Consider the following 57671-nt stretch of genomic DNA (forward strand, 5'->3'; position numbering starts at 1 on the left):
TTTCGCAGACTTCCACGCCCTTCTTCGTCTTCTGACGCCAAGACATCCCCCATGTGCCCTTGATAGTTTGACCATCACAATCTCAAACTCGTGACCTGCGAATCGCTCCGCTGTCACTTCGGTCTCGATTGCGATGAACCATCAAACGATAAATCCCACTACCACACACTCGGCAACCGGCAAAGCCAATCCCGAATGCATCGAGCGGGTTACATCGAATCCTTGCAAGCTCATCTCGAGCGAAGCCACTCCCTCGATCCGCTCCCGAAGGAGCCTCTCAAGCGACGGGCTTCACTCAAACGCTTCTTGAAGAACTACATTTTGCTCGTGCCACTCAAAGGCGAACCTTCAAGTGAAAGCACAAGCACATGTGGTGCTCTTAGATGCTTTTTACCCAACAACCAAATTGTCAAATATCAGTGATCGCCGGAGCGATCAGGTGCCGCCGAAGCGAGCGATTTGGCTCGCTGCGAAGCGAGCCGAGTTCACCCGAAGGTGAGGTTCTGAGCGACGCGTGTTCGCCGCGGTGGCGACGTCGTTCAGGTGTTAAAGATACGCTTTCCGGTCTCAGGGTCAAGGGCAGTTTTGAAGCGGCCAGAAAGTTTTGTTTTGACCGGTTTCAAAAGCCTTTTGCCGTGCCCCGGAAGGGGTCTCCAGTGGAGCCGGACGGGTTCGAACCGACGACCCTCGCGTTGCAAACGCGATGCTCTCCCAACTGAGCTACGGCCCCAGGGCCGGGAGTCTCCGTTCGCCGCGGCCAGGGCCGCGAGGAACCGGAATTCCCAAGTGGGCGTGCCAAGATTCGAACTTGGGACCTCGTCGTTATCAGCGACGCGCTCTAACCAACTGAGCTACACGCCCGCAACACTTTGCTCGGTTCCCGGTGGATGCCGCTCGCCAAAGCGTGCGGCGGTTGCCCAAGCGAGCGACAGTGCTTGCTCGAGCGACCCGGGGGAACCAGCGATGCAGTGCGGAAAGTTTACGGATCCGACCGCTGCTGTCAAAGGGCCTGTCGGGACACTTCCCGCCCTTTTTTCTGCTGGAGTTCTGTTTTTGCGGCGCCACCCGCGGTGGCATCGGCTCGGCGGGAGCCCCGTTTCGCGGCTGTGGGGGTTTCCCCGCAGCCGGCTTGGAGGAACGATTCCCGCGAACCGTCACAGGGACTTTGGCGGTTCAAGGACTCGCCGCAGGTGAGCCTTTAGGTTCGGCAGGTTTCGCCGCCGACTTGAGTGGAGGTTTTTTCTGCGGGAAGGTTCGGGAAAAATTCCGATAGATTGGACGGTTTAGGGATGGCTGCAAACCTTCGACGGAGACGGATAATGCATAAACGACGACTGCTCGCCGCGACTTTGCTCGCCGGGGCAACCGCCTTCGGACTGTCGGTCGGGGGGGCGGTGGCTGCCGATGAGGCTCCCAAGCCATCGGCCGCGGACGCCTTGGCGCTCAAACCCGTGCAGGCAAACGTCGAGTACGCGCAGCCAGCCGCTGCCGATTTGGCCGGTTGCCGCGTCGAATTGCTCGACAAGAAAGGCTGGAGCGGTTGGGTCGTGCTCGACGCCAGCGGGCGGCGCTTGCGGCAGTTCGTCGATACCAACGATGACCTCGATATCGACCTCTGGTGCTATTACCAGGACGGGATCGAAGTCTACCGCGACGTCGATGCTGATTTTAACGGCAAGGCGGATCAGTATCGCTGGCTCGGCACCGCCGGAACGCGGTGGGGGCTGGACGAGAACGAAGACGGCAAGATCGACCGCTGGAAGCGGATCTCCGCCGAAGAGGCGACGGCCGAATTGGTCGCGGCGATCGCCGAGTCCGATCCGCAGCGATTCGCCCGCTTGCTGCTCAGCAGTGAAGAGCTCGAGTCGCTCGGGCTCGACGCGGAAGCCCACGCCCAGTTGGAGGACAAGCTGCGGAAGGCGAAACGCGACTTCCCCCTCCTGGTGCGGGACCAAAAAGCGATTGGCCCCAAGAGTCGCTGGGCCCACTTCACCGCGGGAATGCCGGGGACGATTCCCGCCGGCACCGCAGCGGCAGGCAAGGAAGACGTCACGGCTTATGAAAACGCCGTGGCGATGTTCGAAGCCAATGGGGAGACCGGGCAGTTGCTCGTCGGCACGATCGTCCAGGTCGGGCCGGTGTGGCGGTTGGTCGATCTGCCGCAGTTGCCCGGCGACCAGCAGGCGCTGGCGAGCACCGGCGGATTCTTCTTCTCTGGAGCGAATCTCGCAGTCGGCGAGCCCGCTCCGGTCGCTGGAGGAATGACGGCCGACGTGCAGAAACTGGTCAGCGAGCTGGAGAAAGTCGATTCCGCCCTCCGCACCGCCTCGGGCGACGCGGCGGCCAAGCTGCATGACCAGCGGGCCGACGTGCTCGAGGGGATCATCGCCGCGAGTGATCCGGCCCAGCGAGCCAGCTGGATCCGCCAGTTGGTCGACACCGTGGCCGCGGCAGTTCAAGAAAATGCTTACCCCGGGGGTCTCGAGCGGCTCCGCGGGCTGGCGAAAAAACTCGGAGCGGGTGACGAGGAGCTGCAGGCCTACGTCCAGTACCAGATCCTCAGCGTCGACTACGCCCAGCGGCTGCAAAAAGTCGAGAGCCAGAGCGATTTCCCCAAAGTCCAGGAGTGGTGGCTCGGGGCTCTCGAAGGGTTCGTCGAGGAGTATGCCGGGACCCCCGAAGCGGCTCAGGGAATGCTGCAATTGGCCCTCAGCAAAGAGTTTGAGGACGACGAGAAGGCCGCGTTGGTGTGGTACACGAAAGTTGCCCGCGGATACCGCGACACCGACGCCGGACGCAAGGCGGCCGGAGCGGTCCGCCGGCTCGAGTCGGTCGGCCGCGAGCTACCGCTGACCGGCACGACGCTCGACAACAAGGCGTTCGACTTGGCTCGGCTGCGGGGCAAACCGGTCGTCATCCATTACTGGGCGACCTGGTGCGAACCGTGCAAGCAGGACATGAAACTGCTGCGGCAACTCCAGGCACGCTATCAGAAAGCGGGGCTGCAGATCGTCGGGATCAACGTCGACGGCGTGCGAAGTGACGCGATCGCGTACCTGAACGAGGTCAAGCTCCCCTGGGTGACGCTGTTCGCCGAGGGAGGGCTCGACGCCAGCCCGCTGGCGAACATGCTCGGCGTCCAAACGCTGCCGACGATGCTGTTGGTCGATGCCCAGGGCAAGGTCGTCCGCCACAACATCACCGCCAGCCAGCTCGACGAGGAAATCGACAAGCTGGTGCGGGCCGGGAAGTAGCGGGCGACGGAGTACTGAGTGCTGGGTACTGAGTAGTCATTCCGGCATGTTCGGCTGCTGCCAAGCCGACATGCCGCCGTCGACGTAGAGTGTTTGGCCGTGGATATGTTCGGCGGCGTCGCTCAGTAGGAAGGCTGCCGGCGGTCCGCAGACGTCGGCCGAAGGGACCTGGCCGTTGGGGGTGTGCAGCTCCATCCAGGCGGCGAGCTCGGCGTTGTCGTCAACGATCCGCGTCAGCGGCGTGCGGACCAGCCCCGGGGCGATCGCATTGACGCGAATCTTGCGGGGGGCCAGCTCGACGCAGAGCGAACGCACGAGCGCCGCGACCGCCCCTTTGCTGGTGTCGTAGGCCACATGCTCCGGTTCCGAGAGCAGGCCGTTGATCGAGCCGGTGAACAGGACGCGACCACCCTGCCCCGCCGCGACTCGATGCCGGGCAAAAGCCTGGGTCAAAAACACCCCGGCCGTCACGTTCAATCGCCACGTGCGGTCGAACGTTTCTTCGCTCAGCTCGAGAAAGTCGCCATCGAGAAAGGTCCCCGCGTTGTTGACCAATGTGTCGATCTCCGGAGCGATCGCCAGCGCCCGCTCGAACAAGTCGCTCGTGGTTTTCTGAGGCGGTCCGAGCAGATCGCCGACGAGCAGTTCGGCGCGGCGGCCGAAATCCCGACAAGCGGCCAGTGTCTGCTGGGCCGGCTCGTCGTCGCGGAGGCCGTGGATCACAAGGTCCGCGCCGGCCTGGGCGAGCGAGCGGCAAATCGCAGCCCCCACCCCTTGGGTTCCACCCGTCACCAGTGCCGTGCGGCCAGCGAGGCTGAAGGGATTTGAGGTGTTTGGCATGGTCGAATCTCTGCGGGGCTACAGGTGGTTTTCGGCTCGAACAGCCTAACGGTAAAGGTCGCGTCGCGGGTGGGGGCGAGTGCTCTGTCAGAAAACCTTGAGCCGACGGCGCTAGCCGCGGGTTCTGCAGTGGGGCGCCGGGGGACGCGAGGCCCGAGGCTAGCGCCTACGGCTCAAAACGCTCGAACCCGTCGAAAGTTTTCGGACAGCGCTCAGGCTCCGCGGCGGGGGAAGGCGACCGGATGGCCGTACCACTCGGGGTGGCTTGCGGATGTCGTGGCCAGCAGAATCGCTTTGCCGTGCAGGTGTTCCGGGCCGTGGGTGTAGTCCCATTCGTAGCGTTCCTCGTACCGCAGCACGCGGAGCCTCGGGCTGCTCGCCGCCAGTCGCAGCAGTTCGCCGGGAGGAAAGTAGTTCACGACCCACCGCGCCGTTTCGCTGACCGGAGCGCGGCTCGATGCCCCGGCCCCGGTCGGCGAACCGGGATCGTCGGTCGTGTGGACTTCGACATACAGCACTCCATCGTCGGCCAGTCCCGCCACGATCCGCTGCCAGAGGGCCGGCACATCGGCCGCGGGGATATGGTCGAGCACGGTCGTGGCACAAATCGCAGCGTAGCGGCTGGCCGGAATCTCGAACCGGCGGACATCCGCCTCGATCGTCTCGACTCGCTCGGCACAGCCTCGGTCGGCTGCCCGCTGGCGAAGTTGGGCTAATCCCCGTGCGGAGGCATCGACCGCGGTCACCTGCAGTCCGGCCGCGGCGAGGGCCAATGTGTCGCGGCCAGCCCCAGCCCCCAGATCGAGGGCTGCCCCCAAATCGAGTGCTGCCCCCGCACCGGATGAGCGGCCGCGTTGCGGGCACTGGCTGAGGAACGACGCCAGTTCGGCCGAAGGGGCCAGCCCGTAAGCCGGGACGTCGCGATCGTAGACCGCAAAGAAGGGGTCATCGGGCATGGGAGAGGTTTCAGGGTTCAGGGTTCAGGAGCGTACGGTTGGCCAGGGAAAATCGCTCAAGGGAGGCCACGGAAGACCACGGAAAGGCACGGAAGGGGCAAAAGGAAGGTTTCAGGGAGCAGATCTCCGATCTCGATTTCAGATTTCAGATTTCAGAATCCGATGGAATGGGAATCGGCGGTCGAACCCCGGCCACCTGAACCCGGAGACCTGCTCTCGGGAACCTCTTGGAACGGCTCTTGACGGTAAATCGGGGTGGGTCGTATCTTCCAGGGGCCAGCCAGCGTAGCTTCAATTGGCAGAGCATCGCATTCGTAATGCGAGGGTTGTGGGTTCGAGTCCCACCGCTGGCTCTTTCTGTTTTCCCGCGGTGGCCGCTATGCCCGCGGCCGGCCCCTGTTCAAATTTGGTCCCGCGGCGGACAATGATCCGTTGCGGGCGGGCACTGCTGAGCTTTTGTCCTCCCTCAGCAACCCATCAATCGATTTCTTCCGACGAGAGACTCGCTCGCATGCCCGACGCTCAAACCGAAACGGAAGTGGCTGGACCCGACTTGAAGGAGTTGGTGCTCTCCAATTCGTCGTTTGGACCGCAGGAAATCAAGCAGATCCAAGCGGCGATCGCGAAGGATTACTCGCACTTCGGCGAGCTCCGGGACGCTGTCGGTCAGATCGAACAGGAGTCTTCGCGGAGCCCGGCCATGCAGGCCAAATTGGGCGTCTGCCAGTTTCTGCTCGGCCGGTTCAACGATGCCCTGGCGACGCTCAAGTCGGCCGACGGCGGAGCGCTGGCTCTGTTCTACCAAGGCAAGTCCCACTTCGAGCTGACTGCCTACGAGGATGCGGTCAAGGCTTTTGAAGCGGCTCGCTCGAGCGGTTACGACGCCGATCAGTGCAATCTGGCGATTGCCCAGTCGAAGCGGTATGCCGGGTCGGTCGAAGAGGCGATGTCGATCCTGGACAACATGTTCGGGCCGATCGAGCAGACGGCCGAGTATCTCTACCAGCGTGGAGCCACGGTCGCCGCTCTCGGTGGGAACCTGCCCGAAACGGTCGCTCTGTACGAGCGGGCGATGCAGGCCGATCCGAATCACGCCGGTGCCCTGTTCGGGTTGGCTCTGGAGAATGATCGCCACGGCAACGACCGCGAAGCGCTGGCGCTCTATGAGCGTGCGGCGGCCGCGTTCCCGACGGGCGTCGGAGCGCTGATCAACCTCGGGCTGGCCTATGAGGACAACAACCAGTTCGAACGGGCTCAGCGGTGTTATCGCCGGATCCTGGACAGCTATCCGGATCATCCCCAGGCCCGGTTGTATCTGAAGGACGCCTCGGGGCTGGGCAACATCCTCTACGACGAAGAGACCCAGCGTCGCAACGACCGCTTGGCGCAGGTGCTGAACATCCCGGTCTCGAACTTCGAGCTGTCGGTCCGCAGCCGAAACTGCCTGCAAAAGATGGGCATCACGACGCTCGGCGACCTGACGCAGACGACCGAAGCGGAATTGCTCGGCAGCAAGAACTTTGGCGAGACCAGCCTGTACGAGATCCGCGAGATCCTCGCCTCCCGCGATCTGACGCTCGGCCAGTTTGCTCACGAGAAGAAGCCGGCCGACCTGCCGATCGACACCTCGCACATGTCGCCTGACGAGCAGGCGCTGCTCGATCGCCCGATCGCCGACTTGAACCTCTCGGTGCGGGCTCGCAAGTGCATGGTCCGGTTGGGAATGAATACGATCGGCGAGCTCGTTCGCAAGACGGGCGACGATCTGCTCGAGTCGAAGAACTTTGGCGTGACCAGTCTCAACGAGGTCCGCGAGAAGCTGGCCGACCTGGGGCTCAAACTCCGCGGGGACTGAGTTGCCCAGTTCGCTCTTTCCGTTCTCGCTGCTCGGCAGCGATTCGGCCTCTGCCGCCCGGCTGGGCATCTTCCGCACTCCACGGGGTGAGATCGAGACGCCCAGCTTTATGCCGGTCGGGACCGCCGCGACGGTCAAGGGGTTGACGGTCGACCAGGTCCGGCAGACCGGCGCTCAGATGATCCTGGGCAACACCTACCACTTGGCTCTGCGTCCCGGGCACGAGTTGATCCGCCAGCTCGGCGGACTGCACGCCTTCATGGGCTGGGACGGCCCGATTCTGACCGACAGCGGCGGGTTTCAGATCTTCAGTTTGGCCGCGCTGGCCGAGATCCGCGAAGAGGCCGCGACATTCCGCAGCCATATCGACGGTTCGGTCGTGCGACTTTCGCCCGAGCGGTCGATCGAGATTCAAGAGGCGCTCGGCAGCGACGTGGCGATGGTGCTCGACCATGTCGTGGCCTTGCCCGGGGAGCGGGAGGTGGTGCTCGAGGCCATGGACCGCTCGATTCGCTGGGCGGCACGCTGTTTGAACGCCGCCACGCGGGAGGATCAGGCGCGGTTCGCGATCGTTCAAGGAGGGCTCGACGCGGGGCTGCGGCGGTACTGCGCTGCGGAAATGTCGAAAATGGACTTCGAGGGATTCGCCGTCGGCGGGCTGAGCGTCGGCGAGCCGCCGGCGGAGATGTACCGCGTGCTCGATGCCACCTGCCCCTTGCTGCCGGCCGAGCGGCCGCGGTACCTGATGGGCGTCGGGCGGCCGATCGATTTGCTCGAAGGGGTGGCCCGCGGAATCGATCTGTTCGACTGCGTGATGCCGACCCGCAACGGTCGCAACGCCTTGGCGTTCACCGACGAAGGCCCGTTGCGGATGCGAAATGCCAGCCATCGCGACGATGCCCGGCCTCTGGAGTCCGATTGCCCGTGCTTGGCCTGCCGCCACAGCCGAGCCTACATCCGGCACCTCTTCGCCGCCGGCGAAATGCTCGGCCCGATCCTGCTCTCGCACCACAACCTGACGTATTATCAGCGGTTGCTCGCCCGCGCCCGCACGGCGATCCGCGAGGGGCGATTCTCCGAGATGCTCGCCCAACATCGGCGGCTGTGGGCGGTCGCTGCCTAGCCTCGGGTGCCCAAAGGGTATAATCGCAAAGGCCAGGCGAGTTGCGGATTTTGAGGGGCGGATCGCGCTGCAATCGAGATCCCTCGGCGACTCGCTCGGGAGGGGTCTCATTTCTCCATGATGGTTTGCGGTTGCCCGATGCCTACGTTAGCCCTGCGAAAAGAGATGCGGCGAAGCGTCATCGACCGCACGGGACCGGCTCGGCGCGTGACCGGCGCCTTGCGGTTGCTTACAGGCTTCGCCCTGCTTGCCGCCTCGGTTCTGCTTGGGAGTGGCACCGCGTGGGGGCAGGACGAAAAAGCAGAGCCTGCCCAGGGGGCGGCCCCAGCCGGTGCCCCCGAGCCAGCTGCGGCCGAAGAAGCTGTGGCCGAAGGGGTCGCTGAAGAACGCGTGGGATACCGGGTTCAGGTTCCGCTACCGCTCCGCGGCGAGGCGGCTGCGGCGGTCCGTTCGGAATTGCAGAATCTCGCCCAAACGCTCGAGGCTCGCGGGGGCGGTGGGCGGCGGCCGACGGTGGTGTTGGAATTTGCCTCCGGCGGTGAAGCGAGCCGGGGGAGCACGTTCGAAGGGGCGTTGCTGGTGGCCCGATGGCTGGGGAGCCGCGAAGCCCGCTCGCTGCGGACCGTGGCCTACGTCGCCGGGCCGCTCGAAGGGCATGCGGTCCTGCCGGTGCTCGCCTGCGATGAGTTCGTGGTCGCTCCCACGGCGAGCCTCGGCAATGCTTCGGCCGACGAGGTCGAAGTCGACCCGGCGGTCGCGCTGGTCTATACGTCGATCGCCGCCCGGCGGGGAGCGGTGCCCGAGGCGGCGGTTCAGGCACTGGTCGACCCGCGCGTCGAACTGGTGCTGGCGACGCCCATCGAGGGACCCGAGCGATTCGTGACCGGTGCCGAGCTGGCTGAGCTCCGCGATGCGGGGCAAGCGTGGAAAGAGGAACAGCTCTCGGCGGCCGGACGCCCGGCCCTGTTCTCCGCCGCTCAGCTGCGAAACTACCGCTGGGCCAGCCAGATTGTGGAAAGCCCCGACCAGTTGGCCACGGCGCTCGGGCTGAGCCGTTTGGACGAGCCGACGTCGGCAGCCGTGGCAGGACCGAAAGGGGCTGTGCGGATCGCGCTCAACGGTCCGATCAACAGCAGCCGCGTGCGTCGCTACGAGTCGAACATCGCCGCGGCGCTTAGCGGTGAGAAGGCCGATTCGCTGTTCGTGATGATCGACAGTCCCGGCGGCGATTTGGGCAGCAGTCTGTGGTTTGCGATGACGTTGTCGGCGTTCAACGAAAATCCGGGAGTCGCCGTCGGCTATGTCGAGAACGAAGCCCGCGGCGACGCGGCGCTGGTGGCGATCGGCTGCAAGCCGCTGTACCTGAATCCCCAGGCCCGGATCGGCGGGAGTGGAGCCGAGGCGATCACGCGCCGCGATGTGCTCGACCTCCGCGAAGCGATCGAGGAACTGGCCCTGCAGACCGGCCGCCCGGCGGCGCTGCTGGTGGGGCTGCTCGATCCGACCGCTGAGATTTACCGCTACACCGATCGCCGCACCGGCCGCATCGCCTACTTCGAGGGGGGACGCCTCGGCACCGACGACGCCGAGCAGTGGCAGCGGGGAGAGCGGATCGAGATGTCCAACGGGTTGACCGCCAGCGAAGCGATCCGGTTGGGGTTGGCCGAAGGGGAAGCGGATTCGCCCACTCTGGCCGCCAGCCGCGGTGGGTTTGAGGAGTTGCCTCCGCCGCTAGCCGACCGGCCGATCGTGCACGCGGTGGAATGGCTCGCTGGGATTCCCGGGTTGCCGATGTTGCTGCTGTTTCTTGGCTGCATGGCGTTTGCGATGGAGCTGAGTGCCCCTGGGCTGGGGATTCCCGGCTTCATCTCGATGCTCTGCTTCACCATGTTTTTCTGGATCAGCTTCCTCTCGGGGACGGCCGAGTGGTTGGAGGTCTCGCTGTTTGTTGGCGGGGTGATCTGCATCCTGATCGAGGTGTTGGTGATTCCCGGGGTGGGAGTGTTTGGGATCGGCGGGTTGCTGATGGTCGTCGCCTCGATCGTGCTGGCCAGCCAGACGTTTGTGATTCCGCGGAACGCGTACCAGTACGAGCAGACGACCCTGGGGCTGCTGACCGTGTTGGTTGCCTTCGGGGGAATCATGGGAGGCCTGGTCGCCCTGCGGTTTCTGCTTCCCGGCGTCCCGTTGTTTCGGCATCTGATCATGCCGGGGCCGAATTCGGACGAGATGATCGAGCAGGAACAGCGGGAACACTTGGTGCATTACGAATGGCTGCTGGGACTCGAAGGGGTCGCCGTGACGCCGCTGCGACCGGCTGGCAAAGCCCGTTTTCAGGATCAGGTCGTCGCCGTGGTGAGTGAAGGTTCGCCGCTTAGCCCCGGCGATCCGCTACGGGTCATCGAGGTCCATGGCAACCGCGTCGTCGTCGAACCCGCTTGAGCATTGCCGTCATGTCGGACGCATTGGTGTGGTCCATCGGGCTGTTGATCTTCGCGCTCTTTTGCGTGGTCGCGGAGTTTCTCGTACCGAGTGCTGGATTGATCGGCATCGCCGCGGCGCTCTCGTTCATTGCGGCGATCTTGGTCGCGTTCGGTGAGAGCCAATCGCTGGGGATGACGTTTCTGGCGATCGCGATGATTTCGCTGCCGGTGTTGCTGACAGCCATGGTGCGGATCTGGCCGCAGACGCCGGTGGGGCGACGGATGCTGAACCTCCCGGGGGGCGGGTCCGAGGAGCGGGCGGTGGTGGAGGATCCGAGGATGGTCGAGCTGCGGTCGTTGGTCGGCCGCGTCGGCGTGGCCCGGACTGACCTGTTACCGAGCGGGCTCATTGAGATCGAGGGCCGGCGGTACGACGCAGTCGCTCCCGGAGCGGCGATCGATCGTGGTGCCGCGGTCGAAGTCTTCAATGTCGAGACGGGAAAAATCCGTGTGCGGCGGACCGACCGGCAGCCTTCGCCGCCGCCCGACGCGCGGCCTCAAGCGATCACCGACACGCCGCTGGACGAACTGGATCTGGAGGATCTCGGCGATCCGCTGAGCTGATTGAGCCTTCGATTTCCTCTCCGCTCGGGCCCCCCAGCCGGCTCGGCTCTCGCTAGAATGGCGACACGAGCAACTAGGCTCGGCACGCATCAGGGAGCACTGCTCCAGGTTCATCATCGCAGAGGTCGCTCAAGTGCCAGGTGCTGATTCCACAACCGCTCTGTTGTTGATCGCCGCCGTCGTCGTGGTTGGCTTCGTGATGGTCATCGGTCTGGTCCTCATGAACTACTTCGGTCTGTGGATCCAGTCGCTGCTGACCGGAGCCGACATCTCGATCTTCGACTTGTTCGGAATGACGTTCCGGAAAGTCAACGCGCGGGCGATCGTGCGGAGCCGAATCATGGCGGCCCAGGCCGGTTTGGAAGATCCGGAGCTGACGAGCAAAGCCCTTGAGGCGCACTATCTTGCTGGCGGAAACGTGGCCCAGGTGATCCGGGCCCTGATCGCGGCCAAGAAAGCGAAAACGATCAGCCTCACTTTCCGCGAGGCGGCGGCGATCGACTTGGCGGGGCGCGATGTGCTCGAATCGGTTCAGACGAGCGTTTATCCGAAAGTCATCGATTGCCCCCCGCGGGGAGCCGCCAAGCCGTCGCTCGATGCGGTCGCCAAGGACGGCATCCAGCTGATGGTCAAAGCTCGCGTCACGGTCCGCGCCAACCTCCAGCAGCTGATCGGGGGAGCGACCGAAGAGACAATCATCGCTCGCGTCGGGGAAGGAATCGTCAGTGCCATCGGGAGTGCCGACTCGCACAAACGGGTGCTGGAGAATCCCGATCTGATCTCCAAAGCCGTGCTGGCCAAGCGGCTCGACTCGCAGACCGCTTTTGAAATCGTCTCGATCGACATCGCTGATATCGACGTTGGGGCCAACGTTGGGGCTCGGCTGCAAGCCGACCAAGCCGAAGCCGATACCCGCGTCGCTCGCGCCGCGGCCGAACAGAAACGCGCCGCTGCGGTGGCGACCGAACAAGAAATGCAGGCCAAGATCGAGCAGAGTCGCGCCAGCCTCGTCCAGGCTCAGGCGGCGGTCCCCGAAGCGATGGCCGAAGCGTTCCGCAGCGGGCTGCTGACGATTCTCGATTACTACAAACTGCAAAACGTCAGCGCCGATACCGAAATGCGGCGGACCATCGCTGGTACGGCCGGATCGAGCAGCAGCAGTAATCCGGCCCCTGTCCAGTAAGGCAAGCCCGCATCGAATAGGCCCGCCGGTACTCCCGCCGGTACTCCCGCCGGTTCTTCTGGCGGGGCACGGCAGACTCGTGAAGGACTGAGAATATGTCAGGTGAGCTGGAGGATTTTCTCCGCCGCGCCGCCCAGCGGCGGGCCGAGAACGCGGCCGCCCGCAAAGACCGCCCCCAACCGCCCCGCCGTCCCGAGTACACCCAGCGGGATCGCGAGCGGGTGATGACCAGCAGCGACCCGGACGAGGAGATCGTGGTCGCCGATCTCGTTCCAGCCCAACCGGTCGAGGAGCGGCGGCTGCAGCGAACTTCGGTCGGTCAGGAGTCGGCCGAAGCAATCCGGCGCAAACTCAAGGCGAAGCTGGAGCAGGCGTCGGCGAAGCAAAGCCGTCAGGGACACGCCGGTGGGAGCGAGAACCGCGCGACCGGCGGCGACCAGGGCAACTCGGGCCAAAGCACCACTGGGCAGGGTGTGGGGATGCTGGGGCAGATGGCCCGCAAGAGCGACGCGGTCACGGGGACTTCGGGCGGTTCCCCAGCGCTCCAGGCCGTGCTGCGGCTGATTCATGACCCCCACGGCGTCGACCAAGCGATCCTCGCCCGAGAAATCCTCGATCGGCCCACCCACCGCTGGGAATAGAAGAAAGCGAACCGTGTCGGAATTAGCAATTGCACCGGGACAAACACGCCTCGGTTGGATCGGTACCGGCGTGATGGGCGCCAGCATGTGCGGCCATCTGCTCGACGCCGGCTACCAGACGACTTGCTTCAATCGCTCTCCGGAAAAGGCGGAGCCGCTGGTCGCCCGCGGAGCGAGTTTGGCGGGCAGCGTTGCCGAACTCGTGGCTCAGAGCGACGTCGTGTTCACGATGCTCGGCTACCCCCAGGATGTCCGCCAAGTCGTCCTTGGGAGCGACGGCATTTTGGCAGCTGCCCGCAGCGGCATGGTTTTGGTCGACATGACCACCAGTCAGCCGTCGTTGGCGATGGAGATTGCCGAAGCGGCCGAGCGGCAAGGAGTCGCCGCGGTTGATGCTCCGGTCAGTGGCGGCGACGTGGGGGCTCGCGAAGCCCGCTTGTCGATCATGATCGGCGGTCGCGAAGAAGTCGTCCGCACGCTCACCCCGCTGCTCGAACTCCTGGGCACCACGATCGTTCGCCAAGGAGGGCCGGGAGCAGGCCAGCACACCAAGATGGTCAACCAGACGCTGATCGCGACCAACATGATCGGTGTCTGCGAAGCGCTGCTGTATGCCCAGGCAGCCGAACTTGATTTGGAAACGGTCCTGCGGTCCGTCGCTTCCGGAGCCGCCGGCAGTTGGTCGCTGTCGAATCTCGCCCCCCGCATGATGGGCGGTGATTTTGCTCCGGGATTTTTTGTCGAGCACTTCATCAAGGATATGGGGATCGCACTCGACGAAGCCAACCGAATGGGGCTCGCCCTCCCTGGGCTCGCCCTGGCGCGGCAGCTCTACGAAGCCGTTCGAGCTCAGGGGCACGCTCGAGACGGCACGCAGGCGTTGATTTTGGCCTTAGCGACTCTCAACGCCCGCACCTGGCCGACCGGTGCGTCAGGCTAGGCGCTGTCAGCACCTAAACGACACCCTCCCCCCGGGCATTGATCTCTACACAAGTCGTACGACCTACCATCACCCTCCCCCCGGGAGGGTCGAGCGTCAGCGAGGGGAGGGAGAGCAACCCCTAACGATAGCCCCAAGTGAAACTTACCGTTGCGGAAACCCTCCCCGCTCGTTCCTCGCGACCCTCCCGGGGGGAGGGTGTTGGCTGTGCTTTTTCTAGCCCTTGGACTTGTGTAGAGACCCATGCCCGGGGGGAGGGTAATGCTAAGGAACGGTCCTCGTGCGAGACGCATCCACTTAGCTCAGGCGGAAAAGCCTGACCTGCGGGGAGCGCCTGAGTTGCCCGCGGGAATTTGGCGTGGTGAGTCGGCCGGAGGACCGGTATATTCCATAGGAATTGCCCCGCCTCGCCGTTTGAAACTGCATTTGTCACAAGGACCGTGCGGATAATATGTCCACCGATACTCCCCAATCCCCCGACACGCAGAAGCTGACTGCCTTCGAGAAGCTGAAGGAGGACAGTCGCTACCTGCGCGGCACGATCGCCGAGGAATTGAAGGAGCCGACGGACCATTTTGACAAAGACAACATCCAGCTGCTGAAATTCCACGGGATGTATCAGCAGGATGACCGCGACCTTCGCGGGGCAGCCCGCAAGGAAGGGGGCGGCAAGGCGTTCGGGATGATGTTGCGGTCGCGGATTCCGGGAGGCCGGATGACCAGCGAGCAGTTCCTCGCGGAACTCGACCTGTGCGACGAGTTCGGCAACGCCACGATGAAGATCACCACGCGGCAATCGATTCAGCTGCACGGGATCGCCAAGGGCAACCTGAAGCAAACGATCAAGCGGATCAACGACGTCCAGCTCTCGACGCTGGCCGCCTGCGGCGACGTCAACCGCAACGTCATGTGCTGCCCGGCCAAGCGGGCCGATGGACTGCACCAGGAGATTCAGGATCTTTCGCAGGATCTGGCGATGAGCCTGGCGCCGCAGACGACCGGCTACTACGAGCTGTGGATGACCGATCCCGAGACCGACGAGAAGACGCTGGTCGGCGGGCAACCGGAAGGAAGCGTCGTCGAGCCGCTGTACGGACCGCGTTATCTGCCCCGTAAGTTCAAGTGCGCGGTGACGCTGGCCGACGACAACTGCGTCGACATTTACGCCAACGACTTGGGATTTTTGGCAGTCGTACGCGACGGAAAGATCATCGGCTACAACGTGCTCGTCGGCGGCAGCATGGGAGTCACGCCGAGCGCCGCAAAGACTTTCCCGGCGCTGGCCAAGCGGATGGCGTTCGTGACTCCCGATCAAGTCATCGACGTGGCCAAAGCGGTGATCATGGTCCAGCGCGACTATGGCAACCGCGAAGACCGCAAACGGGCCCGCATGAAGTACTTGATCCACGACTGGGGGATCGAGCGGTTTCGGGCGATGGTCGAAGAATACTTCGGTTCGCCGCTTCAGGACTGCACGCCCGATGACGTCAGCGGCTTTGACGACCACATGGGCTGGCAGGAGCAAGGTGATGGGCTGTGGTCGTATGGCCTGAACATCGAGAACGGCCGCTTGTACGACAACGAGCATCGGCAGCTGAAAGAGGCGATGCGGGAGATATGCGGCAAGCTCAACCCGAACGTTCGCTTGACCGCCCACCAAAGCGTGATCTTCTGCGATTTGCAGGAGTCGGATCGCGCGGTGTTGGAGGAGATTTGCCGGCGCCATCGCGTGCCGTTGACCGAGGAGACCAGCACCGTCCGCCGCTGGTCGATGGCTTGCGTCGCGCTGCCCACTTGCGGGTTGGCGATCACCGAGAGCGAGCGGATTTTGCCGAGCATCATCGATTCGATTGAACAGCCGCTGGCGAAGCTCGGCCTGGATCGCGACGCCTTCACGATCCGCATGACCGGCTGCCCCAACGGTTGCGCCCGCCCCTACAACTCCGACATCGCCTTGGTCGGTAAAGCCAAAGGCAAGTACACCCTGTTCGCAGGCGGCGCACTGCTCGGCACTCGGCTGGCCTACATCTACAAAGACATGGTCCCCGAGGAGAGCGTGACCGAGGAGCTGATCGGGATCTTCGCGGCCTACAAAGCCAACCGCGAGCAAGGCGAGTCGCTGGGCGATTTCTGCCATCGCGTCGGCCGCGACGCCCTCGAAACGCTTGCCGCCGAAGCACCGAAACCGTGAAGGTAGTTGGTTAGCTGTTAGCGAGTTAGCTGTTAGCGAAGAAGCTAACCAGCCAGCTAATTGCTAACCAGCTAATTGCTAACCAGCTAATCCCACCGGGTGGCAGACGGCAAGCGCCAGCGGTTATCCTTGCGGCCATGAAACTTGCCAAATTCCGACTTCCCGACGGGAGCACGGCCGTCGGACGTGTCGCCGACGCTACGGTCCTCCCGCTCGTGCTCAGCGGATCGCCCTACGCTTCGCTCACCGAGCTGCTCGACGCTGAAGACGTGCCGCAGGCGGTCCGCGATCTGGAGACCCGAGAGCCGCTGCCGCTCGAGAGCGTCACGCTGCTCCCGCCGATCGATCGGCAAGAGGTCTGGGCGGCGGGGGTCACCTACAAACGCAGCCAGACGGCCCGGATGGAAGAGTCCGAAGCGGCCGCTTCCTGCTACGACCGGGTTTACAACGCCGACCGTCCGGAGCTGTTCTTCAAGGCCACGCCGCATCGCGTGCGTGGACCCGGCCAGCCGCTGCGGATTCGCCGCGATGCGACGTGGAACGTTCCCGAGCCCGAATTGGCGCTGGTGCTCGATCGGCGGCTGCGGATCGTCGGGCTGACCGTTGGCAACGATATGAGCTCGCGCGACATCGAGGGCGAGAATCCGCTCTACCTGCCGCAGGCCAAGTGCTACGACGCCTCCGCCGGACTCGGCCCCTGGATCCTGCTGCTCGAAGGACCTCCCGACCGCGCTTCGCTCCGCATCCGCTTAGTCATCCACCGTCAAGGCCAAGAGGTCTTCGCGGCGGAAACCTCGGCGGCAGAGATGGCGCGGAGTTTGGAGGATTTGGTCGGCTGGCTCGGCCGCGACAACGTCTTTCCCGACGGAGCAATTCTGATGACCGGAACGGGGGTCGTGCCCGATGCCGACTTCACCCTCGCCGCCGGCGACCTCGTCGAGATCACCATCGACGGAATCGGCACCCTTGCGAATCCCATCATCCAGGGATAGCAGCGGCTAGCCCTCACCCGTACTCAGCGCAGCGGTACCCCCACTCGTACTCAGCGCAGCGGTACTCGTACTCGTACTCAGCGCAGCGGTACTCGTACTCAGCGCAGCGGTACTCGTACTCGACCCGTCAGCGCTGAGAGCGAGTACGAGTACGAGTACGAATCTAAAACCTGAAGCCTGAAACCTGAAACCTTAAACCTGAAACCTCAAAAAATGTCCACCACTGAACCTGTCCTGATCGCTGGCCGTTGGCGCGACGCGGACGCCACCAGCACTTTCCAGGCGACCGATCCGAACCGCAGCGAACCGATCGAGAATCGCTTTCCGGTCAGTTCGTGGGCCGATTGCGACGAGGCACTTTCGGCGGCAGTGGTCGCATTCGAAGAAATGCGGACGCTTCCGCGAGAGACGATTGCGGCTTTCCTGGAGCGCTATGCCGATCGGCTCGATGCAGCCAAAGAGCGGTTGGTCGAACGAGCGTACGCGGAGACGGGGCTGGCCAAATCGCCTCGCCTGTCCGACGTCGAGCTGCCGCGGACCAGCGGCCAATTGCGGAAGGCGGCTGCGGCGGCGCGGAGCGGCGACTGGGCGATGCCGACGATCGATACCCGAGGCGGCTTGCGGTCGTGCTTTCGGTCTCTGGGGCCGGTCTGCGTGCTCGGACCCAACAACTTCCCCTTTGCCTTCAACAGCGTTTCGGGCGGGGACTTTGCTGCCGCAATCGCCGCTGGCAATCCGGTGATCGCCAAAGCCAACAGCTCCCACCCTGGGACTTCGCAGTTGTTGGCTGAAGAAGCAGCTGAGGCGGCGCGGGAGACAGGGATGCCGGAAGCCGCCGTGCAGCTGATCTATCGGACCAGCCACGAGGACGGTGAGCGGCTGGTCGCGGATCCACGGATCGGAGCGACCGGGTACACCGGCAGCCGCACCGCGGGACTGAAACTCAAAGCGGCTGCCGATCGCGCCGGCAAACCGATCTATCTGGAGCTTTCGAGCGTCAATCCGGTCGTCGTCACCCCTGGGGCGCTCCGCGAGCGGGGGGAAAAAATCGCCGACGAGTACGTGACCAGCGCATTGATGGGGAGTGGCCAATTTTGCACCAATCCCGGGATCTTGGTGCTGCCGGCAAGCGACGACGCCGAGCGATTCATCGCGACCCTGGCCGAACGCTACGGAGCGACCGCCCCGGGAACCCTGCTCTCGCCCGGTGTTGCCAAATCGCTGAGCGAAGCGATCGAGGTGTTGCAAGCGGCGGGTGCGGAAGTGTTGACCGGTGGCGGTCCGGCTGAGACCGGTCGGTGCGCCGTTCCCAATACTCTGCTACGGACGACGGCAAAAAAATTCCTCGGCGATCCCGAACGGTTTCAAACCGAGGCTTTCGGGAACGCCTCGCTCATCGTCGTCGCCACCGACACCGTGCAGATGGTCGAGGTGATTAAAGCTCTCGAAGGCAACCTGACTGGCTGCATCTACGCTGCGGCCGAGGGGGAAGAGCAGGACTACGCGAAACTGGCGTACGCGCTCGAGCCCAAGGTCGGCCGGTTGCTGAACGACAAGATGCCCACGGGCGTCGCGGTCTCGCCAGCGATGAATCATGGCGGCCCCTACCCTTCGACTGGACACCCCGGATTCACGGCCGTCGGGATCCCTGCTTCCTTGGTCCGCTTTGGCAAGCTGACTTGCTTTGATCAGGTTCCCAATCAGCGGTTGCCCGAGCTGCTCCGCGATGCGAACCCCACCGGCAGCACCTGGCGGTACATCGACGGCGAATGGACCCAGAAAAGTTTGTAGAGTCTGCGCGAAAATCGTTAAGCCACCCCCGAGGGGTGAAGGGAGGCTGATCGGATCTAGCACGGACGATCCATCAGCCGCCACGCGCTAGCGTCCGGTTCTCACGGCGTTTTCGGAAACCGGGGGCTAGCGCCCGGCGGCTGATTCGACGCGCCGAACCGAACACATGAGAAATTCGGGCTCTAGCCGTTAGACCCGATGCCGGTGAAGAAGTCGTCGTACGACTCGAGCGTCTCCCGCGATGCGTCTTTGCCCCTCTCGGACTCGTCGAGTGGTACCGACTCGTCGAGTGGTAGGGGGCCGCAGTAATTCGTCTCCCGCCCGGTGGCCGTGGCGGCGACGAGGGCTTTGCTCTTCGTCGAGCTGTCGACGATTTCCTCACCCACCGCCCACTCCAGCGATCGGCTTTCGCCTTCTCCACTCAGTCCGCTCTCAGGCGAGCTGCTTCCTCCGGCGATTGCACCGCCGGTCTGACCGCTCGGAGGAGCTTCGGCTTGGCCGGTGCCTTGGCGGTTGATTTTGTTGATGATGATCAATGCATCGAGCGGAGTGATCACCCCGTCGCCGTTGACGTCGTAAAAGTAGGTGTCGTCGCCGCCGGTCAACGAGAGGTCGCCGACCAGCACCGGACCGCCTTGATTGAGGATATTGATCACGATCAAGGCATCGAGCGGATCGGTGCGTCCGTCGCCGTTGACGTCGGTCGGTCCGGTCGGGTTGTGCAGCGGCAACTCGTTGGAGGTGACGGTCAGGACGAATTCTTTGGAGAAGCTGCCACTGATTTCGCTGGCGGTGATGGTGACCAGGATCTCCTCCTGGTCAGCGCGACGCACAAACACACCGTCGCGGAGTTTGAGAGTGCCGTCGATGATTTCGAAGCGGCTATCGTCGACGCTCAGGGTGTGGTCGTCCGAATCGGGATCGATCACTCGCACCGTGCTGACGAAACAACCGGGCGTCTTCTCAGGAACTTCTTGACGGTCGAGCCGGATGTCGATGATCGCTTCGTTCACGTCGGTGACGGTGATCACCAACGTCCGCGTCGCGAGCGTCTCGTGCGTGTCGACGGTCGCGAGCACGATCTCGACTTCCACGACCGGCTCGAGCTCGTGATCGAAAGCGACGTCGGGCGCGAGCCGCAATTCGATCCCGTCGAGGACAAACCGCTCGTCCTCGACCCGCAGCTCGACCTCCTTATTCGCATCGACTCCGGTGACCTGCAGGTGGGCGATCAAGGCCCCGAAATCGTTCTCCGCAACCGACGCATCGCCCGGATCGATGTTGCCCTGCTGGATAAATCCGGCCCGGCTCGCTGCAAGCCCGCTCGCGTAATCTTCGCCTTGGTAGGCGTCGAAGAGCGAATCAACGGTGCGGGAATCGATGCGCGAATCGCCCCCCACCGCCGAGCGGCGTAGATCGAGGCGATCGACCCGCATTCGCGTGACTCCCGCCGAACTGCTGAGCAGCAAGCGGTTGCCCCCGTCGGCCAGGGCCAGCCCGCCGACGATTTCGGCCGCCGCCAGCCCGAGCGGGAGCGTGTGTCGGATCCGTCCTTCGCGGATGTCGAAAACTTGCAGCGACTGATCCTCGCGGACGCCGAACAGCCATTCGCCGCGGGCGTCGAGCGCGACCGGGCCGGTCCACTCGGGCAAGCGATGGAGAGCCGCAAAGCGATTCGCCCCGTCGAGAACTTGGATCCCGCCGTCGATGTGCCGGGCGATAACCAAACTCGAGGCGTCATCGAACAGCAAAACCTCGCCAACCTCGGCCAGCGTCTGCTCGGATCCGGCGACCGGTGCGTTGCTGCGGGTGCTCCACAGCGACACGTGGCGACCGGGCGCCGCCGGTTCCGAAACCACCGCCAACGGGCCGCTCGAGGAAGCCACCACGCGCGTTTCCGCGGCCAGCTCGCTGGTCGCCTCACCGACCCGCAGCTCGCCCGAAACGGAATCGACCTGCACGCTCCACGGCGCGACCTGAAGCTCGGCGGCCCCTTCCGTTTCGGTCGAAGAACGCACCGCCGGAATCAGCACTCCCCGATCACCATAAGCCACTGCCGCGGCGAACACATTGCCGCTCCACTCGGCCTCGGCAACCGGCTCCCAGTCGCCGCTGGCGAACGAAACCACGACCGCCGCCGGCACACCACCGGCGGCCTCCGCTGCAGACCCGGTCGTATCCAGCGTGGCCAGAATCCGTCCGTCGCTGAGGAGCTGAGCCGAGAGGATCGGAGCCGGCAGCTCGAGCGTTTCGACTCCGCCGGTCTCGAGGTGGATCTGGTTCAAAAAGGAGCCGCGAACGGCGTAGGCTTCGCTTCCGGCTCCGGAGACGAGCTCCCCACCGGCAAAGCCATTTCCGGCAAAAGCTCCGCCCAACAGCTGTTCGGCGACCGTCAGCCCCTCGACGAACCCGGCCGGCAGCTGACCGGCGGTCGCCCCGCTCGGTGAGCTCGAGAAATCGAGATAGACGACTCGCAGCTCCGAGCCCGTCGTCGGATCGGTCGGCTGCGGCGATGGTCCCACCTCGCCAAATACTTGACCGGCTAGGCTCGCCAGCACTCGCCGTTGATCGAGCAACTCGAACTTGAGGGACCGTTGCTGCGAGCGCGCGGGGCGCCGCAAACTCGTCGGACGCTGTCGCGAATGGTGGGAGGAACCCAGATTAGCCATAGTCAGCAGAATTAGGCGTGCTCGAACGAGATGATTCACATCACTCTACCGCACCGCTTCGGGGGTTGGAAGGATTTAACGCCAGCGAAGTGCCCTAGGTTCCGCGAAATCCTCGACACCCGACCGGCGGGGCCGCATAATAAGAAGCCTCCCTCAGCCCCCTCGTTCTAGCCGGCCCCCGATTGGCTGGGCTGAAATCAACTCGTTTCTCTTCCTCCCACGAGCGGCTGGGCTTCCTGCCGGGACTCAGCCGACCGCGAGCCGCTCATGAAGATCGACATTTACAAGAAAAGCATCCTGGTCACTTGGGCGGCTCTATTCCCGCTGGGAGCGGGGATCGGAGGCTGTGGGTCGTCCGAGCCCGTCGCTAGCTCGACCAGCTCCAGCGGCGGAGCGGCTCCCGCGCCTCCTGGGGATCTCGTCCCGCCCGGTGAACCCGCTCCGGCCGGTGAACCCGCTCCGGCCGGTGCGATGCCGCCCCCCGGCGACCCGGCGATGAGCGATTCGGCCATGGGCGATCCGGCGATGGATCCGTCGATGGGTATGGATCCGGCGATGGGGATGGATCCGGCGATGGGTATGGATCCGGCGATGGAGCCGGGGATGGAGATGGGCATGGATGATGCCGCGATGGGTTACGGCGAAATGCCCGGCGGAGCAGGTTATGGAGCGGGTTACGGAGCGGCGGGACGCGGGGCTGCTGACGCGTCGCTCGGTGCCTTGGTCAGCTCGCTCGCCGCCGCGTCGCAGATCGAAGCGACTCGATTCCCCGCCGACTACTGGGGGCAAGCCGAGTTGGCCTTCCGGCAAGGCTACGAACAACTCGCCCTGGAACTGCTCTACGCCCACTTGGCGACCGAGCCGGCCGAGGCCGCGCAGCGATATGAGCAGGTTCGGCTCAGCCGGGCTCTGGGGCGACCGGCCTGGTTCGCCCGCTGGGGACTGTCGATTTCGGTCCGCCGGGCCGACGGTTACGCGGGGGAGATCGAGCCGATCACGAGCAAGATGCGGTCCGGCGGCGGCGGAGCTGGAGGGCCCGGGGGCGCGATGATGGGAATGGAGCCGGAGATGGGCCTGGGAATTCCCGGAGCTCCCGGAACTCCGGGCAGAAACCCGAACGCTGCAGGAGCCTCGCAGGATGTCGTCGGCAGCGTCTCGCTCGAGGCGATCGAAGAGAACCTCGGCCTGTTTGCGACCGTGACCGCGGAGAACTTCGACCGCCGGTTTGCGGCAGGCGACTATTCGCCCGCCTTCGCGACGCTGGTCGCACAACCGGCCCTGGCGGCTCAGCCGGCCGAAGGAGCTCGCGGGGCCGCTGGCGATGCGGCGATGCTCCCCGGCGACCCCGCTATGACCCCAGGCGGTCCGATGACCCCAGGCGGTCCGATGACCCCAGGCGGTCTGGCCGGAGGCATGGCTGAACCGGGGATGGGAATGGCTGACGCCGCAATGGCGGGGATGGCGGAACCGGGAATGGAGATGGGGATGGAGCCGGCGATGGGGATGGAGCCAGGAATGGAAATGGGAATGGGCCCAGGAATGATGGGGATCGGAGGCGGTCGCCAGCGAGGAGCTGCCGAGGCGATGGTCTCGACCGTCCCGGCCTTGCCCAAGCCCCACCCTCGGTGGCGGCCGGGCATCGTCTACCTCGGCGAACTCGGCTATCAGGAAGCGATCGCGGCCGCCGGTGAAGCGGGCGTCGACTTCCTGATCCACTTCGACGTCTCGGTCGAAGAGCGCCGCCGCACCGAGGAAGTGGTCAATGAGACGCGGGCTCGCGTGGTCAACGTACGGAATCCTGACAAACCGGTCGGTCTGTCTCGCAAGCTGTCGAACATGGACGTCAAAAACCGCCTTCGCGTCCGCGAGAACGTTTCGCGAGAGAACGCCGGACGGGAGACTGCCGCGGCACCCCAGGCTGGGGCGGCACAGGAGGATGTCGCTCGCGAAATGGTCGTCGAAGCGCTCGAACCGATGTTCGCGGCGATCGACCGCGATCTGAAGTTGGTGGAGATGCCCGGCTTGAGCGAGGCCCAGGTTCGCGCCCGCGTCGGCTCGTTGATTACCAGCAGCGTCGACAAGCCGCTCGAGGCGCTAGCCGAGTTTCAGCTCTACCGCAGCCGCGGTCAGTTGACCGAGGAGGAGATGACGACCGCCACCGAGTTGCTGATGGGCGACGACGGGCTGCGGCTGTTGCTCGGCAGCGAAGCCGATCGCCGCGAGGTGCTCTCGGAGCTGCGCCCACGGCTAACGGCCTACGGGGAACTCGGGATGCAGCCCCCGACCGCCGCGGACCCGAAAAATTCATCAGCCGCCGGGCGCTAGCCCGGATTATTCATCAGCGGCCGGGCGCTAGCCCCCGGTTCCCGAAAGCGCCATCAGCCGCCGGGCGCTAGCCCCCGGTTCCTTTTACCCTCCCCCCGGGAGGGTCGGGCTCTTAGGCCCGGGGAGGGCCAGCTGAATTCGTCGTCGCTCAAGGCTCGACGTCCCGCGTCTCCCTCCCCGCTCGTCCCTCGCGACCCTCCCGGGGGGAGGGTTCCGTTGCGGTGTTCTGACAGAGTCCTCAGAAGTCGTACCACAGTCCGGCGCCGATCAGTTCCTCGTGATCGTCGTAGAACGAGAACTGGTTGCTCTTGCCGTTGTAGTAGTGCAGCCCGGTGCGGAGCAGACCGGTGTCGTAGCCGCTTCGCCAGGCCCATCCGGCTTGGACCGTGACCGATCCGCCGTAATCGACTTCTTCCTGCAATCGGCCGTTGATCGCGTAGAACGGGGCTCCGCGGAGGCCCGTCGCGCGGCGAGGCGCGCTCTCGATGCCGAAGGTGAACTCCCACGGCTCGCAGACGTCGTAGTAGAAGGCCCAGCCCGCTTCTCCATAGATCCGCGTCTGCTCGGTCAGCCAATACGCTCCGCCGATGAACAGCACGTCGCGGCTGTAGTTCAACCGGTCGAAGGTGGGGAGGCGAATCAAAAATTCATCGCCCACATGCGAACTCAGGTGGTAGTACCCAAAGCGGGTCTGGAAGCGGCCAAAGGAGACCGCGATCGGGACCCCGGCGCGGAAGTCGACCGCCCGCACATCGTGCTCCCGGTCCATATCCAGCCGCACTTGAGCCGAGCCTTCGATGTCCGCTTGAACGCCTCGCTTGAACGGTCCCGGCGTAGCATCGACGTAGCGGAAGATGCCGAACCGGCCTCCCAGCGTCCCGTCGAGCAGCGTGCCGTCATCGGTCGCTTCGATCCACTGCCCCGCCAGCCGCGACGCTTTGGTGTCGGCCAGGTAGAACGGGTAGAGCGATTCGTCGGGCAAGAACTCCCAGTGGTATCCGTTGCATTCCCCGCACTGGCACGCCGTGCTGGCAAAATCTTCGCTGCTGAAACTCCCTTCCCCGAATTCGCTCGCCATCGTCGATAACCAGCCGGGACGACTCACGATTCGCCCCTCGCTGGGCTCGACAGGAGCGTCACCGTACGCAGCGGTGGCGACTCGCGGAACCGGAGCCGGAGAAGCAGCTTCGTAGTAGGCCGCCATGTCGGGACGATCGTCCGCCTCCGCACCCCGCACCCGGCCGTTGCCAAAAACCACCCACACGGCGGCGGCGACGAGCAGGTAAACCCAGGACAGCTTCGCCACGGCGAGCAACTGCAGGCGACTGTGGTAAACGAGCGTCGCTGGAACCGCGATGACGGTTCCGGCGGAGCGGTGACCACAGTGCGTGAAGGACGGATGGTGTCGGTGCATGGAACTTCTGGTGTCCGCTCAGGAAGGACCCGGACGATAGGATCTGTCTCGATTCATCGGCCCGTGCTCCGCCCAATTCGCGTCGAGCAACGACTCCGCCGACCACTTTTCCCACTCTGACTATTTTTCCTGTCCGTTCGCTGCTGCCCGATCCCTCCGACTCGAACGCTCCGGAGAGGGGGGTAGGCATGCGATTCGGGTGGTTCGCCGGCGCGACCGACACGTTTTCCCCAGCCCCAAAACCTCCCGCTCCACGAGCCTCGGGAACAAAACCTCCAGCCATATCCCTCCCTCGGCCAGTTTGTGGTGCCAAATACCCGGCGGGGCTTTCACTCGCCCTGCCCGGGCCGTACCGTTCCCAAGTGACGCGAGGCACCTCTCGAAACGCCTCCTTGCCACGACCCGCTCCCGAGCCCTTCTCACGCAATACAAGGCCACTGATGGAAAGCGACCTCGAATACGAAGTGCCGTTTGAAACCAGCGACGACTCGACCCCCGAGGCCGTCACCCCCGCGGCCGTCACCCCCGAGGCCGTTTCGGAGGATGTCGTTTCGGAGGACGCCGCTTCCCTGCCTGCCGGTTCACAGCACGAGGTTTTGCAGGACGAGGTTTTGCAGGACGAGGTTTTGCAGGACGGTGCTTCACTGGAAGACGGTTCGCTGGAGGATGCCGCGGAAGCCTCCAGCGAACCGTTCATCGGCCAGTGGAATCGGTTGATCAGCAGCACCAACTGGGAGAAGGGGCGAATTATCAGCGAGTGGCGCGCGCGGCTCGAGGCCGATGGGGCGGCCGCAGCGGAGTATTCCGATGAAGCCTGGGCGCGTCGCGTGGGCGGAGTGACAGCTCCCCACGTCGGCCGCCTCCGCCGCGTCTACCAACGCTTCGCCGACCAGTACGAGACGTACCCCGGGTTGTACTGGAGCCACTTCCTGGCGGCCCTCGACTGGGACGATGCCCCGCTTTGGCTCGAAGGGGCCGTGCGGAGTGGTTGGAGCATCTCGCAGATGCGCCAGCAGCGGTGGGAAGCCAATGGAGCCCGCCCCGAGGACCAACCGCAGGCGGCCGAGATCGTCTCGAGCGACACCGACGAGGACGTGGTCGTGCCGGCTCAGGGAGGCGGCAACGAGGGGCGGAATGAAGGGCGGTTTGAGAACGAACCGGACGGGATTTCCGCCGGACCCGTTCGCGAAGAACCCGACTTTGGCGACGCCGATGACGCCCCGTTCGCAGCCGGGGACGACCCTGCCGCCGCCGCCGAAGGAGAGCAGGACAATCTCGATGGCCCCGGCTCGCCGTCGCTCGTGCAGCCGTTCGCCGGTTTGCCCGACCTTCCGGCCGACATGAGCGAAGCCCTCGAGATGTTCAAGCTGTCGATCATCCGTCACAAAGCGGACGGTTGGCGAGACGTCGCCCCCGAAGCGGTCATCCGGACCCTCGAAGGCCTGACCATCCTCGTCAGCTCCCGCTCGGAGTAATTTTAAGCAGTGCACAGCGGTCGGTGGCTCAGTCGTTTAACGGCAAGCCGAAGGCGACTGCTTATGAAACACAGTCGCCTTCGGCTTGCCGTTAAACGATATTTCCTCGAGCGGTCCCGCTGCGAACGAATTCAATGTGGCGCTGCCCAGCTACTCTGACCTGCCGGCGAGCAGCTTGTACGCGTAGCCGGCGGCAAGGCCTCCAAGGGTGTACCAGCTGATCGCCATCGCCTGGGTTGCCGCGGTGCGGCCGCTCGGGGATTCGCCGAGCCCCATCCGCGGCGGCAAGGCTACGGCGCCGATTCCCGCGGCCAACCCAAGCAGCGTCCCTCGCACCGGTGCCGTCTCCGGTTTGCCCGTGGCGACCAGACTGTAGTACACGCTGTTCGAGACAATGTCGCCAACCAAGGCGGCCTGATGCAGATGCGGCTGCGACGGGGGCTCCAGGTCGAGCGCCCGCATCGTTTTCGCGATCGTGCGTTCCCCGAGCGTATCCATCCGCGGCGCTTCGGCGACGCAGCATCGGGCCAACTGATGCACGGCGGTGAGCGCCAGGGCGCCGGCTAACCCGCTCGCTAGAGCTTCGAAACCGGTATGGGACTGGGAATGGGCCCCTGCCCTTAACGCCATCAATGTCTGTAAGCCTGACATCTCCAAAGCTCCTGAAGTCACTCTGCGGCTGATGTTTCCGTGGCGCTGCGCGTACAGCCCCGGGGGGAGCGCCCTGGTGCAACTGATGCGCCTTGCCTTGGCCAGCCCCGCTGCGCTGGCCGAGCGCTCGCCGTCGCTGACTCCGCACCTGGCCGTCGAGAAAGTACGTTCGCCTTTCCAGGCGGACATTCGAAGTGCCCTCAGTTGGGCTCAAAAAGTCTGAGGTGCGTCGCCCGAGCGACCTATTCGTCTTCGCCAGGGGCCGACATGTGTTTGGCGATGTAAGCCGGCTCGCCCAGCCGCTTGATCAGGTCGAGCTGCAGTTCGAGCCACGACATGTGCCCTTCCTCGTCGACGACGATCCGCTCGAAAAGCATCCGCGAGCCGATGTCACCGGCGTCGGCGGCTTGTCGGGCGGCGGTGGTGTAGAACGCAATGGCTTCTTGCTCGTCGGCCAGGTCCGCTTCGAACATTTCATTCAGCGACTTGGCCGTGCTCGGTGATTTGGCGAATACCACGTCGGGCTCACCCTTGAGAAACAGGATCCGCTCGATGAAGGCATCGGAGTGACCGAGCTCTTCCTGCATTTCCTCCCGCATCTTGTCGGCGAGCCGGTCGATCCCCCAGTCGTCGAGCACGCTGGCGTGCAGTTGATACTGGTGGGCGGCCGTCAATTCCATGGCCAGCGAAGTTTGCAGGTTTCGCAGCGTGTCAGCACGGGTCATCGGTGAATCAACTCAGGAGGGAGGGGAAAAAGTTAGGGGAGGCCAGCAGCGGCCGTTATAGGGGTGCTTCGAAAGCTCGAGCAATCCCTATGCCAATGTCTCGGCCGCCCGAGCAGGCGCTCAGCCGCCCGAGAAGGCGCTCGACCGCCCGAGCAGGCGGCTGCGGGCTGCTTCGCCAGCAGCCCCAGTAACTTGCTGCTGGCAACCTCGTGACCTGCCGCTGGCAACCTCGTGACCTGCCGCTGGCAACCTGGTGACTTGCCGCAGCCACTGCTCCCACGCTTCCGGCACTCGCGAGCGACTCGCCTGGCGCGCAGTCTGCACTCCGCTTCGCCACGAAGCCCTCTGGCTTTCCGAACAAGCTCCACTCAGCAGGCTCGTGGCTTCTCGTGGCTTGTTGACAGAGTGCTCTAAATACCGCTCCCCCCCCTCGACTCTTCAGGAGATCCGCTCCGATGGCAGCTCAACCCCTTCAAGGAAAACGCATCGCCCTGCTGGCAACCGATGGTGTCGAACAGGTCGAATTGACCGAGCCCTGGGAAGCAGTCAAGAAGGCCGGGGCCACCGTGGAACTGATCTCCCTCAAAGCGGGCAAGATCCAAGGCGTGCATCACGACGAAAAAGGGGATCAATTCCCCGTCGACAAAGTGATCGACGACGTATCGGCGGAAGATTACGACGGACTGCTCCTCCCGGGTGGCGTGTTCAACCCCGATGCGCTACGGATGAACGAGGTCGCAGTCGACTTCGTCCGCGACTTTTTCAAACAGTCCAAACCGGTCGCCGCGATTTGCCACGGCCCCTGGATGCTGGTCGAAGCGGGCGTCGTCGAGGGGCGGACGCTCACGTCGTGGCCGAGTGTGAAGACCGACATCCGCAACGCGGGCGGAACTTGGGTCGACCAGGAATGCGTCGTCGATCAAGGACTGGTAACCAGCCGCAAGCCGGACGACCTAAAGGCTTTCTGCGGCAAAGCGGTGGAGGAATTCGCCGAAGGCAAACATGCCAGCCAGACCGCCTAAGCCTTGTCCGCTCGGAGCACCGAGATAAAAGCTTTTTGAGGAATATTGACGCTGCCGAACTGCTTCATCTTCGCCTTGCCTTTCTTCTGCTTTTCGAGCAGCTTTTTCTTCCGCGTCACATCGCCTCCGTACAGTTTCGCGGTGACGTCCTTGCGGTAAGGCTGGATGGTGGCCCGTGCGATAATCGTCCCGCCGATGGCACCTTGAATCGGAATCTTGAACTGGTGCCGCGGAATCGCCTCGGCCAATTGCTCGCAGTAATGCAGCGCCCGAGCCCGCGCCTTATCGCGGTGCACTAAGTAGGAGAGGGCGTCGACCGGTTCTTTGTTGACGAGGATATCGACCTTGACCACATCGGTCGGTCGATATTCGATCGGAACGTAGTCGAAGGAACCATACCCACGCGTGATCATTTTGAGTTTGCCATAAAACTCGAACAGCACTTCGCCGAGCGGCATCTCACTGGTCACTTCGACGCGGCTCGAGGTGAGGTAGTTCATCGTTTGGCTCTCCGAACGATGCTCCCTGCAGAGCTCCATGACTGGCCCGACGTATTCCTCCGGGATCAGGATCGACGCCTTGATATAAGGTTCTGTCGCGGACTCGATGTTCGTGGGATCCGGCCAGTTACTGGGGTTGTCGACTTCGATGGTCGTGCCGTCTTTGAGCGACAGCTTGTACTTCACCGAGGGGGCCGAAATCACCAGTCCAAGATCGAATTCTCGCTCCAGTCGCTCCTGGATCACGTCCAAGTGGAGCAGCCCGAGAAAGCCGCAGCGGAAACCGAAGCCGAGTGCGGCGGAGCTATCCTTCTCGAATGTCAGCGCAGCGTCGTTGATCGACAATTTTTCGAGCGCCTTCGTCAGGTCCTGATACTCATCGGTGCTCATCGGGTAGATCGACGAAAAGACAACCTGCTTCGCTTTTTGGTAGCCGGGAATCGGTTCAGCGGCCTGGTGGTCGAGCAGCGTCAGGGTGTCGCCGATCTCGATGTCCTGGACGCTCTTGACTCCCGCGACGATGTAACCAACTTCGCCAGCACTCAGCTGTGGCTTGGGGTTGAGCTGCAATTGGTTGTAGCCCAGTTCGTCCACTTTGTAGTCGCGTCCGGAATGCATGAAGTGGATCGTGTCGCCCTGCTTGAGCGTTCCCTCCATTACCCGGCACTGCAGAATCACGCCGCGATACCGATCGAAGTGGGCGTCGAAGACGAGCGCCTTGAGTGGGGCTTCGGGATCGCCTTGAGGAGGAGGTAGGTGTTTGACGATGCCCGCCAAAACCGCTTCGATTCCCTCGCCGGTCTTCGCGGAGACGGGGATTGCTGCAAACGGGTCGAGTCCCAGGTCCGCCTCGATCTCCTCGCGCGCCCGGTCCACATCCGCCGCAGGCAGATCGATCTTGTTAATGACCGGAAGGAGCTCCAGGTCATATTCAAGCGCGAGATAGAGATTGGCGATCGTCTGCGCCTCGACTCCCTGAGAAGCGTCGACAAGGATCAGCGCTCCTTCGCAGGCCATCAGCGAGCGTCGCACCTCGTGGGAGAAATCGACGTGGCCGGGCGTATCGATGAGGTTCAGTAAATAATCGTCGCCTTCCGGCGTGCGGTAGTTCAGCGTGATCGTGTTGCTCTTGATCGTGATCCCCCGCTCACGCTCGATATCCATCGAATCGAGCATTTGGTCGTGGAATTCACGCTGTGTCACCGCTCCACAGGCTTGAATCAAGCGATCGGCGAGTGTCGATTTTCCATGGTCGATGTGCGCGATGATGCAGAAGTTGCGAATGCGTTTCATTCTTTCAATCATGTTTATAAGTGGTTCAGTTGCCCTGGCCCTTCAGGTGCTTGTTCAGGAACTCGAGGACAACCGGTCGCAGGTCGCGTTGTTTCGGTTGCAGATGAAACGTGTGGGGAGCATCCGGGATGATGATCAATTGGTGCTCCACGCCCGCTTCCTGAAGGGCTGCGGCGAAATCTTCCGAATCGCTCACGGCCACCGTCGTGTCGGCGGTCCCATGCAGGATCAAGACTGGCGGATCCGCGGGATCAAGATGCGAGAGCGGCGTGATCTGCCGACACAGCTCGGGAGCTTCTTCGCACGACTTCCCGATCAACCGCCGAACCCGGTGATCGACGCGAGCCATTGGACCGTACATGTCGATCACCGCTTGCACGCGGCAGGAGATGTTCGGATACGGCTCCGACGGATCGAGCCCCGACTCCGGCCCCGTCACGCCGACCATCGCTGCTAAATGGCCTCCGGCCGAGCCGCCGATGACGCCGATGTTTTCGGGATCGATCTGAAGGCGATCGGCGTTGGCTCGCAGCCACTGCACGGCGACTTTGCAATCGTGAAGATTCTGCGGCCAGATGGGCGGACCGCTTCTCGGCTGCAGGAGGTAGTTGATGCTGATGCACACGTACCCGTTCTGAGCGAGCGTGGTACCGATATTCTGTTCGCGGCTCGCTCCCTTGTCGCCTCCCGACCAGCCGCCACCGTGGATGATCACGATGCCCGGGTAGCGTGCGGCGGCGTCGCTCGCCGGCGGCAGATAAAGATCGCCCTTCTCCGCCCGCTCAGGACCGAGGTAGGCAACGTCCTTTTCCACCCGCACGTCTCCAGGGGCGGCGGAAGCCTGCGGAGTGACTCCCAGGCAAAGCACGGGGGCCCCCAGGCCGAGCACCAAGGCACCGAGCAGACGAATTGAGCGGCAAGCGAACCTCATGGCAGCATTCTCGGGTTAGGGACTTCGGATGAGCGGGCAAGCAGTTCTTCGACGCCAGTAGAACGCAAACCGCCGCTCGAGCTCAATCGCCTGGCCGGTGGCCGGTGGCCGGTGGCCGGTAGCCGGTAGCCGGTAGCCGGTAGCCGGTAGCCGGTAGCCGGTGGCCGGTGGCTGGTAGCTGGGGGCCGGTGGCCGGTGGCTGGTAGCTGGTGGCCGGTGGCCGGTGGCCGGTGGCCGGTGGCCGGTGGCCGGTGGCCGGTAGCTGGTAGCTGGGGGCTGGTCGTGGCGGGGACCTGATGGCCCTCTCGAGGGGGGGCAGCGGTGCATATTTCGCCACGGCGGACAAACGGCCGTCCTCCACCCAGCCCGCCCTTGCAGAGCACTCGATTCGGGGTTTAATGAAACTCAGTATCAAGAAAGGTCGGAGGCGGAACGGTCGGCGGCGGTCGCTTGCTCCCCTGTCTCGATGCTCTCCTGCCCTGACACCCCACCCCGACGCCCCCCTGAGTCTGGAGGTCCTCTCCCATGATGACTGTCGTGACAGCCACTCCGCCGCACGCAGGGCGGCGGAAGTCACCCGCGGGGTTCACCCTCGTGGAGTTGCTCGTGGTGATCGCCATCATCGGGGTGCTTGTCGGCTTGCTCTTGCCGGCGGTGCAGGCGGCGCGGGAAGCGGCCCGTCGCATTCAGTGCACCAACAACCTCAAGCAGGTGGGGCTGGCGATGCACAACTACCACGACACCTTCCGCTCGCTTCCGCTGCCGGACGTCGGCGTCTCCTACGGCTCGGCTCCCTGGCTCAGCAGTTGGTCGCTGGCGATCCTCCCGCAACTGGAACAATCGGCCGCCTTCGATGCGTTCGAACCGAATGCTCCCAACGGCGTCTCGGATCAAGTCAATCAGGATGTGGTGGGGATGCAGTTGTCGGTGTTTCGCTGTCCGACGACCCCCCGCTCCGGGCTGTTGCAGGGAATTATCGAGGACCAGGTCTCCGCGACCTTCAATCCGAATCTAGTAGCCGGCACGGGCGACTATTTCATTGCTCGCAGCTACCGCGATCCCGCGTTTACTCCTAGCGAGATCGTCGGCGCGTTGTTCAACGGCTCGACCAGCGTGGACTGGAGCCAACCGGGGGTTCGCTTTAGCAGTATCACCGACGGGTTGAGCAACACGATTTTTTGCTTTGAGCGGAGCGGCTTCCCCGACATCCGCAAGCGCGGCAACGTCCAGAAAGATCCCAGCGAGTACGTCTATCCGTTCGTCGTGGACAACCATTTCAATGGCTGGTGGGCCTCGATCCAACACGACCGGATTCGCAGTTGGACCTACGACGGCACGCAGTACTACGGTCCGTGCGTGATCAATTGCACCAACGACTGGGGTGGCGCGTATTCATTCCATCCCGGCGGGATGCAGGTCTCATTGGGAGACGGTTCGGTGCGGTTCTTGGGAGAGACGATCGACAAAGGAACTTTTCGAGCACTCGTAGGCAAAGCCGAAGGGGAAGTGGTGGGCGAGTTCTAGCCAAAGACCCGCCCCCCGCCAAAAATTGCCACCCGCAGAGTCCAAGAGTGCCAGCCATGGATCCGAAACTGCCGACTACTTTTGCCGCCTGCGCAGCCGCTTGCCTCGCCGCGGCGCTGGCGGGCTGCGGAGGCCCCGCCGCCTACGATGCCATTCCTACGCATCCCGCCAGCGGGCAGGTCACCGTCAATGGTGTCCCCGCCAAGGGGGCAATCGTCCGGCTCTATCCGAAAAGCCCGCAGCCGGGAGCCAAATACCCTTTGATGCCGAGCGGGAAAACCGACGAGGCCGGGGTCTTTCACCTCACCACCTACGAGGATGCCGACGGGGCTCCTGCCGGAGCATACACGCTCACGTTGGAATGGCCCGATCCCGCGTGGCGGCCGCCCGGTGGGGGAATGCCCCCGCCTCCTCCCGATCGCTTGCAGGGGCGGTTTTCCGATCCGGAGCAGTCGCAGTTCGAAGTTCGCATCGTTGAAGGCGAGAACGATATTCAACCGATCGTGTTGGAAGACGTTCCCATTCTCGAAGGATCGTCGCTGTCAGAATGACTCAGCGGCTGCGAAAAAGCTGGGTGACGATCCATCTCTGGCTCGGGCTGAGCCTGGGAGCGTTGTTCGTTCTGACGGGGCTCAGCGGTAGTCTGCTGGTTTTCGACCATGCGATCGATGAACGTCTCCATCCTAACTTGCTGCTCGCTGCACGCCGCGAAGCGAACGATCCTCGACGTCAGGTCCCACAGACTCCGATCTCGCCGGACTGGAGCCGTATCGATGCGGTGCTTGCCGCCGCCGCATTGGCTTATCCCGACCCACTGGCGGCCAAATCTTTCATCGAGCCGCCGCGGACTCCCGATGGGGTCTGGACCATCTGGTGTCGCAATAATTACGGCGAGGCAACCGGCTACACCCAAGTCTATGTGGATCCCACAACGATTGACGTGACCGGTTGCCGCACGTGGGGTGAGTACTTCGTGAGCTGGATCTACCGGTTGCACGATGAACTGCTGCTGGGTGAGTTTGGGCGGACGGTCGTGGGCCTGACGGGCCTAGCCCTGATCGTGTCGATCGCCACCGGAATCGTTCTGTGGTGGCCACTCTGGAAGCACAGTTGGAGAGCCGCGTTTGCCCTCCGCGGTGGCCGGCGGTTCCACTACGATCTGCACAAAACCTTAGGCATTGTCAGCGGGGTCATATTGCTGGTGATCGCTTGCACCGGCGTCTATCTCGTCTTCCCAGGATGGGTGAAGCCCGCAGTCCAACTTTTTTCGGCCGAGACGGTTCCCGCCGCTGCGAAGCTCCAGTCGACTCGGCAAGCAGGCCAGGCTCCGATCTCTGCCGCAGATGCAGCGGAAATCGCCCGAGGAGTCTTTCCCGAGGGAGTGCTGAAACGTCTGCAGTTTCCACCCGATCCTGACGCTACATACGTCGCGAGAATCCGGGGCGCGGGCGACGTCCGACACAGTTCCGGGAACAGCCGCGTTTGGATCGATCAGTACAGCGGCGAAGTGCTCGCGGTTCGAGATTGGAATCGCCGCACGGCAGCCGATACGTTTTACGCTTGGCAGTTTCCCTTACATAACGGCGAAGCGTTTGGGCTCGTCGGGCGGTGGGTCGTCTTTTTCACCGGACTCGTCCCGGCCGTGCTGTACGTCACAGGGTTCGTGCTGTGGTGGCGAAAGCGGCAATCGCGCCAGCGGCAATCGCGCCAGCGGCAATCGCGCCAGCGGCAATCGCGCCAGCGGCAACTTCGCCAGCGGCAACTTCGCCAGCGGCATCACGGCGGTGCAAGTCGAGGAGTTTGAAGGTGCGCATCAGAGCGGCCGCTGCAATCCTGTGGGTGTGTCTCCTTGGCATCGGTCTCTGGCAAGCGACGGCTCCAAGCGTCGATTCCGAAACGGTGGGAGAAAGCTATCTCGAGGTTACGGATCTAGCGGGACGGAAGGTCGTCCTCCGCCAACCGGTCGAGCGGGTGGTATTGTTGCGGAGCCTCGGCATCTATGAGTTAGCGGCGGTGTTGGGGGATGACATCGACGATCGCTTGGTCGGTTGGGACTCCTCGCTCGAGTCGGGCGACCACGACACCTACCAGGCTTTCGTTGAGCGTTTTCCCCGCCTCCAAGAAATCCCGGTGTTGGGCGATTCGCTCCGTGACACGGTCAGTGCCGAAGCCGTGCTCGCCTTAAAGCCTGATCTGGTGATCCTGAACACGTATATGCGAGATCGCCATCACGAAGGCGTCGCCCGGCTGGAGCAAGCTGGCGTTCCGCTCCTTTACTTAGATTTAAGTGATCCATTCGAGGGGCCGCAGGAAAGTGTCTTGCTGCTGGGGAAAGTGCTGGGAAAGGAAGAGCGAGCACAAGCGATCGCCGGTTGGATCGATCAACACCTGGATGAGGTTTTCAAACGTCTCGAAACCATACAGTCGCCGGCTCCATCGATTTACTTAGAGGCTGGCACGCAGGGCGCTGGCGAATATGGGAACACGTTTGGCACCGATGGTCACGGCAATGCGGTCAACTGGGGCAGCGTGCTAAGCCAGCTTCGCTGTCGCAACGTGGCGGCGGAGAGTGTCACCGGCGCGTACGGAATGGGACGGATTCGGCCCGAGTATCTACTGGCGGTGAATCCCGAGGTCGTGGTGATCACGGGAGCTCACTGGTCCGCCTATCAAGACAGCCTCCGCCTGGGGTATTTCGCCGACGCAGCGGAGTCGCGAGGGCAATTACAAAAGTATTTATCGCGCCCGGGATGGAGTGAGCTGGAGGCGGTCAAGCATGATCGCGTGCACGGAATTCATACACGTTTTGGCAGCCATGTCATGAGTTTTGCCGCCGCTTCGCAGATCGCCAAATGGCTGTATCCAGCCGAGTTTCAGGATTTCGACCCGGAAGCGGACTGGCGTGAATTCCACGAGCGGTTCATGCCGCTGCAATATGGCGGTACGTGGATGGTCAGCCTGCGAGATGAGTGAATTACGGTACCGTCGCGCGGGGGCTCACGACGCTGTTCGGTCTCATCACCATGTTTCGCGTCGGCGGTTGGCGGCCATCGCCTGTATGGTGGTTGTACTGGCCACAACCGTCCTGCTCGATGTACTGACCGGACCCGCCGGGTTAACGCTCTTCGACGTTCTCGGGACACTCCTGCATCCCGAGGCTGCGGACCCCACGTTGCGAACGATCGTCTGGACCTTTCGCTTGCCGACAGCTCTCATGGCACTCCTGGTCGGCGCGGCACTGGGTATCGCAGGGGCTGAAATGCAGACCATCTTGAACAATCCCCTCGCCAGTCCCTTCACGTTGGGAGTCTCTGCGGCCGCGAGTCTCGGTGCGGCACTCGCTATCGTTTTGGGCTCTCTTTCGCAGCTGATCCCAAGCGAATTCCTGATCCCTGTGAACGCGTTTCTCTGGGCTCTCCTCGGCGCGGCAGCGATCTACGGAATCGGCCGGATCCGAGGTGGATCCACCGAAACCGTAGTAGTTGGCGGAGTGGCGCTGCACTTTCTGTTCAGTTCTGGCGTCGCGTTTCTTCAGTACGTCGCTTCGGAAGATGCGTTGCAATCGATCGTCTTCTGGATTTTTGGGAGTCTGCAAGGAGCGAGCTGGAGTCGACTTGGCATTTTGGCAACGGTAGTTGCGTTGGCCATCGCACTTTTGCTGAGCCGGGCCTGGCGCTTGACGGCTCTGCGACTCGGTGACGAACACGCGAGGAGTTTAGGGATCGAGGTGCAGCGCCTTCGCTTGCAGACTTTAGTCCTCATCTCGGTGCTGACAGCGACCGCAGTCTGCTTTGCTGGAGCGATCGGTTTCATCGGGCTGGTGGCGCCGCACCTGGCACGGATGGCGGTGGGAGAAGACCAACGATTCTTTTTGCCAATGTCGGCGATCTATGGGGCTCTCCTCGTCTCGGTGGCGGCACTGGTCAGCAAGGCGGTTCTTCCAGGGACCGTATTTCCCATTGGGATTGCCACGGCCGCAATCGGGGCTCCGTTTTTCGCGGGCGTGGCGCTCCTCAAACGGAGAGCCTACTGGTGATCCTACGGGCGGACAGCATCTCCTTCGGGTACGGTCGGGAGAGCGTTTTGAGAGATATTCAAATCGCGCTCAAGCCGGGGATCACTGCGATCATTGGTCCCAATGCGGCTGGCAAGTCCACGCTCCTCAGATGCTTGAGTGGTCTGCTCAAGCCCCAGGGGCAGGTGTGGCTCGATAACCGCGATATCCGCAGTCTTCCGTCCTCCGTCTTGGCGTCGGCCGTCGCCTATCTTCCTCAAGATTTTTCACCCCGAGCCGTTCTGACGGTATTTGAAACGGTGCTGCTCGGCCGCTTGCATCGGCTCGGTTTGCGGCTGACGCCGGAGAACACCGGAGCGGTGGAAAGCCTGCTCGAGGAGCTGCACCTGACTGATATCGCTAGCCGCTATATCAACGAACTGAGCGGCGGACAGGCGCAGATGGTGGCTTTGGCGCAGACGCTCGCGCGAGAGCCCCAGATCCTAATGCTCGATGAGCCGACGTCGAATCTCGATTTGCGTCGCCAGTTTGAAGTCGGCTCCTTGATCCGGGAACTGACCGATGCTCGCGGGCTTAGTACCGCGATCGCCCTCCACGATCTGAGCTTAGCGGCCCGCTTCGCCGATACAGTCTACGTGCTGCAAGACGGGCGCGTGCATTGCTCGGGTGAACCCACGGCTGTCCTCACCGAGCAGATGATCGCGACGGTCTACGGCGTTGAATCGCGGGTCTCGGTGGGTGGACTGGGACGGCCGCTGGTCACGATCCTCGGACCTTGCGAGGCCGACCATTCGTGAGTTTCAATTTGGCTCCAGCCCCAAACTCAAAATAGCCTTATTAGGAACAGTGATGGCGCGCGACGAGGAGATGAAGCGTATTTTCCGCGAGGGCTGGTGCAACGAGAGCGTCGTTTCCCACCGAGTCACCCGCTTCATCGACGGCGAGTTTGGGTTTGGGCCGTCGCGGCTAGCGTGGCGTGAAGCGCTGCGGCAGGCAGCCTCGTCGTGCGAAGGCCGCCGAGCGCTCGATATGGGGACCGGGCCAGGAACAATCGCCCAGATTTGGGCGGAGTTGGGGTATCAGGTCACCGGAGTCGATTTTTCCCCCACCATGTTGACCGCCGCGCGGGCTGTTGCCATGCGGCAGAAGTTGGCGATCCAGTTGGTGGAGGCCGATGTGGAGCGGCCCCCCTTCCCCGCCGCAGCGTTCGATCTGGTGTCGAGTCGAGCTGTGCTGTTCACGCTTCCGCACCCGGGCTATGCCGTTGCAAGATGGGTCCAGCTTCTCCGCCCCGGAGGGTTGTTGGTGCTGATCGGTGAGAACGCGCCGACCGAACAAGAACGGATCGAACGACAATATCGGCCGGCCGCCGGTTGGAGGCCGAGCGAGGAATACCTTGCGGCCCTGGAGCAGTTGCCACTTCGAGAGCATACCGACTCGGTCGCGCGGGTCGTGATGGAGGCTGCCGGCCTCGAGTCGATTCGCACCATCCCCATGCGGGCGGTCACCGAAGCGAGACGAGAACACGAAACACTCGAGCCCGAGTACGGTGTTCTGCAGGGAACGCCTTACATCCTGGTCGGCCGCCGTCCCTCGGCAGGCTGAGCTGGATTGCTTAACAGTCACTGGCGGAGCGAGTATCCTTCAGCTGTCCTGTCGGCCTTCTGCCAAGGCTGGCGGTCGTCGATTCACTGCCTTTCCTCCAACTCCGGTGCTTCACGATGCGCATCTTCTCCGCCCTGCTGCTCGGTCTGCTGGCTTCCACCTCGCTTCAGGCGGAAGTCCGGACGAAGACGGTCAAATACTCCGATGGCGACGTGGCTCTCGAAGGCTTCGTGGCATGGGATTCCGAGGCGAGTGAGGATCAGCGACCGGGCGTGTTGGTGGTTCACCAATGGCTGGGACTGACCGACTACGAGCGAACTCGATGCCGGCAGTTGGCCGAACTGGGGTATGTGGCGTTCGCGCTCGATATCTACGGTGCGGAAGACCGGCCGGCCGACGTGCAGGAGGCGCGAGAGTTCTCGGGACGCTACAAGCAGGACCGCGAGCTGTATCGTCGCCGGCTCACGCTGGGATTGGAACAGCTTCGCGCTCAGGAGCAGGTGGCGGACGACCAGATTGCGGCGATCGGTTACTGCTTCGGAGGTACCGGCGTGCTGGAACTAGCCCGCAGCGGAGCGAACATCGACGGCGTGGTCAGCTTTCACGGAGGACTCGATTCGCCGTCACCCGAAGATGCTAAGAATATTCAAGCGAAGATCCTCATTCTCCATGGCGCGGACGATCCCTTTGTCCCCGCCGAAGACATCCAAGCCATGCTCGCCGCGTTCAATGCGGCTGATGTCGATTGGCAGATGAACATCTATTCCAACGCAGTCCACTCCTTCACCCAGCCGATGGCAGGTGACGATCCTTCGCGCGGCGCCGCTTACAACGCCACCGCCGACCAGCGGTCGTGGAAGGCGATGCAGCTTTTCTTCGATGAGCTATTTCAGTAACGCCCCAGTGGAGCTACTTCGGTTTCGCGGCGGGATAGCGTCCGATCTCAAAGGGAAGGCCCACACCGACGTCGATACCAAAGCTAAAGCCGGCATCGACAAAGCCGCTTCCTTTCTTGGACACCGCCGCCAGGTTCGCTCCCAGGTCCTGGAAGGTGTAGCCCGCTGCGAATCCGTAGTTGACAGCGGCACCGCCTTGGGAGGCTCCCCCCGATCCCGTCCGGGTCGCGGCACCACCGCTTCCAAATGCCGAGGCATTGAAGGTACCGCTCATGCTTATATAGGTGCCAACAAAAGCACTGCCGGACAGACCGAAGAGACCGGATGAGTAGACGGTTGCGTCACCATAGGATACGCTGAGCCCCACACTTGTGCTAATAAAGTCAGCCGCCGCGCTTTTCGCATCTCTACGGAGCCCGCGACGAACAGCTCCGGAACCCTTGCCACGGGCTGCGCCGGCCCGCGCCCGCAGGCGATCCGACTTCGCCGTCGCCCGGCTTTGGCTGAGAGAAACTTCTTTGCCAAAAAGTTCCTTCGACAGCGTGACGACTCCAATCGTTGCGGTCTCCCAACCCTCGCCGGTTCTGGCCGGGACGCTGGTGAAGTGGCCGTAGCCAACCTTGAAGTCCCCGAGGAAGCTAGCCCCGACCGACAGCGTGGGCCCACTCCATTCGATCGAATCGAAGGCGTACCGCAGAACGGCTCCGATGAGGAACTGCGCCACCCCGACATGGAAGAGCGGGTTCCGCAGCACGTTCGCAACTAGCTGTTCGGTCAGTGGTGACAAACCCGTCGGATCAACTTGCTGAACAGGATCGTTCCAGGCATAGACGTAGTCGTGCTGGGAGATCGGAATGTTCAAACCGCCTTCGAGCGGATCGGGCGAGAGGAACCGCCCGCTGAACGGGTCATAGTGTCGGGCGCCGAGCGCGTAGAGGCCAGCGCCCGCCTCGTAGAGCTCTCCGCGATACATGGGCTCCAAGAGGCTCGTATCTTCCAGTGGCGCGCCGAAAGCATCGAGCTTAGAGGCAGCAATTTCCTCAGCATTCTCGTCGGAATAAGAATCCGCGTCGCCAAGCCCATCCAAGATCGGGTAGTAACTCTGTCCTTCGCGAACGATTGTGGCGATGTCGTTTCCGTAGGTAACCGAGCGAAGGACCGCGCCTGAGGTATCGGTCGTTTCGAGCATCCGGGCGACACCCGAGCTGTTATCGTAGACCTCGTAAGTAGTCACGCCATTGCGGATCACTCCGATGCGGAAGCCGAATGCATCGTAGAGATACTCCTCGCGCGTGACGTTGCCATTCTCAGTCTTGGTGACCGCCGTCAGTCGCCCCGAATCGTTCCACTCATACTCGGTTTGGTTCGCTTCGTCGATGAACCTCCGAACTAGCTGGCCATTGAGGTCGTATTCGTACGTCGCCACCTCGATGGGCGACGTGGATTCGATCAGCCGCCCGTGGGAGTCGTAGCGGTAGGACGTCGTTCCCTCGAGCGAATCAATGCGAGAAGTGCGGTTGCCGAGTTGATCGTAGACGTAACGTATCTGGCGGGGAGACGCGTCACCAACAAAATGGGTCTCCGCGATCAGATAGCCTTGAGAGTCGTAATCGTAAGTAGTCTCTGAGCCATCAAAGGCAACTTCCGAGACGATTCGCCCACGAGTGTCGCGGGTGTAGGTCCAGCCACCGGTCTGTAGCCCCCCGGACTCGTAGACGGCTATCTCCCGGATCCCGCCAAGGGATTCGTACTCGATAGTTTGTCGAGTTCCATTCGGGTGGACCGTCTCGATCAAGCGGTCTTGAGAGTCGTAGCGGTAGGAGGTAACGCCTTCGGCGGTATCCGTTGCTGACTCAAGCAGGCCATTCTCGGTGTAGGTGTAGCTCCGCGTCCCTCCCGAAGTCGTAAGGCTCGCGACGCGGCCGGAATCGTCGTAGGTGTACGCGATGAACCGACTGCCCGAGTCCTCACGGCGAATTAGTCGGCCCTGCGAATCGTGGGTGTAGGTCGAGGTCCCATGCACGCCGGTTGCCGAAGCGAGATAACCAAACTCGTCGTAAGTGAATGTATCGCTCGTTCCGTCGTTTCGGATTCTTGCGATCAGGCGGTCGAACGCATCGTATTCATATCGCAGGCTTGTGCCGTCAGGCTCGGTGGTCTTCACCAATCGACCGCCGAGGTCGTACTCGCGTGATACGGTGGTCTGATCCGGCCGCGTCAGTTCGGTGCGCTGTCCTGCTGCGTTGTACTCGTACCGCGTCGTTCCACCGACCGCGTCCACGACCTCGACCAATTGCTCGAGATCGTCGTATCGGTACTGAGTTATCGCGCCGTCCGCAGTGGTAACGGATGCCAACAAGCCCTTCGCATTGTAGGAATAACGTTTGTCGATTTTTCCATTGACCGATTCTTCCACGACTCGGCCGAGCTGATCGTATTTGTAGCCGTGGGTCAGTCCGTCGGAATAGCGGACCTCAGTGACCTGCCCCATCTCGTCGTAGTCGTACTGTGTCACATCTCCGTCGATGGTAACTTCGGTTACCCGGCCATCGACATCAAAGCGTCGTTCGACGATGCGGCCGTCTTGGATCGTTTGAATTTCGCGTCCGGCGGCGTCATAAACCGACTGGAGCGCCATCGTTCCCCCGATTCCTATCACGCGTCCCGCCGCGTCGTACTCGAGCGGGACTTCGGCACCATATGTTTCGCCTTGGGCGTTGAGCTGCCGGACGGTTGTGGCCCGCCCAATCGCGTCATACTCGATCACTTGCGACTGGCCGTTGAGGAGTTCGACCGTCCGACGGGACCCGTCGTCACTTTGCGTGGTCGCGTAGAGCGGGATTCCGTTGAGCGAAACCCCCTTAACTTCTTCGCTAGAGTCTCGGGAGTACGTCGTCACACGTCCCAAGGGATCTGTGTGTTGGACCACTTGATTTGCGGCATCCCGCTCGACGATCTCGATGCCACCATCAGGACCTTTGATCTGTGTGAGGTTCCCATTGGCATCGTACTGCAGGCTCTTCGTGCGGAGCGGCCCGGCGGCTCCGCCGCTGCTCACGCTGAGCAGCCGTCCGGCGGCGTCGTAGGTGCGAAGCTCGACGGATCCTCCCGGAAGCCGGAGTTCCTCGACCCAACCGTTTTGATCGACGACGGCCGTGGTGGTGTTGCCCATCGCATCGGTCGAGGCGATTCGGTTCCCGCGGGCGTCGTACTGATGGGCGATCGTGCTGCCATCGGGAAACGTTTCAGTGATCACGTTTCCACGTTCGTCGTAGGTGTAAGCTATTGCGGCACCGCTTGGGTAGACGATCCCCGCGAGCCCCGCATCGGCATTGCGTGGGAAACGCGTGACGTTTCCAAGCGGATCCGTTTGTCCAACCAGCAGGCCCCGAGAGTCGCGGGCTTCGAGGTGTCTGTTGCCGAGCGCATCGACGCGAGCCACGCGGTATCCGCGGCTGTCGTACTCGTAGCTCTCTTTCAGCCCGAGTGCGTTGGTTTCCGACACGACGCGTCCGAACGAGTCATATTCAACGAGCGTTTCCGCTCCCGAATCATCGACGACAATTTCAACCAGACTGTTCAGGTCGTAATCCACCGCTACGCTTCTGCCGTCGAGGCTGATGATTTTCTGCAGCCGACCGTCGTCTCCATATTCCGAGCGAACAGGGGTCCGGTTCAGCGGGTCAACGTAGCCGCTCAGGTAGTGTGGCTGGTCCGCCTCGTATTGGAACGTCGTGCGGTTGCCGAGCCGATCCACCTGCTCGATCAGATCACCCGCCGGCGAGTATCGGTACCGGAGCGTTTCTCCCAGCGGATCGGTAATGGAGGTGATGCGCCCCTGAAGGTCACGCCCAATCGAGACTGCGGCCTCGGAACCGTTGTAGGAGATTCCGCTGGAGGAGAAGGTGACCGAGTTTCCATTGCGGTCCGTGGCGCTGAGCAAACTTCCGCTCGTGCCATCGATTCGATAGCGGATTCCGTCTCGGGTCGTCAGCACATAGGCTCCGCCAAAATCGGGGCTAGCCGGGTTGTAAGGGATGTTGCCTGGAGCAAACAGTTCCCCGAGGTCGTTAACTTGCAGGTAGCCACTCGTTCCAGTGCTGAGTGTGCTGGTCACCCCCGGGTCCGGAGTGAAACGCGGTCTCGCGAGCACCAGGTTGTTTCCGCCAAATCCCGGCAGTACACGGATGTCGGGTGTGAACGTGAACCCTTGCCGGCCCTGACCGGGAACGTTCAAGTAGACCTTCACTCCCGGCCGAAGCGGCGAGTGAATGCCGATATCCTCCAATCCGCTATCGGGCAAACTGATTCGTAAATCGGTATCGCGATATTCGAGCCGCCATCCATAACCAAAGTCCCCTTCACGGTCGGACCGCAAGCTGTCGTAGATGCGGGTGATCTCGATCGGAATTCCGGAGACCGGGAGTACGAGGTCCGTAAAAGCTAGACGGAAATTGCCGAGCTTCAGGGCTCCGCCCAGGCCCACGCTGTGCTCGACAACGTTGACGGCGCCGGCTGTCGTGGCGACTTCGAGACGGATGAAGTACTGGTCGTTTTCGAGGAGCGTTGTGTCCCAAACACCCAGTTCGCCGTTCTCAACCGGCACATCGCTGCGAGTGATCTCGGTGTATTGGTCCTGGTCGCCGCGGCGGTAGGACAGCTTGTACTGGGCAAACTGTGCGTGAACCGCTGTGCCTACGATCGGGACCATTCCAGTGACAACACCGTCGTCCGCGGGACTGGAGATTGCAGCCGTTGGGACCGCCTCTCCACTGCCACCCCAGCCTTCGGGAAAGTCATAGTCGAAACTGGTGCTTTCGGTGGTCGTATTGCCATTGCGATCAACCGCGGTCGCTGTCACGGTGATCCGGTCAAAATTATATTCCTCGAACGAAAAAGTTGCGGTCCCTGCAGCACTGAGTGGGATATCGACGCCGTTAGCTTGTACGGTCAGCGCGGTGACCTCAACATTGTCCATTGCTCGGACATAGACCAGGAATGGTCCCTGCCAAGGCAGAATGTTGCGGCTGCCGTCGTTGGGCGTATGGATGACCGACAACCGCGGCGGGAGCGTGTCCTCCACGACTTCCAACGCGAACGACTGAGTCGTTGCGCCGCCCCGTGGATCGGATACGCGGACTTCGAAGTCATGCGTTCCAATATCCGCTTCCGAAGTCTGCCACATCAGGCGTCCAAAGGCATCGACGCTTGCATCCGGCGGTCCGGTCAGCAGTTCGTACGACAGACGATCAAGGTCCGGGTCCTGGGCCAGCAGGTCGTAAATCAGCCGCACACCCGCGGCCACTTCCAGCGGAACCGCGCCGGTGATGGCTGGGAGTCGATTTTCGGCGAGCACATCCAGTTCATACGACTCAATCGCAGCGGCTCCCCCCACATCGGTCACACGCAGGGTGACCACGTGCTTGCCCGCCTGATTCGCCTCCGGAGTCCAATTCACCAAACCACTGGCCCCATCCAAATCGAATCCCTCGGGGCCGCGAATGAGGCTGTAGGTGAGCGGCGTACTTTCTGGATCCGTCGCCGTCAAAGAATATTGATAGACGCTTCCGACGGCAGCGAAACGAGGAGCGACGCTGGTAATCGTCGGGGGTTGATTGGGAACGCCGCCGCGCACCAAAATCGCGAACGCTTGGGTGGCTGCTCCTCCAACACCATCACGTACCTCCACAACCACACCCTGCTGACCTGTCTGATCCGCTTGAGGAGTCCAGGCGATCTCACCGGTGGTCTCCGAAATACTCATTCCTTCCGGTCCGGTCAGCAGTCGGTAGCTGAGCGGATCCTGCTCGGCATCTGTTGCTGCGACCGTGTAGAAGTAGGCATTCCCGACGGTCGCCTCACTCTCGGGCACGCTGCGAATGATTGGGGGCCCGCCTGCTCGACTCACGCGAAGGTTGAAGCGCTGAGTCGCTGTGGCACCGTTGACATCGGTCAGGCTCACTTCCACGCGAGCGTCGCCCAGTTGATCTTCCGTCGGCGTCCAGCGGATGGTCCCGCGCGATGCGTCGATGCTCATCCCAAAGGGGGCGTCGAGCAGCGCAAAGGAGACGAGATCCTGATCCTGATCCACGTAGGCGATGTCGTAGCTGTATGGCTTGCCGATAACTGCCGAGAGGGTTGGCTGCGAAACGATCCGCGGCGTTGCGTTAATGGGGCTTCCAACCACCTCGATCGCCAGTGAAACCGGCTCGGCCGTTCCATCGGCGGTCGTGGCTGTGAGCCGCACGGTGTGGCTGCCGAGTTGTGCGGACGTCGGCCTCCAGCGGATCGTGCCATTGGGATCGATCTCCAGCCCCGTCGGCCCCGTTTCGAGGCTCCAACTCAATGGCCGTCCAATCCGATCCTCGCCGACGATCCGACTCCAGTAGTCCGCAGCGACCGCGGCTCGGCCACGCGGCGGCGTGATCGAAAGAGGCAATTCCGCAGGCGTCGCCGCGATCGCCGTGGCTGTAAAGGTGACCGTCGCCGCAGCCCCAGCCGCATCCCGGACTTCAACTTGAAAGTTCGCCGTCTGCGCCTCACTCGGAGTCCAGCGAAGGCGGCCCGTGGTAACGTCCAGATCCGCATTCGGCGGTCCGCTGAGCAAGGTGTAAGAAAGCTCCGCCCCCTCCGCATCCTGGGCGACAACTTCATATTCGTAAGCGAAACCGACAAAGGCTTCAGCCGGAGGAAGGTGGGTGAACACGGGGGCCGCATTGGGAGCGGTAACGGTCACTTCAAAGCCTTGGAGTGCAACCGATCCGTCGGCTGCGGTGGCTCGTAGGACGATGCTGTGCTGTCCGATTTGGTCGATGGTTGGCCTCCAAGCCACGCGTCCACTCTGCCGGTCGACGCTCAAACCTTCCGGTGCCAAGGATAGGTCGTATGTGAGATCTTGGCCGCCGATTCCTACCGCCGCTGCCGAATAGCGATAGATGTCTCTCGCCCGTATCGTCGTTGTTGGCGAAGTCACGAAGTGCACGCCAGCCGCGACGGATGTACTCGTCGGACGCACTACAAAATTTTTGTCGTCGACGATTGTTTCGCCAGGCACTGTCACCAGATGCTCAGGCTCACCATCTGCAAGGGCCCACCCGGCTAAAAGATCCACCGCCAGCCGGTACTCACCGCTGGAGAGCCCGGAGATCGCATAGCGGCCGTCCAGATCGGTTAGGGCCGCTGGTTCCTCAGGGGCGTGCACTCCGTCGGCGTCCAAATCCGCAAAGACTTTCCAATAGGCGAGCGGTGCTTCATCGGCTGTAGCAACGCGTCCACGGATCTGTCCAAGAGGCAGCGGCTCCATTGCCCAGTCGAGATCCGTCTCCTCACTGGCGGCCACCTCTACCTCAGCGCCAGTGGGGGTTGCAAAACCAGATCCGGGAACAATTCGCACCGGATAACTGCCTGGCAACAAGCCGTTAAACCGGTACTCGCCAGCGGCACTGGTGATGACCCGGGGCTCGGCGGGATCCGGGTAGTGGTTGCCGTTCAAGTCGAGGTAGACCTGCCAGCCCTCCAGCGCGGATTCCCCTGCCACTTCGGCGTCTCGCACGCCGTCCTTATCGAGATCGACGAACGCTTGCCCATGGATGCTGCCGCGAAGTTCCGGCTGAACCGTGACAGTGAAGTTTTGCACGTCGGTCCCGCCGCGGCCATCCTCCACAGCAACGGTAAATTCGAATTCTCCGGGATTGGCCAAACCTGGGGCCGGCATCGGCAGTAGGCCATTCGCCACCCGCATCCCGTGATTTCGAGCTGGCGAATGATCGAGCACGGTAAGAGCATCGACGCTCTCAAACCGATAATCCAAGACGAGACGCGGGTCGCTGTTGTAATGCGTGGACATGCCCTCCCGAATTTCCTCGGGGCTGCGGGCGACATTCCAGATGCGATAGTTGTCGATGATCGCCAGCGTATGGTAGACGGTCGAATCCCCGATCTGGGCGCCAGCGTCCTCTGCGTAGGCAATGGGATGGGGAATCGCAGTCGATCCGAGCGGCTGTCCATCGAGATAGACGGTGGCGACGCGCGCCGGGTCGTCGATGGTCAGAGCGACATGGTACCAGCGGTCCTGCTCCGGAATGAACGGCATCGCGAACCGCAGGTTGTCCTGATAGTTCTCAAATTGCATCTCCAACTCAAGTAACCGGTTCCCCGTGTTGAACAGACCGTAGGCTCGTCCATTCGCTCCACTTTGATTTATCAAGTAAGAGCGATTGTTTCCGGCTACTGGAGTGTGGAAGTTAAACCAACCTTCCACGGTTACACTGGCAGGGCGGAGAGAGGCGTCCGCAGGGATGTCAATGTGACCCGACGAGCCGTACCCAAAAAGGGTAAAACGCAGTGCTTGATCGGTTCGCCCGTCCCAGGTCAGTTCACCTGTGGTGGGATCGATCGAGCTTCCGTGAGGGCCGTCGAGGATCCGATATCGCAGTGCGTCGCGGTCCGCATCAACCGCTTGTACCCGATAGCGGTAAATCTCACCGGCCCCAATTGTTTGTCCATTGATCGAGTCGGATGGTTCCGAAGCGATCAGCGGGGCAGTATTTTCCCGGGCCGGTTGCACGTCGATCTGAAACGTTTGGGTGGCGATGCCGCCCCGACCGTCGTCCGCGGCAATCGTCACCTCATGCAGGCCCACCTGATCCGGAGAGGCAGCCCAAAGCAATTCGCCAGTTTCAGCATGGATGATCAATCCGCCGGGGCCATCGACGACGCTGTAGGTGAGAGAGTCGTCATCGGGATCAACGGCGTCGGAGTCGTAACGGTAGACCTCATTGGGGTCGAAGCGGTTGTAGAGCACGCTGGCTGTCGAGTCGCCACGGTTGGTGACGATGAGATCGATGCGTCCATCCTCGTCGACGTCGCGGAGTTCTACCGCCGTCGGCTGATCGCCGACGCGGACCGCCTGCGGGGCCGCGAATTGCTGCTGACCGCGTCCATAGAAAATGTTCAGCCGATCCTCTTGGGGAACCGCGACCGACACATCGGGGTAGCCGTCGGCATTGAGATCGGCGATGGCCACATCCGCCGGGGCTTCCGGAACGGACAGGTAGACGGGATCTCCAAATGCAAACCCGCCTTCGCCCGGCAGGATCATAACCCGTTTGCTATCGGGGAGGCTGAGGACGAGATCCAGCTCGCCGTCCCCAGTGGCATCCTCCACCGCGAATCGTTCGGGCCGGTCTCCAATCGCGATGGCGATCGGTGCGTCGGCCTCCTCTGTCAAGGGCGCAGCAAGAATCCATACGGCTTGGCTTTCCTCGTCCAGAACCAGCAACTCCGGACTCCCATCTTCATCAAGATCGGCCGTGGTAAGGTCGATCGGCGCAGTACCCACGGGGACTTCCCGAGCGGTGTACCCGCTGCTTACAGAGCCAGAGAAAATGGATACCGATCGTCCCGTACGGTTGGACGTGATGATCTCCGTCGCTCCATCTCCATCCAAGTCGGCCACGTGCACCGCCGTGGGGGCACGGCCGGTGAGCAGGTCTGGCTGCCGCTCAAGTTCACCCAGATTGTTCCCGACAAACAGCTTCAGGCGGTCATTTTGCTGATTGACGGCCAGCACTTCCTCCACGCCGTCCCCATCCAAGTCGGCTGCGACTCCATCAACCAGCCCCGGACGAGCTCCGAAAAACAAGCTGATTCTCGTGCTCCCATGGATAACGTCCTGCTGCCCGTCGTTGTCAAAGTCTCCAAAACTGAGATCATTCGCACCCTGGACCCCGCTGAAGAGCATCGGCTCATCGAACGTACCGTCCCCCCGACCCCGCCGGAAAAACAGCTCCGAATTTCCTCCTCCATTGGGATTGGTATAAATGACGTCGAGATGGCCGTCCGCATCGAAGTCCGTGAGATAACCGACGTCCATTCCTCTGGCGGCACGTGCCGAAGGATAGATCACCGGCTCTCCAAACGTCCCATCACCGTTGCCGAGCGAGACCCGGAAGTCCCAGAAATTGAAGAGAACGAGATCCTCATTCCCGTCCTCGTTTAAATCTCCTGACTTCAGCACCCGAGGTACCGCGGTAAAGCCCAAGAGGTCCGGATAAGAGAACTGCTCGTTTACGGCTGTAAACGTTCCATCGCCGGCGCCTTTGAGGAACACCAGTTTCGCCGAAGGATCTTCAGCTTCTTGTTCGGTAATCGCCAGGTCCAGAATTCCGTCGTTGTCATAATCCGCGATCGCCGTCGTTAAGCCGAACCCGCTGCAATCCAGCCCGACCCCACTGAGCGGCAGGTGCTGTGTCATCGTGAACGCGTTGCCCGGATCGGCTGGATCGTTGAGGAAAATATCCAGTTTGGCTGGCGAGCAATTTGTGCGGGAGAGAAAGTCGGGGAACCCGTCGTTGTTGAAGTCGGCAACTTGCAGATCGGTGGGTTGATAGTAAGTGTCGGCGTTCTCGCTAAAGCCGTTGGCAAAGGTTCCATCGCCATTTCCGAGCAGCGTTGCGTAAGTGACGGTCCTTCCGTACGTCGTTAAAATGTCGGCGATCCCGTCTGAATTGAAGTCAGCTGACACGCCCAAGCTGCCAGGACGCGGCAATCCACTTCCTGGAATCGGATCAGCAAAGGTGCCGTCGCCGTTGCCGAAGTTTGTTTGCGCCATCGTCGGCAGGTAAAAGTCGAGATTTCCATCGAGATCGAAGTCTGCCGCCACGACCGACTGCATATAACCACTGAGCGATGCGGGGAAACCGACCGTTCCGGCAAACTCGCCCGGTCGCGTACCCGGCAGGATTCCCACTCCATTGGAGAAGCTGCCGGTGGTGTAGTTTGCAAGATCGAATATGCCGTCGCGGTTGTAGTCACCAACCAAAACTCCCGCGATTCCACCGCGTGCGGTGGGCGCATAGCGGCGTACGCTGAACTCGCCGAGGCCGTCGTTCTCGACCACAAGGATGGAAGCATTTTCTGGCGAACTGCCGTCGGTGATCCCCAGCACCAGATCCAGGTCGCCATCCCCGTCGATGTCGATCGGCTCGTCGCTACCGGCAGGATTGCCGGGTCTCCAGTCGAGTAGAACCTCGTTGCCGACCTCTGTAAAGGATACGCCGGTCCCGTCACCCGCATACAATCGCCCAACGGAACCCCAGCGGATTCCAATGAAAATGTCTTGGTGTCCATCCCCCGTGAAATCGGCAAGGTATGCAGCGGAGTGGTCGATATAGTAGTTTTCTTCACCGAGAGAGGCGGAGAGGGAAAAGTTCTCATCTCCATCATTGAGCAGGATTTTTGTGACTCCCTGCAGACCTGCACCGACTGCCAGATCCAGGTCGCCGTCCGCGTCGAGGTCAGCGGCATCATAGGGACGTTCGAGCGCCGTTCCGAACGCCGACCCTTGGATCTCGATGATGCTGACGAAAGGCTGGAAACTCCCGTCGCCGTTGCCGGCTCGCCAGCCAAACTGATCGCTCGAGCCATTGCGGCCGATAAGGTCCAGATTCCCGTCCTGGTCGAGGTCGATGAGCCGAAAGTCGTTCAGCGGCACGTCGGGAGTGGTGGTTGTCTCCTCAATAAGTGGCTCAAAGGTTCCGTCGCCGACACCGAGCAAGGTATAAAGCACCGTTTCGCTGCCACCACTGATCCCCCGCTCACGAAGCAGCAATACGTCCGCCGCTGAGTCATTGTTGACATCCTGGACGACCAGATTTCGGTAGGTCCCGTTTCCGTGATAGGGAATCTCGATTTGGAGGGGATCGCCGAAATTCCCATCCAAATCTCCCAACACTCGCACCACTTCGACTCGATTGACGGATTGGCTACCAATCGTCTCTCGCTCCCAAGTCAATGCAATCAGATCAAGGATGCCGTCTCCGTTGAGATCCGCCTGGTCGAGCCCCAGCACGTTGTTGTCGTCGCCAGAGACTCGCAGCGGTGGGAGTCCGACCGGCACCGAATATCCGCCAGCAATGGGACGATCGGTCGGTGTCGGTTCTCCGGTTGAAAGGAACCACGGATCATCAAAGCGGTCATTGCCGCTCCCTGCGTGAATCCCAATTTTCTGCTCACCCTGGTTGATGCTGACCAAGCGGGGGCCGAACACACCGTCGACCGTTGTCACGATCGCGGGGGTGTCGCCGGTCGCGACGGTGGTGATCTCGAACCCGCTCGACGCTGTGGCTTCGGTGAGCGGTGTGGTAACGAAGGTGGGCGGCCGATTCTGGAGCGTGGCGACCACGTCGACCGAAAATGTCTGCTCGACGAACAGCCCAAACGGATCCGTTGCTCGAATGCGGATCTGGTGCCGTCCCACGTCCTCAATCGTGGTCGGCCAGCGCAAAAGGCCGCTCGCCGAGTCAATCTCAGCTCCTACCGGCCCCGCTACCAAGCTGTAGCTCAACGCCTGCCCATCCATGTCCGACGCACTGGCGGCGTAGAGATAGTTTCGCCCAGCTTCGATTCGATCCAGGGGCGTCGTCGAAAAGTCTGTTGGTGGCGAGTTGAGGTTCCCGAAAGCGGTCAAGCGGTAGGTAAATCGCTCCTCCTGGGGATTCGTGAATCGCACCGTCCGCGGACGAGTGGATTCGCCCGGTGCGAGCACTCCATCGATCTGGGCCGACAGATCAAAGTACGGACGCCCGTCGGGGAGGAACCCGTCAGGCTGCATGGCGAAAGTTTCTAGATCGCTGAACCGATCGAGCGCGACGACCAATTGACCGCTGATCGCTTGGCTTCCGCGATTGGTGATCACTAACTCCGTAATGATCTGTGAGCGGTCGGGCGTAAACGATGTCCGGCCATAGGCGGCATGCAGACTGGCCGAAACATCTTCCAGCTGGTCGAACGCTACACCCTGCCCCGCGCTCCTCGCCTCAAACGCGGCAGCGTTTGTTGGCTGCGGCGGAGCGGTCGGTTGTTCCACGGTGCGGACGCCGCGGAGCACGACGGACGATGTCTGATCGTCGTCGTTGTTGAGCAGACGCACGGTCACGCGAACTTCCGTACCCGGCTCCAGGTGAGAAAGGTCGATGCTCAATTGCTGGACGGCCGGTGTCTCGCCAGCCGGTTCGAGGATCGTGGCCGGGCTCAACGCAGGCTCGGTCGCCTCGGACCAATTCAGCGCGGTCGTTCGCCCCACTTCATAGGGATGAACCAAGGGATTTCCGTCGAGATCAGTGACGCTGACCTCGAAGGCATCCTGCATGCGTCCCACCGATTCCGTGGCGAACTGCGGCGTCTCGAATTCTAACAACACTCCAGGCGATTCTCCGCGCAGCGTGAGCTTGCGCGTCAGTTCGGTGCGTAACGAATCTCCTTCCACCAGTTTCGGAAAGCACCCGTCCGCGGTGTACCCGCCAGGCTCCCCGTCATTCGGCGCGACCCCCTCGAACACCCAACCCGGCTCGACCGGCCCACGATTGAGCGCGTTAATCACGATCAAGGCGTCGAGTGGCGATCCGTAGCTGTCGCAGTTGACGTCTAAATAGGGCGGCCGGACTCCGGCGGGGACGTCCTCGATGAAGCGGCCGTTGGCCGGGTTGATATAACGAGGACGATTCAGCTCATTGATGACCTGCAGGGCATCGATCGGCCCCACATGACCGTCCGCGTTCACATCGCGAGCGTCAAGCACATTGTGCCAGATTTGTGAGGCCAGGACTCGCCGAGCCTCGAGAACTTCGAAATGGCAGCGGCGTTGCCGCTTGCTTCGCTTCTTTTGGCTTGGTCGACCCAAACCTGCGGCCACCAAGGAAGCCAGACTTGGACGGGTGTGCGAGCTTGCCATCGATCCGGAGCCCCATTGCAGCCAGTGTCAAAGAACCGTCCCTCTCCCTACTCCGGTCGAATTCTAATTGAATACGCAAGTTGGGGGGGAAACAAGGCGGTACTATTCGCCAGAAAAAGAGCAGTGTGCACGGGTTCACGGACGCATTTGTTCAGGTGGTCCGGTGCGGTGTGTGCCTTACTTGCCTACACTGCGGCGTAGGTCCCAAGCCGACCGAGAAGTCATATCAGCTCGCGGAGAAGATTCAGCGAGCCACCATCGCGGTGACTGGCTATCGCAACCGCGGGATTAAAGATGAACGCAGGCTCGCCGTGCTGAATCCCGCGAATCATGCCGAAAAGACCGCGAGATGCCTGGTCGAAATCAGCTTTCTGACGGAGCCGGGACGCAGCAACGCTGAGTCCGAAGAACGCCGGCTCCGAGATGAGAGATAGAAAGACGCGCTCGCTGAGGCGTTGGTCGAAGCGATCGAGGCTTACCTTTAGCTGATTCCGCTTCGCTCTGATCGGTCAACCGTTTTGCGTTGGCGGTCAGTAGCGAAGCAGCGCGGCGACACCACCGACTTTGGACAAACCAGCGATCGGATCGCTAAATTCGACTCGCGAACTCGTCAGTTCAGCCTGCTTCGCAAAAACGTCCACGAGGTCCAGTTCGAAGACGGACTTGGAGCCGCACTGTTGGCAGGTCTTGGGGGTGCCATGGACGACCCATTCGCAATCCCGGCACTGCGTCCCTCGCAGTTGCGCATCGGTGGTGACGATCGCGGTTTCCACTCGACCCGTCCGAAATGCGTCGAGCACGTCCGTGGCGCCGGTCACCGCCAAACCGTGCCGCTGATACTCATTTTTAATCCGTTCCCACAACTTCTGCTCAAACTCAATTTCCTCAGCGAAGTAGGCTTCGTAGGCCGCGTCGAGCAGTTCGCCTTCGCTCCGGTTTAAATCGAAAGCTTCTTGACCGACGACCTTCTGGGCGAGGTCTTCGGGAAGCTCGTCCTTGATCTCTCGCATCGTCTCTTCAGAACCTGTCAGCACGATCCGTTCGAGACCATGCTCGTTGACCAGTTGTGCAAGCGCATCGACCACCTCTCCTGCGTAGCGGTGCAACTGATTTTCGCGGCGTCGGGAGTAGCGTTTCTGAGACCAACCGCCCTTCTTCACGTGATTCTTGACACCCCCTTTGATCTGGTCCTCAAGCTCCGCCTGATGATTGGTGACCAAGAAGATGCGCGTTGCGGAATTGTCACAGGCGACCAGAGCGAAAGTCTGATACTCGTCCTGCAGCTCAGCGAGCGGGCGGATGTAAGGCGATGGCCCAACGCGGAGTTCGTTAGGCACGGGCATCGAAAGCGGATAGCCACGCACGAAGTCCAGCAGCGCACAGGCGAAGACGCAGACACCCTCGGCACGTACAGGATGCTTCTCCAGCAACTCGTGCACGAGCTGCATGCTCATGTCGAAGTGCTCGGCCTCGTCCGGCATTTCTTCCAGCATTGCTCGCAGCATCCGCTCACGGCTCCGCAGCGATTCGATTCCGTCCTCACCTCGAAAGTAGACCGAGACAAAATCGCGGCCATTGCCCTGCATCTGCGAAAGTTCACGCAAATCGATGTCTTGCAGCATGTTCGTCCGAATCGACTCAAAAAGAGGGGGGGGACCACGGCGAACGCTCGCTGACAGATGGTCGGCTGCACTCTCTGGCAATTTGAGTGCCAACGCCGCACATCATGGCGACGCCTCGGACGAAAAACTGATTCCGCTGCCGCTAGCCGGACCGGTTCCACGGCGGATAAGTCGCGGACCGCCGGCCAGGAACCTACGACTCCAGGATCTCCAGGACCCGTTCCGGGGGGCGGCCGACGACCGCTCTGCCGCGGTGCAGCACGATCGGTCTCTGGAGCAATTTGGGATTCGCCGCTAACGTCGTGAGCCACTGATCGTCGCTCAAAGGCTTCTCCGCGAGCCCCAATTCTTTGAACAGCTTTTCGCCCCTACGAACCAGCTCCACCGGTTTTACTCCCAACATCTCGACAACCTTCCGGAGCTCCGTCTCCGTGGGGGGATCATCCAGATACCGGACTTCCTCAAACTCCACCCCTTTGGATTTGAGCAATTGAAGAGCGGCACGCGACTTCGAGCATCGAGGGTTGTGGTAGATTTTCGTCATCATCTCTCGTGATTCCTAAGTACGGCAGGCCGTCCAGCCTAGTCCTTGCTGCACAGGCTCGCCTCGCCATTTGCTGCCGAAGGGCGGAAATCTGCTGAAGTGCCTCGTGAAGCTCCAATGTTCACTCCCGAAAAAGCGGCCCATCCCATTACTCGCTTTGCGACGCAAAGCAAAAGGTAAGGGAGCGGTGTCAGATGTCAACGGTTCGTTGCCGGCCACAGGTGCCGAATCGGAGCTGGACGGCCGGAGGGCTATGGGCACGAGTCTTATGGCCGCGAATTGCCGAAAGATGGGGGGCCACGAAGACCACGAAGAGCACAAAGGAAACGTGGGGAGCTAAGCCACGGATAAAACGGAGCGTTTGCTTCTGGTTTCTCCCCTTTATCCGCGTTCTCTGAGCTCTCCGCGATCCCTCTCCTTTCCGTGCGTTCTCGTGTCGTCTTTCCGTAGCCACGAATTGCGTTATTCGCGTTATTCGTGGTAGTTGCCTCGGCCACGTGCGCGCCTGGATTCCGTTCGAGTCAGCAATGCCCTGGATGTGCACTTCCCAAGTCCTTGGCGATCAGTGAGGTGCGAGATGGCCGACATGTTCCGGCACATCCCCTTGTTCATCGGGAAATTCGAACTCGAGGGTTGAATGGTCGATCCCGAAGCGGTCCACAAGCAGACCTTTCAAGTCCTTCTTGATCATTTCCATTCTTTCCGCAGCGGATCGCTCGATGACCACGTGGGCTTCGAGCGTGTCGTGCGACTCGTCGAGTTGCCAGAGGTGGACATGATGGATCTCTTCGACATCTTCATGGTCTTCTAAGGCCTGCACGAGTTCGTCGAAATCCAGTCTTGACGGAGCTCCTCCCATCAAGATGCGGGCGGCCTGAGGCAGCATGGTCAGCGCCTGATAAAGCACGTAACCGGCGATCGCGAGCGTCAGCGCAGGATCGACCCAATACTGATCGCCGTAGATGATCGCGAGTCCACCCACCAGGACCGCCACCGAAGCCGCCGCGTCGGTGAGATTGTGAACGAATGCCGCGCGTACATTCAGATTGCCCCGGCTCATCACCCACAGCAGCAACGCGGTGGCGATGTCAACCACCAAGGCAAGCCCCGCAGCCGCCATCATCACCCAGCCGGTGATCTGCTTCGGCTCGAGGAACCGCATCACCGCCTCGTAGATGAGGTACAGCCCCACCATGCCGAGCGCCGTGAGATTGATGATGGCGCCGATCAGTTCTGCTCGACGATAGCCAAAAGTGAATGTCTTGGTCGCTTGGCGACGCGAGACGCGACGGGCGATATAGGCGACGAGCAGTGCCATCGCATCGTTGAAGTTGTGCAAGGCGTCGGCCAGCAATGCCAAGCTACCGGAAACGGCGCCGGCAATGATCTGCCCCACCGTAAGGAGCTGGTTCAGTCCGATGGCCCATAGGAGACGCCGGTCGCTGACCCCGGAAAGATCATGCGTGTGACTCGAGTGGCTGCCCGAGCCATGGCCTGCATGGTTGTGTTTTGAATGGTCGTGATTCAAAATGCTCGTTTCCACTGTCAATTCCACCAGCGATTCCGCAATGAGCAGCACGAAACAGCCAACCTTCGCCGTGGCCGTCACTTTTGAGATCCATCCCGAGCATGTCGAGGCGTTTCGCGCTCGCATTCTAAAGCAAGCGCACGACTCTGTGGAAAAAGAGCCAGGGTGCTGCCAATTTGATGTGCTCACCGACGAGGCGGATCCCACGAGCTTCTTCTTGTACGAGACGTATCTCGATGCCGAGGCGTTCGAAGCACATCAGAAAACGCCGCATTTCGCCGATTACAACCGCACGGTGGCTGATTGGGTCAAATCGAAGCACCTCCGGCGTCTGGTCGTGCGTCAATCGGGTTAATTCCCACGAATATCTGCGGTTCATTCTTACCG

35 protein-coding genes and 3 tRNA genes are annotated in these 57671 nt (G+C 62.3%); 24 read left to right on the forward strand and 14 right to left on the reverse strand.

The window, feature by feature from the left end; all coding sequences use genetic code 11:
- Window positions 1-657: 657 nt before the first annotated feature.
- Together GNK13_RS07105 and GNK13_RS07110 are read right to left on the reverse strand one after the other, a co-directional pair.
- Window positions 658-730, reverse strand: a tRNA-Ala gene (locus GNK13_RS07105).
- A gap of 57 nt (window positions 731-787) precedes the next feature.
- Window positions 788-861: transfer RNA gene (locus GNK13_RS07110), tRNA-Ile, on the reverse strand.
- 458 nt (window positions 862-1319) lie between these two features.
- Between GNK13_RS07110 and GNK13_RS07115 the strand changes: the two genes are divergently transcribed.
- The gene (locus GNK13_RS07115) at window positions 1320-3254 is read left to right on the forward strand and encodes a TlpA disulfide reductase family protein (protein ID WP_164101817.1); all 1935 of its coding nucleotides are present in this window, start codon (window positions 1320-1322) and stop codon (window positions 3252-3254) included.
- Between the two features lie 36 nt (window positions 3255-3290).
- Here GNK13_RS07115 and GNK13_RS07120 read toward each other — a convergent pair whose 3' ends face one another.
- Both GNK13_RS07120 and GNK13_RS07125 read right to left on the reverse strand, forming a co-directional pair.
- Window positions 3291-4094 (reverse strand): SDR family NAD(P)-dependent oxidoreductase, encoded by an 804-nt coding sequence (locus tag GNK13_RS07120; protein ID WP_164101818.1) that lies wholly within the window; start codon window positions 4092-4094, stop codon window positions 3291-3293.
- A 212-nt stretch (window positions 4095-4306) separates the two neighbouring features.
- The gene (locus tag GNK13_RS07125) at window positions 4307-5050 is read right to left on the reverse strand and encodes a class I SAM-dependent methyltransferase (protein WP_164101819.1); all 744 of its coding nucleotides are present in this window, start codon (window positions 5048-5050) and stop codon (window positions 4307-4309) included.
- Window positions 5051-5329: 279 nt separating this feature from the next.
- On the opposite strand from GNK13_RS07125, the gene GNK13_RS07130 reads away from it, so the two are divergent.
- The 11 genes from GNK13_RS07130 (at window position 5330) to GNK13_RS07180 (ending at window position 18813) form a co-directional block, all read left to right on the forward strand.
- Window positions 5330-5403, forward strand: a tRNA-Thr gene (locus GNK13_RS07130).
- A gap of 158 nt (window positions 5404-5561) precedes the next feature.
- The gene (locus GNK13_RS07135) at window positions 5562-6905 is read left to right on the forward strand and encodes a DNA-directed RNA polymerase subunit alpha C-terminal domain-containing protein (protein ID WP_164101820.1); all 1344 of its coding nucleotides are present in this window, start codon (window positions 5562-5564) and stop codon (window positions 6903-6905) included.
- 1 nt (window position 6906) lies between these two features.
- Complete coding sequence (gene tgt / locus GNK13_RS07140; protein ID WP_164101821.1) at window positions 6907-8028, forward strand: tRNA guanosine(34) transglycosylase Tgt; 1122 nt, start codon at window positions 6907-6909, stop codon at window positions 8026-8028.
- Window positions 8029-8166: 138 nt separating this feature from the next.
- Window positions 8167-10470: an NfeD family protein gene (locus tag GNK13_RS07145; protein ID WP_164101822.1), complete on the forward strand. Its 2304-nt coding sequence runs from the start codon at window positions 8167-8169 to the stop codon at window positions 10468-10470.
- Window positions 10471-10481: 11 nt separating this feature from the next.
- Entirely contained in the window at window positions 10482-11075 is a 594-nt protein-coding gene (locus tag GNK13_RS07150; protein WP_164101823.1) for an NfeD family protein, read from the forward strand.
- Between the two features lie 133 nt (window positions 11076-11208).
- The gene (floA, locus tag GNK13_RS07155; protein ID WP_261345400.1) at window positions 11209-12258 is read left to right on the forward strand and encodes a flotillin-like protein FloA; all 1050 of its coding nucleotides are present in this window, start codon (window positions 11209-11211) and stop codon (window positions 12256-12258) included.
- Between the two features lie 95 nt (window positions 12259-12353).
- Window positions 12354-12899, forward strand: coding sequence for a hypothetical protein (locus GNK13_RS07160; RefSeq protein WP_164101824.1), 546 nt, complete (start codon window positions 12354-12356; stop codon window positions 12897-12899).
- A gap of 13 nt (window positions 12900-12912) precedes the next feature.
- Window positions 12913-13839, forward strand: a complete 927-nt coding sequence (locus GNK13_RS07165) for an NAD(P)-dependent oxidoreductase (protein ID WP_261345401.1) — start codon at window positions 12913-12915, stop codon at window positions 13837-13839.
- 451 nt (window positions 13840-14290) lie between these two features.
- Entirely contained in the window at window positions 14291-16030 is a 1740-nt protein-coding gene (locus tag GNK13_RS07170; RefSeq protein ID WP_164101826.1) for an NADPH-dependent assimilatory sulfite reductase hemoprotein subunit, read from the forward strand.
- Between the two features lie 137 nt (window positions 16031-16167).
- Window positions 16168-17022 carry a fumarylacetoacetate hydrolase family protein gene (locus GNK13_RS07175; RefSeq protein WP_164101827.1) on the forward strand — a complete coding sequence of 285 codons (855 nt, stop codon included), beginning with the start codon at window positions 16168-16170 and terminating at the stop codon, window positions 17020-17022.
- A gap of 213 nt (window positions 17023-17235) precedes the next feature.
- Window positions 17236-18813, forward strand: a complete 1578-nt coding sequence (locus tag GNK13_RS07180) for an aldehyde dehydrogenase (NADP(+)) (protein ID WP_164101828.1) — start codon at window positions 17236-17238, stop codon at window positions 18811-18813.
- 182 nt (window positions 18814-18995) lie between these two features.
- Here the strand turns inward: GNK13_RS07180 and GNK13_RS07185 are convergent, their stop codons facing one another.
- Window positions 18996-21482, reverse strand: a complete 2487-nt coding sequence (locus tag GNK13_RS07185; protein WP_203545344.1) for a dockerin type I domain-containing protein — start codon at window positions 21480-21482, stop codon at window positions 18996-18998.
- A gap of 267 nt (window positions 21483-21749) precedes the next feature.
- Between GNK13_RS07185 and GNK13_RS07190 the strand changes: the two genes are divergently transcribed.
- Entirely contained in the window at window positions 21750-23807 is a 2058-nt protein-coding gene (locus tag GNK13_RS07190) for a hypothetical protein (protein ID WP_164101830.1), read from the forward strand.
- A gap of 238 nt (window positions 23808-24045) precedes the next feature.
- Here the strand turns inward: GNK13_RS07190 and GNK13_RS07195 are convergent, their stop codons facing one another.
- Window positions 24046-25221 carry a DUF1207 domain-containing protein gene (locus tag GNK13_RS07195; RefSeq protein WP_164101831.1) on the reverse strand — a complete coding sequence of 392 codons (1176 nt, stop codon included), beginning with the start codon at window positions 25219-25221 and terminating at the stop codon, window positions 24046-24048.
- A 440-nt stretch (window positions 25222-25661) separates the two neighbouring features.
- On the opposite strand from GNK13_RS07195, the gene GNK13_RS07200 reads away from it, so the two are divergent.
- Entirely contained in the window at window positions 25662-26696 is a 1035-nt protein-coding gene (locus GNK13_RS07200) for a hypothetical protein (protein ID WP_164101832.1), read from the forward strand.
- A gap of 150 nt (window positions 26697-26846) precedes the next feature.
- Here the strand turns inward: GNK13_RS07200 and GNK13_RS07205 are convergent, their stop codons facing one another.
- Together GNK13_RS07205 and GNK13_RS07210 are read right to left on the reverse strand one after the other, a co-directional pair.
- Window positions 26847-27347 carry a hypothetical protein gene (locus GNK13_RS07205; protein ID WP_203328968.1) on the reverse strand — a complete coding sequence of 167 codons (501 nt, stop codon included), beginning with the start codon at window positions 27345-27347 and terminating at the stop codon, window positions 26847-26849.
- Between the two features lie 242 nt (window positions 27348-27589).
- On the reverse strand, window positions 27590-28072 hold the full coding sequence (locus GNK13_RS07210; protein WP_164101833.1) for a bacterioferritin: 483 nt from the start codon (window positions 28070-28072) through the stop codon (window positions 27590-27592).
- 455 nt (window positions 28073-28527) lie between these two features.
- Here GNK13_RS07210 and GNK13_RS07215 point away from each other — a divergent pair, with 455 nt between their 5' ends.
- Window positions 28528-29094: a type 1 glutamine amidotransferase domain-containing protein gene (locus GNK13_RS07215; RefSeq protein ID WP_164101834.1), complete on the forward strand. Its 567-nt coding sequence runs from the start codon at window positions 28528-28530 to the stop codon at window positions 29092-29094.
- Here GNK13_RS07215 and lepA read toward each other — a convergent pair.
- Both lepA and GNK13_RS07225 read right to left on the reverse strand, forming a co-directional pair.
- Window positions 29091-30887, reverse strand: coding sequence for a translation elongation factor 4 (gene lepA, locus GNK13_RS07220; RefSeq protein WP_164101875.1), 1797 nt, complete (start codon window positions 30885-30887; stop codon window positions 29091-29093). The two genes, GNK13_RS07215 and lepA, sit on opposite strands and share 4 nt — an antisense overlap.
- A gap of 25 nt (window positions 30888-30912) precedes the next feature.
- Window positions 30913-31818, reverse strand: coding sequence for an alpha/beta hydrolase (locus GNK13_RS07225; RefSeq protein WP_164101835.1), 906 nt, complete (start codon window positions 31816-31818; stop codon window positions 30913-30915).
- A gap of 525 nt (window positions 31819-32343) precedes the next feature.
- On the opposite strand from GNK13_RS07225, the gene GNK13_RS07230 reads away from it, so the two are divergent.
- From GNK13_RS07230 to GNK13_RS07265, 8 genes are all read left to right on the forward strand, one after another.
- Window positions 32344-33342 carry a DUF1559 family PulG-like putative transporter gene (locus tag GNK13_RS07230; RefSeq protein ID WP_235934875.1) on the forward strand — a complete coding sequence of 333 codons (999 nt, stop codon included), beginning with the start codon at window positions 32344-32346 and terminating at the stop codon, window positions 33340-33342.
- 56 nt (window positions 33343-33398) lie between these two features.
- Window positions 33399-33893 (forward strand): carboxypeptidase regulatory-like domain-containing protein, encoded by a 495-nt coding sequence (locus tag GNK13_RS07235; RefSeq protein ID WP_164101837.1) that lies wholly within the window; start codon window positions 33399-33401, stop codon window positions 33891-33893.
- A gap of 23 nt (window positions 33894-33916) precedes the next feature.
- Complete coding sequence (locus GNK13_RS07240; protein ID WP_235934876.1) at window positions 33917-35146, forward strand: PepSY-associated TM helix domain-containing protein; 1230 nt, start codon at window positions 33917-33919, stop codon at window positions 35144-35146.
- Between the two features lie 2 nt (window positions 35147-35148).
- Entirely contained in the window at window positions 35149-36315 is a 1167-nt protein-coding gene (locus GNK13_RS07245) for an ABC transporter substrate-binding protein (RefSeq protein WP_203328969.1), read from the forward strand.
- Window positions 36308-37378, forward strand: coding sequence for a FecCD family ABC transporter permease (locus GNK13_RS07250; RefSeq protein ID WP_164101839.1), 1071 nt, complete (start codon window positions 36308-36310; stop codon window positions 37376-37378). The genes GNK13_RS07245 and GNK13_RS07250 overlap by 8 nt, the downstream gene beginning before the upstream one ends.
- Window positions 37379-37425: 47 nt before the next feature.
- Window positions 37426-38154, forward strand: coding sequence for an ABC transporter ATP-binding protein (locus tag GNK13_RS07255; protein WP_235934878.1), 729 nt, complete (start codon window positions 37426-37428; stop codon window positions 38152-38154).
- 52 nt (window positions 38155-38206) lie between these two features.
- Entirely contained in the window at window positions 38207-38962 is a 756-nt protein-coding gene (locus tag GNK13_RS07260; protein ID WP_164101841.1) for a class I SAM-dependent methyltransferase, read from the forward strand.
- A 116-nt stretch (window positions 38963-39078) separates the two neighbouring features.
- Window positions 39079-39858 (forward strand): dienelactone hydrolase family protein, encoded by a 780-nt coding sequence (locus tag GNK13_RS07265; RefSeq protein ID WP_164101842.1) that lies wholly within the window; start codon window positions 39079-39081, stop codon window positions 39856-39858.
- Window positions 39859-39871: 13 nt separating this feature from the next.
- Here GNK13_RS07265 and GNK13_RS07270 read toward each other — a convergent pair whose 3' ends face one another.
- The 4 genes from GNK13_RS07270 to GNK13_RS07290 form a co-directional block, all read right to left on the reverse strand.
- Window positions 39872-53590 carry an FG-GAP-like repeat-containing protein gene (locus tag GNK13_RS07270; protein WP_203545345.1) on the reverse strand — a complete coding sequence of 4573 codons (13719 nt, stop codon included), beginning with the start codon at window positions 53588-53590 and terminating at the stop codon, window positions 39872-39874.
- A 530-nt stretch (window positions 53591-54120) separates the two neighbouring features.
- Entirely contained in the window at window positions 54121-55212 is a 1092-nt protein-coding gene (locus GNK13_RS07280) for a VLRF1 family aeRF1-type release factor (RefSeq protein ID WP_164101845.1), read from the reverse strand.
- Window positions 55213-55405: 193 nt separating this feature from the next.
- Window positions 55406-55756 carry an arsenate reductase (glutaredoxin) gene (gene arsC / locus GNK13_RS07285; protein ID WP_164101877.1) on the reverse strand — a complete coding sequence of 117 codons (351 nt, stop codon included), beginning with the start codon at window positions 55754-55756 and terminating at the stop codon, window positions 55406-55408.
- A 562-nt stretch (window positions 55757-56318) separates the two neighbouring features.
- Window positions 56319-57335 (reverse strand): cation diffusion facilitator family transporter, encoded by a 1017-nt coding sequence (locus GNK13_RS07290; RefSeq protein WP_235934880.1) that lies wholly within the window; start codon window positions 57333-57335, stop codon window positions 56319-56321.
- On the opposite strand from GNK13_RS07290, the gene GNK13_RS07295 reads away from it, so the two are divergent.
- Window positions 57325-57639: a putative quinol monooxygenase gene (locus GNK13_RS07295; protein WP_164101847.1), complete on the forward strand. Its 315-nt coding sequence runs from the start codon at window positions 57325-57327 to the stop codon at window positions 57637-57639. The genes GNK13_RS07290 and GNK13_RS07295 overlap by 11 nt on opposite strands.
- The last annotated feature ends 32 nt before the right edge of the window (window positions 57640-57671 follow it).

Source organism: Candidatus Laterigemmans baculatus (assembly GCF_010367455.1).
GTDB lineage: Bacteria > Planctomycetota > Planctomycetia > Pirellulales > Pirellulaceae > Laterigemmans > Laterigemmans baculatus.

Excerpts from the sequence above, each read along its gene's own strand:
- GNK13_RS07280 (WP_164101845.1), bottom strand. The coding sequence starts at position 55,212 with ATGCTGCAAGACATCGATTTGCGTGAACTTTCGCAGATGCAGGGCAAT.
- GNK13_RS07210 (WP_164101833.1), bottom strand. The coding sequence starts at position 28,072 with ATGACCCGTGCTGACACGCTGCGAAACCTGCAAACTTCGCTGGCCATG.
- GNK13_RS07235 (WP_164101837.1), top strand. The coding sequence starts at position 33,399 with ATGGATCCGAAACTGCCGACTACTTTTGCCGCCTGCGCAGCCGCTTGC.
- arsC (WP_164101877.1), bottom strand. The coding sequence starts at position 55,756 with ATGACGAAAATCTACCACAACCCTCGATGCTCGAAGTCGCGTGCCGCT.
- GNK13_RS07125 (WP_164101819.1), bottom strand. The coding sequence starts at position 5,050 with ATGCCCGATGACCCCTTCTTTGCGGTCTACGATCGCGACGTCCCGGCT.
- GNK13_RS07145 (WP_164101822.1), top strand. The coding sequence starts at position 8,167 with ATGCCTACGTTAGCCCTGCGAAAAGAGATGCGGCGAAGCGTCATCGAC.
- GNK13_RS07190 (WP_164101830.1), top strand. The coding sequence starts at position 21,750 with ATGAAGATCGACATTTACAAGAAAAGCATCCTGGTCACTTGGGCGGCT.
- GNK13_RS07230 (WP_235934875.1), top strand. The coding sequence starts at position 32,344 with ATGATGACTGTCGTGACAGCCACTCCGCCGCACGCAGGGCGGCGGAAG.
- GNK13_RS07295 (WP_164101847.1), top strand. The coding sequence starts at position 57,325 with ATGAGCAGCACGAAACAGCCAACCTTCGCCGTGGCCGTCACTTTTGAG.
- GNK13_RS07270 (WP_203545345.1), bottom strand. The coding sequence starts at position 53,590 with ATGGCAAGCTCGCACACCCGTCCAAGTCTGGCTTCCTTGGTGGCCGCA.
- GNK13_RS07150 (WP_164101823.1), top strand. The coding sequence starts at position 10,482 with ATGTCGGACGCATTGGTGTGGTCCATCGGGCTGTTGATCTTCGCGCTC.
- GNK13_RS07200 (WP_164101832.1), top strand. The coding sequence starts at position 25,662 with ATGGAAAGCGACCTCGAATACGAAGTGCCGTTTGAAACCAGCGACGAC.
- GNK13_RS07160 (WP_164101824.1), top strand. The coding sequence starts at position 12,354 with ATGTCAGGTGAGCTGGAGGATTTTCTCCGCCGCGCCGCCCAGCGGCGG.
- GNK13_RS07260 (WP_164101841.1), top strand. The coding sequence starts at position 38,207 with ATGGCGCGCGACGAGGAGATGAAGCGTATTTTCCGCGAGGGCTGGTGC.
- GNK13_RS07195 (WP_164101831.1), bottom strand. The coding sequence starts at position 25,221 with ATGCACCGACACCATCCGTCCTTCACGCACTGTGGTCACCGCTCCGCC.
- GNK13_RS07205 (WP_203328968.1), bottom strand. The coding sequence starts at position 27,347 with ATGTCAGGCTTACAGACATTGATGGCGTTAAGGGCAGGGGCCCATTCC.
- GNK13_RS07170 (WP_164101826.1), top strand. The coding sequence starts at position 14,291 with ATGTCCACCGATACTCCCCAATCCCCCGACACGCAGAAGCTGACTGCC.
- GNK13_RS07225 (WP_164101835.1), bottom strand. The coding sequence starts at position 31,818 with ATGAGGTTCGCTTGCCGCTCAATTCGTCTGCTCGGTGCCTTGGTGCTC.
- GNK13_RS07120 (WP_164101818.1), bottom strand. The coding sequence starts at position 4,094 with ATGCCAAACACCTCAAATCCCTTCAGCCTCGCTGGCCGCACGGCACTG.
- GNK13_RS07175 (WP_164101827.1), top strand. The coding sequence starts at position 16,168 with ATGAAACTTGCCAAATTCCGACTTCCCGACGGGAGCACGGCCGTCGGA.
- GNK13_RS07135 (WP_164101820.1), top strand. The coding sequence starts at position 5,562 with ATGCCCGACGCTCAAACCGAAACGGAAGTGGCTGGACCCGACTTGAAG.
- GNK13_RS07215 (WP_164101834.1), top strand. The coding sequence starts at position 28,528 with ATGGCAGCTCAACCCCTTCAAGGAAAACGCATCGCCCTGCTGGCAACC.
- lepA (WP_164101875.1), bottom strand. The coding sequence starts at position 30,887 with ATGAAACGCATTCGCAACTTCTGCATCATCGCGCACATCGACCATGGA.
- GNK13_RS07115 (WP_164101817.1), top strand. The coding sequence starts at position 1,320 with ATGCATAAACGACGACTGCTCGCCGCGACTTTGCTCGCCGGGGCAACC.
- GNK13_RS07180 (WP_164101828.1), top strand. The coding sequence starts at position 17,236 with ATGTCCACCACTGAACCTGTCCTGATCGCTGGCCGTTGGCGCGACGCG.
- GNK13_RS07250 (WP_164101839.1), top strand. The coding sequence starts at position 36,308 with ATGAGTGAATTACGGTACCGTCGCGCGGGGGCTCACGACGCTGTTCGG.
- GNK13_RS07265 (WP_164101842.1), top strand. The coding sequence starts at position 39,079 with ATGCGCATCTTCTCCGCCCTGCTGCTCGGTCTGCTGGCTTCCACCTCG.
- GNK13_RS07185 (WP_203545344.1), bottom strand. The coding sequence starts at position 21,482 with ATGGCTAATCTGGGTTCCTCCCACCATTCGCGACAGCGTCCGACGAGT.